The sequence below is a fragment of the Pseudomonas sp. Irchel s3f19 genome, from assembly GCF_900187555.1.
In the GTDB taxonomy this organism is placed as follows: Bacteria; Pseudomonadota; Gammaproteobacteria; order Pseudomonadales; family Pseudomonadaceae; genus Aquipseudomonas; species Aquipseudomonas capeferrum.
In genome coordinates this window covers 290,498-334,235 of record NZ_FYDW01000006.1, presented here as the reverse complement: position 1 = coordinate 334,235, position 43,738 = coordinate 290,498, and the positions used below count along the sequence as shown (strand labels likewise).

The following is a 43,738-nucleotide window of genomic DNA, read 5'->3' as shown; positions in this document are numbered from 1 at the left end:
AAATGGTGTCAAAGAAGCCGCGAACTCAGGCTTTGCTGCCGCGTTGCGGCAGATCGCGGGGCAAGTCGGATCGCCGCACCGCCGCTCCCACAACGATGAATGACCATACTTTTCGTACAGAACCTAAGGGCCTTAGAGACAGTATCGGGCAGCTCACTGCAAGGGAAGCGACACGATGGCAGCCAGCCCACCAATGGCCCTGTTTTCCAGGCGCACCTGCCCCCCCAGCCGCTCGACGATAGTGGCCACGATGGATAACCCCAGCCCTGCGCCATTGGGGCTATTGCGGCTATAGAAGCGCTCGAATACCCGTACAAGATTCGCCTCGTCTAGACCTGGCCCTTCATCTTCGACAACCAGTTCGAAGCGATTGGCCAGGCGCCTGAGTGATACCGTGATACGCCCGCCAGGCGGTGAATGCTCTACCGCATTGGAAACCAGGTTCTGCAAGGCGATGCCCAGCGCTCCGGAGTCGACCATCAGGGCATGGTCACCTTCGCTGAGATCCAGCGAGGGCTCCAGGCCGCGATCCAGTATCCAGGGTGTGAGATCCGCCAGCACATCGGTGACCACTTCGCCCAAGTCGACACGGGTGGCGCGCTGACCGAGGCGCGGCTCGACGCGGGCAAGGGTCAGCAACTGGTTGACCACCCGGGTCAGCCGGTCGACACCGCCAATTAAAAAGCCCAGGGCTTTCTGCCGCTCGGCATCGGTACTGGCGGCCTGTGCGTTTTGCGCATGCAGGCGCAGGATCGCCAGTGGCGTGCGCATCTCATGGGCGGCGTCGGCAATGAACCGATGCTCGCGCCGCAGCAGGTCATCGATCTGCGCAAGCAGGCGATTTATAGCCGCCTGCATGGGCTCAAGCTCGGTCGGCAACGGCACCAGTTGCAGGGGTTCGAGGGAGTCGGCATGGCGCGCACGAATCACATCGGCCATGTTCTGCAACGGGCGCAACCCCCAGCCGATGGCCGCCCAGACCAACAGCGCCAAGCCCAGGCTGCCGAGCAGGAACGGGAACAGGGTATGGCGTACGATGCGGTCGATCAGGTCGTAACGCACGTCGTCGCGCTCACCCACCCAGATCACCCACTGTTTTTCGGGTACCGGTAATACAAAGCCGCGCCATTGTTCGCCACCGCTGGCAAAATCGTAGAAGCCCGCCGCCGTAGGCGGTGCGTCGAGGGTCGGTGCACTGGGGGTGTGCACCAGCAACCGTGCTCCCTCCCCCCACACCTGGAACGCCAGCTTGCTCTCATAGGGGTGGCCCACACGGTGGCGCCCGGCCTTGCCCAGCGCCTCGTTGAATGCCTGATACAGCTTTTCGCGGTTGCCATCCTGCACCGGCAGGTTCATCACTCCCTGCAACAGCCGGGCATTCTGAGCCATGTGAGCATCGTAGACTTCGTTGATCTCGCGTCGGCTGTCGTGATAGTTGTACAACGCCAACAAGCCGGTGCCGAGCAGCATCAGCACCATCACCCGCCACAGCGTGCGCTGGCGCAGCGAGCTCATACCTTGCCCTCGACCAAATATCCGATACCGCGCACCGTGCGGATCAGGCCGTTGAACAGTTTCTTGCGCAGGTGATAGATGTTCACTTCCAGCGTGTTGCTCTCAGGCTCCTCGTCCCAGCCATACAGCAACTGGGTCAGCCGCTCGCGCGTGAACACCTTGCCCGGTTGCGCCAGCAACTCGTGCAGCAGGCGATACTCCTTGGGCGTCAGTATCACGGGCACACCGTTGTAGTGCACCTGCTGAGTGGCAGGGTCCAGGCTTACGCCTGCGTGCTCGATGAGCACCTTGGCCCGGCCGGCGCTGCGCCTGAGCAAGGCGCGCAGGCGAGCCTTGAGCTCGTTGAGGTCGAAAGGCTTGACCAGGTAGTCGTCGGCACCGGCATCCAGGCCAGAGATACGGTCCTCGGTCGCATCGCGGGCAGTGAGAATCAGCACCGGCAGGCTGTTGCCCCCTGCCCTCACCCGTCGCAGCAGATCGATACCGCCCAACCGCGGCAGCCCGAGGTCGAGGATCACCAGGTCGAACACTTCGTGTTGCAGGGCATGCAGCCCGCTCAGGCCATCGCGCAACCAGTCGAGGGTGTAGCCCTCCTGGCGCAACCCGTCGCAGATCCCCTCGCCCAGGGCGGTATCATCCTCAACCAGCAGCAGCCGCATGTTCAGTCCTGTTTGTCCTTGATGGCCTTGAGTAAAGCATCGATATCGCCACGCCGGCCCTGGTCGGCCAGCTCGCGGCCTGGCCGTGGCGGCGCCTGGCGTGCTTTTTCCAGGGCGGCGGTGGCTTCAGCGTAGCGTTTTTGCCGGGACAGATGATCGGCCCAGAAGTAATTGCTGTCGATACCGTTGGGGTTCACTTGCAGCGCCTTGCGCAACAAAGTGTCTGCCTTGTCGCTGTCACCAAACCCGATGGGCCAGCCCGGCACCTGGTCGTACAAAGTGCCCAGGCTGGTATAAGCCGAGCCCTGCAGGGCATTGGGGTCGAGTTTCATCGCCTCCTCGAGGCTGGCCTTGGCCGACTTGACCTTGCCCAGCGCCCCCAGGCCGCCGATGGCACCCGCCCAACTGCTGTTGATGATGCCCTCCCAGATCAAGGGTTCGGCCGAGCCCGGGTGCTGATGGACCAGCGTAGAAGCGTCGGCTGCGAGTTTCTCGAACGCATCGGCGCGTTTGTCTTTAGGCGTTTGGTACTGGATCTGCGCCCAGCGCTGCTGCAAGTTAGCCAATTGTTGGCTGCCGGCCTGGTCCAGCGCCCAGGTGAGCGGTGCGAACGCCAGCAGGCCAGCGATGAACAGACGTTTCATTTGATCGACTCCTTGGAATGGCTAGCGAGGTAACGACGGATCACCGGCAGTTGCTTGCGCAATGCACGGTCGACCACGCCGGGCAACATGCCGTTTATGTGCACGAAGAGCTTTTCCGGCCAGCCCAGGTAAAGCTCCCTGCGCTCTGACTGCACGGCCTTGAGCACAGCGCGGGCCACATCTGCCGGGTCGTCCATGCCGACTTTCAGGGCCTTGTTGAGCGCCGTGGCAGCGGTGCTGTTCATCGCGGTGCGTGTTGCCCGGGGGGCGGCGTACATGACATTCACCGAGGTATCGGCCAGCTCGCGGCGCAGCGCCTCCGAGAAGCCGCGCAGGGCAAACTTGCTGGCGCAGTAGGTGGCATAGCCGGGGTAGCCGATCGAGCCGTAGGTGGAACCGACGTTGACCACCAGTGCCCTGGGTTGTGCGCGCAGCAGCGGCAGGCACACACGCGTCAGTTGCAGGGCGGCTTTGAGGTTGATGTCCAGCAACTCGTCCAGCGCCTGCTCGTCGATCTGATCGAACAGGGCAAAACGGTTCACGCCCGCGGCATTGATCAGGACGTTGACCCCGCCCATCTCCCGGGCACGGGCAAGCACCTGCTCGCGCCCCTCATGGCTGCGCAGATCGGCCGACTGCCAGAGCAGCCTGTCGTGATAACGGTTCATCAACCCGGCGAGTTTGCCCATCTGCCGGCTCACCGCCAGTACCCGGGCACCGGCTGCGCACAACTGCTCGGCCAGTTCCAGGCCGATGCCTCCGCTGGCGCCGGTGAGTATCACTACACACTCAGGCAAGCGCATGACGCACCTCTTGCAGGCCCGCACGCGGCAGCCCCTGGAACATATCGGTATACAGCCGGTAAACCACTTTGGCCGCTTGGATCACAGCCCGCTGGTCGTCAGCATCATCAAGGCGGTCCATTAATTGCCGGTAGGTGACCATGTGATCCTGGTCCAGCGCGCCATGGGAGCTGAGGTAGCTGAAGGCCCTGTCGGGCAACGCCAGCGTGCTCTGGATCGTGCCGGCGGCCTGGGTGGCTAGGGCAATGCTGGTGCCTTCGAGCACATTTACCATGCCAAACAGCCCGACCGGGTTGCCGCGGGCGATCATGTCGTAAAGGTAGGCGACCATCAGCTCGATCGGCAGTGCCGGGCGACCGTCACGTACCGCTTCCCAGTCGCCACCGCAGGCATTGATGTCATTGAGGATCCACTGCTCGTGGCCGTACTCCTCCTCGATGTATTCGCAGACGGCGCCGCGCAGCCATTCCAGGCGCGAAGGCAGGCGCGCCCCGCACGCCATCATCAGCGGCACGGTATGGCGTACATGGTGGTATGCCTGGGTCAGGAAGGCCACATAGCTGTCGAGGCTGACGTGCCCCGCCAACGCATCGCGTATGATCGGTACGGCGAACAGGGCCTGACGCTCCTGGCTGGTTTGCATTTGCAGGGTATCGAAAAAGGACATGGCAGACCTCACAACGGGATATCGGATAACAGGGAGTGGTAACGCCGCAGGATGGCCTCGCGGCGCGGGCGGCCATTGGCGGTCAGGGTGTCTTCGGTACTGGACAAGGGGCACGGCAGGCGACGCCAGGCATGGACCCTGGCGTAGTCCGGCAGCAAGGCATTGCAATGCTGCACAGCCTGGTCGATGAGGGTGTCGGGGGTAGCGGGGTCCAGCGGCCAGAGCAATGCGAGGTTCTTTGGCAGGGCCTCGCCATGCACGAACGCCTGGGCGATCACGCCGCTCTGGGTCAGTTCGGCCTCCACCCACTCCGGGTTGACGTTGCGCCCGAAGCTGGTGATGAACTGGTGTTTCTTGCGGCCATCGAGGTACAGGTAGCCCTCCTCGTCGAAATGGCCGAGGTCGCCAGTGGCCCACCAGCTATCGCAAACAGGTGGTTCCGCCAGATAGCCGAGCAACACCGAGCCCGCCACCAGCACCTCCCCGTCCTCGGCGATACGCACCTGCACATGGGGCAGCGGTTTGCCGACACTGCCTCGGCGGGCTGCGCCCGGCCGGTTCAAGGCCACCACCGAAGCGCACTCGGACAGGCCATAGCCCTCGAACACCGGCAGGCCGATCGCTTCGGCGCGGGCCAGCAAGCTGGGCGCCACCCGGGCACCGCCGACCGCAACGAACCGTAGCGCCCCCACCTGCATCAGTCCGCGCTCGATGGCAGTGATCAGCCCCATCAACAGCTGTGGCACCACAATCAGGCTCTGCGCGCCGCTCAGGGCGACAGCCCCCAGCAAGCGCTTGAAATCGACCTGGCTTGCACCGCCCATGCCCAGTTGCGCCTGGGGGTACAGCAGCAGACTCGCCCCGGCCATCAATGCGGCGTAGGCACCAAGGTTTTCCAGCAGCACACCAAGCGGCAGCACCGCCAGGTAACGCTGAGGTTCACTGGGCCGGCTGGCCACCTCCAGTTCCCGGGCGACACGCAACAGGGCTTCGACAGACAGGCACACGCCTTTGGGCTTGCCCGTACTGCCGGAGGTGTAGGTGATCTTGGCGGTGCCGGCAGGCAGCGCTGCAGCGGGCTCTGCCTCGCGAACCCAGAACACGTCCTGCTGAGCGAACCCCAGCTCGGCGAGCGTACCGTGCCATTGCGGGTCGCACAGCACATGGCTGGCACCACTCTGCTCAATGCAATGGCTGAACTGGGCAACACTGAAGAACGACGGGACGATTACACAGGGACGCTCGGCAAACAGCGCCGCCAAATCCCAGAACAGCAACTGCGGGCTGTTATCCAGCGCCAGTACCAGAGGGCCTGGCGAACACGTACGCAAGCTGTGGGTGCGTAACCCCACCTCTGCCAGCAACTGCCTGTAGGTGAAGCGCTCGGTCGCCCCTTGCACGGCAATGGCGTCAGCGTGATCGCGGGCAAACGTGACCAGCAGTTGATGAAAGCGCTCCAGTTCATGCGGCATGGCCAGCCTCCTGAAAGGCCGTTGGCAATCCCAGGCGCTGGAACACTCCAGCCTTGCTCAAGGCATCGAAGCCATGACCGATGCTGCCGGCAAAGACTTGCGGATGCTGAGCGTAGTAGGTACCCCATTGGTCCACCTGCCCATTCAGCCGAGCCGGGTCGGCCGACGCCAGTACCGATGGCACCAATCCCAGGCGCTGGAAACTGTTGATCAGTGTCGTCGCGCCGGTGAATGCCACCCACTTCAGGCCCCGTGTGGCCAGCAACCAGGTCACCGCTATGATCATGATTCGCGCGCTACCGGCACTGAGCGAGGCCAGGTTGCCGACTTCGACCATGCACTCACGCTCAAGGGGGCAGCCCGCTACGCGTGAAACTGCAGCTTCCAGCGGCTCATCCAGGTAGTGCTCGAGAAACAGCGGCCCGCTGCTGGCCGGGCGCAAGCCTGCGGCAGCAATCAGCCGACCATGGCTGTCATGCAGCGCCAGCAGTTCTGGGAGGTAATGGTACACATCAGCGTGGTGCACGCTGGCAAAACACTGATGAATGAAGTGCTCCAGCTCATCGCGGCCAGGGTCCTTGTGCAGATGAAGCGACAAGTGGGCGTGATTGTCGACGTGGCTGCCGATAGGCAATGGGAGCAGGCTGCTCCACTGAGACTGGGTCATGAAACTCCCCCCGTTTGGGCTTGATGGGGTGAGTATCAGTGGTCAATCTGAAGGGAATCTGAAGTCAAGGATTCGACCTTGGTCGCAGGGCGCGTGCTGATCGTTGGAGACAGAAGCCAGCGCGATAAGAGCGGCCACTCACTGACCTTTATCAATCACCCCGTGATGTTCAAGCGTAGAACCGACACGATGGCCTTTATCGGCCAAACTTCTGTCAGGGCCACAGGGGAGCCGTCGATGTTAACCGTCACACTGATCAACGCGCTGGTCGTGATGCTGGTGGTGGTGATTCATTACGAATGCCTGCTACGCCTGAACGACTGGCTACCGCGGCTCAAGCTCTGGAGCCGGTTTCGCATCGTCATCGGGGTGTTCGGCGCGTTGGCGGCCCACGCACTGGAAGTCTGGTGCTTTGCCCTGGCCTATTACCTGATGGCCAATGCCAAAGGGTGGGGTGCGCTGAGCGGCAACTTCGATGGCACATTCATGGACTGCGTGTACTTCTCATTCACCACCTACACCACCATCGGCTTTGGCGATATCGCGCCAAGTGGCGACCTCAAATACCTCACAGGCCTGCAGGCGCTGACGGGCCTGGTGATGATCACCTGGACGGCCTCCTTTCTGTTTCTGGAAATGCAGAAGTACTGGAAGACCAAGTAGCGATCAGCTGAGCATCCGCACCGAACTCGCCGCCTCACACGCCATCCTCAGGTCTTCCCCCGCAAGCAAATGCTGGTAATGCGCCTTCAATGCCGGCTCCCAGCCCGCCACTTCCTCCAGTACTTGCTCGGCCTGCTCCCGCGTCAGGGCAAAGTGAGCGTGGTGGCTGAGCAGGTTTGCGCGGCTGATCTGGCTGCCCTCACGGCCAACAGCCATAGCCAAGGTTTGTGCCGGCCCTTCTTCGAGCATGGGCAGTACGTCGTACATCGGCGACAGACGCCACCCGCCTGCCACCCAGATCACTGCATGGTTGCGTGGATGGTCGTCAGAGTTCCCCACCAGGGCGTTGTAGCACATGCGTTTGAACAGCTCCTGCAGATCAGCATCGGGCACACCCCGCCGGCGCATTTCATCGGCTACGGCGGCGTAGCGCCAATCCCGATGGTGTGCGCCGTTCCATTCCGAATCCAGCAGGGTCAATGCGCTGAGCATGGGAATGCGTCGGGCGCCCTGCGCAATTGGCGTGCGGTCGAAGCGTTCGATCAGCAAGGTTGAAGGGTTTTCGGCATGCAGCGCGGTTTTTGCCACGTTCAAGCCCTGCCCTGCTGCAAAGGTCATGCAGGCATATTCGATGGAGGGCAGGTCGTAGTGGTCGTAGCGATCACGGGGCTTGGCCAGTATCAACATGCCATTGTCCTGCAGCGTGCGTTTGGGGCGCGCGCCGCCCAGGGCGGAACGCTGTTGGCGGACGTTGAGGGTTGCTACCGACTCGGCGTCGAGCTGGCCGTCGTACACCGCCTCGCACGCGGCGACGAATTTCGCCAGGCCTTTCAAGGTGGGTACCGCGCCGTCGCCCAGGCCAGGTGCGGGCGTGGTTGCGCCGCCGGCCATCAGGTTGCCGACGCGGTCGTTGTTCGGTGACTTGAGCAAGAAATCGAGGGTGCCCAGTTCCTGGCCGTACGCCCTATGCAGCAGCCGCTCGCCCCAGCCATCAGGCATGGCGTCATTGATGAAGCCGGGTATGCCGCGGTTCTTGGCGATCCCCGTGTAGGGCTCGGCACGCAGGGGGTAATTGATGGGGTCGGGTACCCAGCCGCCCTGCGCCACATGGTCAGGCGCATAGAGGAACTCACCGAGCTTGCCTTTGAGGGTCAGCCGGCCAAGGGTGATGACCTCACCCGTCTCGGGGTGCTCCATATAGATGTAGGCACGGGACATCAGAATTCCTCGGGCTTGGGTTTTGCCAGCCGCACGCGGCGGGATGCGAGGCTCTGGTGGGCATCGTCGTCATCACTGAAGCGGGTGATCTGGGAGGTTCTTTCAATGCCCTCCAGCGAGGCGAAGACCGTGTCGCTGATGCCCAGGCGCCATAACACCAGCATGAAAGAACGCAGGTCCACGCGTGCGGAGCCGCCTTCGATCTTGCGAAGGGTATGCGCGGAGACGCCGATTGCTGCTGTGAGGTCTGTTTGACGCAAACCGAGCGACAGGCGCCTTGCCTTCACCAGAAGCCCTATTTTACTAAGAGTATCGACGCAGGCGACGGGGAAAAAGTCATCCATAAAGTCTACCAGTACTAACATTAAGTCTCATAAGGTAAACCATAGCACGCATTACGGTTTGTTACGATGAGCATAAAGCTCACAATCTTAAGTTTTAACTCTAATAAGGGACACCACGATTAACGTTATAGATTGCTGATGGTCACCTGTCGGTGATGCCGGGCAGGCCAGAAACCCGACTATGCTGGAAGCAGCCCAACCTCGGGTCGCAGGGGAGCTCGGATTTTTATCCGGAGTACCGCCTAGTGGCCCAGGCCGTTCCATCGCAGCCCAGGCCACGCGCCCTCCTCCTCAGCCTGCTGCACGCCAATATCCAGGACGTTTTCAACGAGTTCGGCGTGCAGATCATGTCGCCCCACTACCTCGGCGACCCGCTGCAGGCCAAGTGGGTGCCGAGGGAGCAGTGGTACGCCGACCCTGCCAAGCCAGAACATCCGCAGCCAGCCAGCAAGCCTTGAAAGGGAGTTTGCGATGACGGACCCAAGCAAGAAGATGAGCCTGATGGGCCTTACTACGCTGGTGACGGTCAACATGATGGGGTCGGGCATCATCATGCTGCCGACCAACATGGCGCAACTGGGCGCGGTGTCGCTGTTGTCATGGGCCTTCACCGCGATTGGTTCGATGGCCATTGCCTACTGTTTTGCTCAATGCGGGATCTTCTGCCCGCGCTCTGGCGGCCTGTCGGCCTACACCGAAGAAGCCCACGCAAAATCAGGCTTCTTTCTCTGCTCCTACCTGTACTTTCTGTCGCTGGCGATCGCCAACGTGGCGGTGGCAATTTCTGCGGTGGGCTACATGACCGCGTTCGTGCCTTGGTTGGGCACCGGTGCCGTGCCGCTGTTCATCGGCACCGTGGGGCTGATCTGGCTGACCATCGTCGCCAACTTTGGCGGCCCGAACATCACCGGCAAGATCGGTGCAATCACGGTCTGGGGTGTCATCATCCCCGTTGCGGGGCTGAGTATCATCGGCTGGTTCTGGTTCAAGCCCGACCTGCTCCAGGCCGCCTGGAACCCTAATGCGTTGCCGCTTTCCGAGGCCATCGGCAAGGCCATACCGCTGACCCTGTGGGCCTTTCTCGGCATGGAGTCGGCAGCCCAGGCGTCTGATGCGGTCGAGAACCCGAAGCGCGACGTGCCGCTGGCGTGCCTCTTCGGCACCCTGGGGGCGGCGGTGGTCTACGTGCTTTCGACCACGGTCATCCAGGGCATCATCCCCAACGCTGAGCTGGCCAACGCGTCAGCGCCTTTCGCGCTGGTCTACGCGAAGATGTTCAGCCCGCTGGTGGGCAATATCGTCATGGCCTTGGCGGTCATGGCCTGTGTCGGCTCACTGCTGGGCTGGCAGTTCACCCTGGCCCAGACTGCCAAGATGACCGCCGACCAGAACCTCTTTCTCAAGCTGTTTAGCAAGCTCAACAGGTTTGGGGCGCCGGTTATTGGCATGATCGTCTGCGGCCTGTTGCAGACTTCAATGGCCGTGTCGACCATTTCACCCAATGCCAGTGCGCAATTCAGCAAGCTGGTGAACCTTGCTGCAGTGACCAACTTGATCCCCTACGTGACAGCGCTGACCGGGCTACTGGTGATCATGTACAAGGCCAACGTCTCGCCAACGGTGTACTCGCGCAACCTGGTTGTGCTGCTGATTGCCGTGTCCTACTCGCTTTACGCGCTATATGCCTGCGGCATGGAGGCTTTGTTTGGCGGGTTGCTGGTGCTCGCCTTTGGCTACCTGCTGTACGGGTTTCTCGCCAAACGCTTCGTCTACCCGCCAGCTGCCGGCCTGAGCGGAGGGCGCGAGCAATGAAGCCGTTGTCAGCGAAGCTTTTGCGCCTGCTGCTGGCGGGTGCGCTCTCTGGTGTTTCGGTTGTTTCCTGGGCCGATACCCTGGAGCGGGTGCGCAGCAGTCATACCCTGACGCTGGGCTACCTGCCTGGGTCAGCACCGTTCAGTGCCCTGAACGGCGATACCGTCGAGGGTTACGCCATTGATCTTTGTCTGAAGATCAGTGAACGGGTGAAATCCGAACTGCAGCAACCCGCGTTGCAGGTGCGGTTTCAGCCCGTGGAAATTACCCAAGCGGTTGCTGCGGTCAGCTCGGGCAAAGTCGATATCCTCTGCACGCCGACCCCGCAGACGCTCGAGCGGCGCAAAGCAGTGAGCTTTTCGCTGCCGGTGTATACCGCGGGGCTCTCGGCCGTGGTCCGTAAGCAGTCACCTGAGCCGTTGCTCAAGGCGCTCAACGGTGAGGTGGCGCATGACGGGCCGACCTGGCGCGCCACGGTCAATCGGGGCCTGGCCAAGCAGACCTATGCCGTATTGGCGGGTAGTGCCACGCAGCAGTGGGTTGGCGAGCAGATGCGGCTGCTTGGGGTGATCGCGACCTTGGTTAGCGTCAAGAGCAATGAGGAAGGCGTACGGCGCGTGGCCGAGGGCGGTGCCGATGCGTTCTTTGCCGACCGTATCCTGCTCAAGACCCACATCGCGTCGGGCTATCCGGACGGCAGCCTATTGCTGCTCGACCGAATCTACGAATATGCGCCGGTTTCGCTGATGATCACGCGCGGCGATGATGACTTTCGGTTGCTGGTCGATACGGTGCTGAGCGAGATGTACCGGTCGGGCGAAATCGAGCAGGCCTACGTCAAATACCTCGACGGTGTGAGCGACACGGCCAGGCGGTTGTTCAAGGTTTATGCGTTGCCCTGACTCAGCCCAGCCCACCAAACCGCTTGTAGAAGCTCTCGTTAACATCCGGCAACGGCCCATCTGCCGTCTCTAGTGCGGTCCCCAGCCACGCTTCCGCCTTGCCCCACACCAGCCGATAGAGGTTACGGCACAACTGGCGAGCAGCCCTGCCTTCCCAGTCCCCAGGCAGCAGCTCATCCGGCAACTGCGGGTCACGCAGCAGCAGCCGGCGGTACTCATGAATCAACAAGGTGCGCGCCAGGAAGCAGTCCTGGGCATCGAGTTCATTCTCCTCCTTGAGCGCCTGCCACAGCGGTCGGAACAAGCGGATGAACTCGCTGTAGTGCTCACCCAGTTCCTCGATCCGCCAGCTTTCCCGCACCTGGGCGCGCATGGCCTTGGAGGCCAGTACTTCCTGGGTGTGGGTTTCGAAGACGATGCTGTCGTCAGTGGCGTCCAGCTCGCGCAAGGTGGTCGCCAGGTCGGCACGATCAGCGCGCGGGCAGCCCAGTACGTTCGGGGCGATGGCGCCGTAGCCCTGCCACTCCAGTTCCTCGCGCACGGCCTTGCGCTTGCTGGCCTCCAGCTGCGACAGCAACACCAGCGTCCAGGCGCCGTCCCAGGCTGGCAGGCTCGCGCTGTAAACACGCTTGAAGGCTTTTTCGAAACGGCGCCGGCCTGTGCCGGTGAGGCTGTAATAGCTGCGCCGGCCGACTTTCTCGGCGGTCAGCCAGCCTTCCTTGGTCAGGCGGAAGATCGAGGTGCGGATCAGCCGTTCGTTGATGCCGATCGGCTCCAGCAGGTTGATCAGGCTGCCCAGCCAGACCGTGCCACCATGCGGCTCGATGGCGTCGCCATACAGGGTGATGATCAGCGAGCTCGCGCGGATCGGCGTCTGCTCCTGGAAGCGGGTGATCAAGGTATTGAGGGGGGCAAGGCTGCTCATGAGGGAACTGTAAGCCGATGGAGCCCCGACTATACCTGCCCGCCGTGCCGCCTGGCCATTGCCAGTCACCACCAGGCTCATGCCTGCGCCTCGCCTTTGGGGCGAAAGCCGCAATCACCCATGCGTGGGCGCTGCGCCTCGACTTCGCTCAGGGGCGGGCATTCGACCAGGGCAGCACTGCAGCGCTGGGCCAGACGCTGGTATTCGGCTGTGCCGCGTTGCTTCCAGGCGACCTCTTGATCGCTGAGGGTACGCTTGGCCTGTGCCGGCGCGCCCATTACCAGGCTCTGCTCGGGGCATTCGAAGCCAGCCTTGACGAAAGCCGTGGCGCCGACGATGCAGCGTGGCGCGATGTGTGCGCCGTCCATGATCACCGCATTCATGCCCACCAAGGCATCGGCGCCTATCCGGCAGCCGTGCAAAACCGCGCCGTGGCCCACATGGCCATGGCGCTCTATCACCGTATCGCCGCCCGGGAAGCCGTGCATCACGCAGGTGTCCTGCAGGTTGGCACCCTCCTCCAGCACGATGCGGCCAAAGTCGCCGCGCAATGACGCCAGGGGGCCGACGTAACACTGCGGGCCGATGATCACATCGCCGATCAGCACGGCCGTCGGGTGTACGTACGCCGTTGGGTGGATCACGGGGGTCAGGCCGTCCAGCCGATAGCAAGGCATGTCACACCTCTCAAAATGATTCAGTTAGTGGGGTGATCATGTATCACGATAAATGTCACCGTCAATTGCTGATTCTTTGTATCGCTTTTTAAGGTGCACCTCCCAGCCCATAAAATTGGACTTTAACGCTGTATTTGCTGGGCTTTAAAAGCCTAATCCGGGCCTGGCTTGAAGGAATATCTCGCATTAAGGGACACGTAATGCAATCTTTGCTATTGCTGTTCTGTATCAGAAAAGGCATATACTGGACCTCACCCGGGCAGGCCTCAGTGTTTTCCCCTGCCCCTGCAGACAATTCCAATAAATGCCGGCCCACGTGCCGTGCGTGCAGCCTGAGGAAACCGACATGCCTCGCTATCTCGTTGTGCAGGCGCCTGAGGACGGCGTCCGCCTGATCACCCTGCAGCGGCCCGAAGCCCTCAATGCGCTGTGTACCGAACTGCTCGCCGAGCTTGCGGCCGAGCTGGAAAGTGCCGAGCGCGACCCGGCAACCCTCGCCGTAGTGCTCACCGGCAGCCGCAAGGCCTTCGCTGCCGGCGCCGACATCCGTGAAATGGCCGAGCGCGACCTGGTCGGCATCCTCAATGACCCGCGTGTCGCCCATTGGCAGCGCATCGCCAGTTTTGCCAAACCGCTGATTGCAGCGGTCAACGGCTTCGCCCTGGGCGGTGGCTGCGAGCTGGTGATGTGCGCCGATATCGTCATCGCCGGCGAAGACGCACGCTTCGGCCAGCCCGAAATCAACCTGGGCATCATCCCCGGTGCGGGCGGCACACAACGGCTGTTGCGCGCGGTCGGCAAGCCGCTGGCCATGCAGATGGTTCTGACCGGCGAGCCGATCACCGCCCGGCAGGCCCAGCAGGCCGGCCTGGTCAGCGAGCTGACGCAGCCCGAGCTTGCCGTCGAGCGCGCCCTGCAAGTGGCGGCCAGCATCGCCCGCAAGGCACCGCTGGCCGTGCGCCTGGCCAAAGAAGCCCTGCTCAAGGCCGGGGACACCGACCTGGCCACCGGCCTGCGCTTCGAACGCCACGCGTTCACCTTGCTGGCCGGTACCGTCGACCGCGACGAAGGCATCCGCGCCTTCCAGGAAAAACGCCCGGCGCACTTCTTGGGCCAGTAACCCCCTCTTCCCCACCGACTGACGGAGCGAGCCTGTCATGGCTTTCGAGCACATCCTGTTTTCCATCGAGGACGGTGTCGCCCTCCTCTCGCTGAACCGGCCTGACCAGCTGAACAGCTTCAACACGCAGATGCACAAGGAAGTGCGCGAGGCGCTCAAGCAGGTACGCCAAGCCCCGCAGGTACGCGTGTTGCTGCTGACTGGCGAAGGGCGTGGCTTTTGCGCCGGGCAAGACTTGTCTGACCGCAACGTCGCGCCTGGCGCGCAAGTGCCCGACCTGGGCGAGTCCATCGAGGCGTTCTACAACCCGCTGGTGCGCGCCCTGCGCGACCTGCCGATGCCGGTCATCTGCGCGGTCAACGGCGTGGCGGCCGGTGCGGGCGCGAACATTCCGCTGGCCTGTGACCTGGTGCTTGCGGCCCGCTCGGCCAGCTTTATCCAGGCGTTCTGCAAGATCGGCCTGGTGCCGGACTCGGGTGGTACCTGGCAACTGCCGCGCTTGGTCGGCATGGCTCGGGCCAAGGCGCTAGCCATGCTCGGTGAACGCCTGAGTGCGGAAAAAGCCGAGCAATGGGGCCTGATCCACCGGGTGGTCGACGACGCCGCACTGCGTGACGAGGCGCTGGCCCTCGCCCGCCAGCTGGCGACCCAGCCGACTTACGGGCTGGCCCTGATCAAGCGTGCGCTTAACGCCAGTTACGACAATCACTTTGACCAGCAGCTCGAACTTGAGCGTGACCTGCAGCGCCTGGCCGGGCGCAGCGAGGACTACCGCGAAGGCGTCGCGGCGTTCATGGCCAAGCGCGCACCGGCCTTCAAGGGGTGCTGACATGAGTGCACTTAACGGTAACGCCCAGGTCGCGGTGATCGGCGCCGGTGCGATGGGGGCCGGCATCGCCCAGGTGGCCGCCCAGGCGGGGCATCCGGTTTGCCTGTATGACAATCGCCCAGGCGCTGCGGCCCTGGCCGTGCAAGGCATCGACCGCCAGCTCGGCCGCCTGGTCGAAAAAGGCAAGCTCGACGCTACCGCACGCCAGGCGATCAGCGCGCGCCTGCGGCCCGTGGAAGCGCTCGAAGCACTGGCCGATGCGCAACTGGTAATCGAAGCGATCGTCGAAAACCTGCAGGTCAAACAGGCACTCTTGCAGCAGCTCGAAGCCCTGTGCAGCGACAGCTGCATATTGGCCAGCAACACCTCATCGCTGTCGATCACCAGCCTGGCCGCCGGCCTGCGGCGGCCCGAACGGGTGATCGGCATGCACTTTTTCAACCCTGCGCCGTTGATGGCGTTGGTCGAGGTCGTTTCAGGCCTGGCCACCGCCCCCGCCTTGGCTGCCACGCTGTACGACACGGCCACGGCCTGGGGCAAGCAGCCGGTGCATGCGCGTTCGACGCCGGGCTTCATTGTCAACCGGGTGGCGCGGCCGTTTTATGCCGAGAGCCTGCGCCTGTACCAGGAAGGCGCCGCTGATTGCGCGAGCCTCGATGCGCTGATGCGTGACGCCGGTGGTTTCCGCATGGGCGCTTTCGAGCTGACCGACCTGATCGGCCACGATGTCAATTACGCCGTGACCTGCTCGGTGTTCGACGCCTTTTATGGTGACTTCCGCTTCCAGCCCTCGCTGGTACAGAAAGAGCTGGTGGATGCAGGCCGTCTTGGGCGCAAGAGCGGCCAGGGTTTCTACGATTACAGCGAAGGTGCGCTGCGGCCGCAGCCCGCCGAGGTGCAAAGCGCGGCGCGTGTCGAGTGCTGCGTGGTCGAAGGCAGCCTGGGCGTGATGCAGCCCTTGCTGCAGCGCATCCAGGCCAGCGGCATCCAGGTCACCGAGCGCCCGGGCAGCGGCCTGCTGCGGGTAGGTGATGCCACCCTGGCGTTGTCTGACGGCCGCCTGGCCAGCCAGCGCGCGCGTGAAGATGGGCTGCGAAACCTGGTGCTGGTGGACCTCGCGCTGGATTACAGCAAGGCCGAACGGATTGCCATCAGCACTTGCCCCGACACCACCCGCGAGGCGCGCGAACACGCCGTGGCGTTGCTGCGCCAGGCGGGCCTGAAGGTTTGTCTGGTCGCCGACCTGCCGGCCCTGGTGGTGTTGCGCACCGTCACCACGCTCGCCAACGAAGCTGCCGATGCCGTGCTGCAAGGCGTAGGCTCGGCAGCCGACATCGACCTGGCCATGCGCGCCGGGGTCAATTACCCGCGCGGGCCGTTGGCCTGGGCCGAGCAGATCGGCATCGGCTACACCCTGCGCGTGCTGGACAACCTGCAGCGCTGCTACGGCGAGACCCGCTACCGCCCTTCGCTGCTGCTGCGCCGCGTGCATGCCCAAGGAGGCCGACTGCATGACTGAAGCCCAACGAACCCCCGAGCAACTGGCACGCGCCTGCGCCGATGCAATGTTTTCCCGCGACCGCGCCACCCAGGCCCTGGGCGCTCGGCTGCTCGACGTCGGCCCCGGCCAGGCCCGCCTGAGCATGCCGGTGCGCGCCGACATGATTCAGGGCCACGGCAGCTGCCATGGTGGTTTCTTGTTCAGCCTGGCGGACTCGGCGTTTGCCTTCGCCTGCAACAGCTACGACGAAGCCACCGTGGCCTTGGGCTGCAGCATCGACTACGTGGCGCCGGCGTTCGAGCATGACGTGCTCACCGCTACCGCCAGCGAACTCACCCGCAAGGGCCGCACCGGCCTGTATGACGTGCGCCTGGAAAACCAGCGCGGCGAACTGATTGCCCTGTTCCACGGAAAATCCTACAAAGTGCGCGGCACGGTGTTGCCGCAGGAGACCCAGGATGACTGACCAGACCTTCGACCAGGCGTTGATCATCGACGCCGTGCGCACGCCGATCGGCCGTTATGGCGGCGCGTTAAGCAGCGTGCGCGCCGACGACCTCGCGGCCGTGCCGATCAGGGCGCTGATGGCCCGCCACCCCGAACTCGACTGGGCCGCCATTGATGACGTGATCCTCGGCTGCGCCAACCAGGCGGGCGAAGACAACCGTAACGTGGCACGCATGGCTAGCCTGCTGGCCGGCCTGCCCGATGCCGTGCCGGGCACCACCCTTAATCGCCTGTGCGGTTCCGGGCTGGATGCCGTCGGCAGCGCCGCCCGCGCCCTGCGCTGCGGCGAGGCCGGGCTGATGCTGGCCGGTGGCGTCGAGTCGATGTCGCGGGCACCCTTCGTCATGGGCAAGTCAGAGCAGGCCTTCGGCCGTAGCGCCGAGCTGTTCGACACCACCATCGGCTGGCGTTTCGTCAATAAACTGATGCAGGCGCAGTACGGCATCGACTCGATGCCCGAGACCGCCGAGAATGTCGCCGCGCAGTTCGGTATTTCGCGCGAAGACCAAGACGCTTTCGCCTTGCGCAGCCAGCACAAGGCGGCCGCCGCCCAGGCCCGGGGCCGGCTGGCACGGGAGATCGTGCCGGTCGAGATCGCCCAGCGCAAAGGCCCGGCCAAGCGTGTCGAGCATGATGAGCACCCCCGCGCTGACACCACCCTGGACCAGTTGGCCAGGCTCGGCACGCCGTTCCGTGAAGGCGGCAGCGTGACAGCAGGCAACGCTTCGGGCGTCAACGACGGCGCTTGCGCCCTGCTGCTCGCCAGCACTGATGCGGCCCGCCGCCATGGCCTGAAGCCGCGCGGCCGGGTCCTCGGCATGGCCGCCGCTGGGGTCGAGCCGCGCATCATGGGCATCGGCCCGGTCCCGGCGACCCGCAAGGTACTCGCGCAGGCCGGCCTGAGCCTGGCCGACATGGATGTCATCGAGTTGAACGAGGCATTTGCGGCCCAAGGCCTGGCGGTGCTGCGCGAGCTGGGCCTGGCTGACGACGACAAGCGCGTCAACCCCAATGGCGGCGCTATCGCCCTGGGGCATCCGCTGGGTATGAGCGGCGCACGGCTGGTGACCACCGCCCTGCACGAGCTGGAAGAACGCGGCGGCCGCTACGCCTTGTGCACCATGTGCATCGGCGTTGGCCAAGGCATTGCCCTGGTCATCGAGCGCCTCTGAGCACATCAGACCAATGGCCTGAGACTGAACACGACACGGGCAGTATGCTGCCCGCATGACACTCAAGGCCTTAGCGCCTACGTACAAGAACAATTCGAGTGAAGCCATGAACATGTACCACGATGCCGAACGCGCCCTGCTTGACCCGATCGAGACCGCCAGTGTCGACGAGCTGCGCCAGCACCAGCTGGACCGCCTGCGCTGGAGCCTGAAGCACGCCTACGACAATGTACCGCTGTACCGCCAGCGTTTCGACGAGTGCGGCGCCCACCCAGACGACCTTACCGCGCTTGAAGACCTCGCCAGGTTCCCCTTTACCGGCAAGAACGACCTGCGCGACAACTACCCCTATGGCATGTTCGCCGTGCCCCAGGAAGAGGTGGTGCGTCTGCACGCCTCCAGCGGCACCACGGGCAAGCCGACCGTGGTCGGTTATACCCAGAACGACATCAACACCTGGGCCAACGTGGTCGCCCGTTCGATCCGCGCGGCCGGCGGGCGCAAGGGCGACAAGGTGCACGTGTCCTATGGCTATGGCCTGTTCACCGGCGGCCTGGGCGCGCACTACGGTGCCGAACGGCTCGGTTGCACGGTGATCCCCATGTCGGGCGGCCAGACCGAGAAGCAGGTGCAACTGATCCGCGACTTCCAGCCTGACATCATCATGGTCACGCCCTCGTACATGCTCAACCTGGCTGACGAGATCGAACGCCAGGGCATCGACCCGCACGACCTCAAGCTGCGCCTGGGGATCTTCGGCGCCGAGCCGTGGACCGACGAGTTGCGCCGCTCGATCGAGCAGCGCCTGGGCATCAATGCCCTGGATATCTATGGCCTGTCGGAGATCATGGGGCCAGGGGTGGCCATGGAATGCCTGGAAACCAAGGACGGGCCGACCATCTGGGAAGACCACTTCTACCCCGAGATCATCGACCCGGTCAGCGGTGAGGTGTTGCCGGACGGGCAGCTTGGCGAACTGGTGTTCACCTCGTTGAGCAAGGAAGCGCTGCCAATGATCCGCTACCGCACCCGCGACCTGACACGCCTGTTGCCGGGTACGGCGCGGCCGATGCGGCGGATCGGCAAGATCACCGGGCGCAGTGACGACATGCTGATCATCCGCGGGGTCAACGTATTCCCCACGCAGATCGAAGAGCAGGTGCTTAAAATAAAACAGCTTTCAGAGCTGTATGAGATACACCTGTATCGCAATGGCAACCTGGACAGTGTCGAGGTGCACGTGGAGCTGCGTGGCGAATGCCAGGTACTCGACGAGGCGCAGCGCAAATGGGTGGTGGCTGAGTTGAGCAAACAGATCAAGACCTACATCGGCATCAGCACCCAAGTGCGGCTGCAGCCTTGCGGCACGCTCAAGCGCTCCGAAGGCAAGGCATGCCACGTTTACGACAAGCGCTTGGCTGGCTGATCGTTCAGCGCTGAATCCTTTTTTCCCCGGGGCCACCAGGTGCTTGGCTTGGCATTTTCAGTGCCTATCAGATCGAGCGCCGCGCGGGCGGCGCTCGATCTCCGCCCCACCTCCAAACCCAAGACAGGCACCTAGCCGCCATCACCCTATCTCCCAACAAGCACATAGCAGCCGCTGTGGGCACTTCTTCGCGGCAATCCGATACAAAAATATTATCTGATACCTAATAATCTGTTTGATGTTGTGTTTTGTATCGCTTATAAATGACTCATGCCCCACCCAGCCCTGAGGCAGGAGTCAGAACATGTACGCACAGCTAGTCGAAACCGGTGTAAAACGCGTCAAGTCGCTGGACGAGATGTCGCCTGAAGAGCGCAACTTCCAGGAAAAGATCGACGCCGAGATCAAGATCGAAGCCAAGAACTGGATGCCCGAGGCCTATCGCCAGACCCTGATCCGGCAGATCTCCCAGCACGCCCATTCGGAAATCGTCGGCATGTTGCCCGAAGGCAACTGGGTCACCCGCGCCCCAAGCCTTAAGCGCAAGTTGCAACTGATGGCCAAGATCCAGGACGAAGCCGGTCACGGCCTGTACCTGTACAGCGCCATGGAAACCCTCGGCGCCGACCGTGACGAAGAAATCGCCAAGCTGCACAGCGGCAAGGCCAAGTACTCGAGCATCTTCAACTACCCGACCCTGAGCTGGGCCGACATGGGCGCGGTAGGCTGGCTGGTCGATGGCGCCGCGATCGTCAACCAGGTGGTGCTGCAGCGCACCTCCTACGGCCCCTACTCCCGCGCCATGATCCGGATCTGCAAGGAAGAGAGCTTCCACCAGCGCCAGGGCTACGAGCTGCTGCTGACCATGATGCGCCACGGCACCCAGGCGCAGAAGGACATGGTCCAGGACGCCATCAACCGCCTGTGGTGGCCGTCGCTGATGATGTTCGGCCCAAGCGACGAGCACTCCCCCAACAGCGCCCAGTCGATGGCCTGGAAGATCAAGCGCCAGACCAACGACGAGCTGCGCCAGCGTTTCATCGACCAGACCGTGCCACAGCTCGAACTGCTCGGCTGCACCGCGCCCGACCCGCACCTGAAGTGGAACGAGGCCCGCGGCCACTACGACTTCGGCGAAATCCAGTGGGACGAGTTCTACGAAGTCATCAAGGGCAACGGCCCGTGCAACCTGGAGCGTGTCGCCACCCGGCGCAAGGCCATCGAGGACGGTGCCTGGGTGCGCGAGGCCGCCGTGGCCTATGCGCGCAAGCAACAGAACAAGAACGCCGCCTGAGCGGCGATTGATGCGGAGATTGAAAATGTCTGTCTGGACCCTCTACGAAGTGTTCGTGCGCAGCAAGCACGGCTTGAACCACAAGCATGTCGGCAGCGTGCATGCCGCCGACGCCGCCATGGCCATCGAGAATGCCCGTGAGCTGTATACCCGCCGCAGCGAAGGCGTGAGCCTGTGGGTGGTGCCTTCGGCGCTGATCACCGCCTCCTCGCCTGACGAGAAAGACCCGTTGTTCGCCCCTTCGGACGACAAGGTCTACCGCCACGCCAGCTTTTACGAACTGCCCGACGAAGTCGGACACATGTGAGGTTGGCCATGCATACAGAAACGCTTATCCCGTATTTGCTGCTACTGGGCGACACCGCCCTGGTGCAGGGCCAGCGCCTTTGTGAATGGTGCGGCCATGCGCCGGCCATCGAAGAAGAGCTGGCCTTGATGAACGTCGGCCTCGACCTGGTCGGCCAGGCCCGCAACTGGCTGGAGTACGCCGCCGAGCTGCTCGATGACGGCCGTGATGCCGACGCCCTTGCCATGCGTCGCGACGAACGCGCCTACCGCAACCTGCTGCTGGTCGAGCAACCCAATGGCGACTTTGCCGTGACCATGACCAAGCAGTTCTTCTATGACGCCTGGCATTACCCGGTGCTGCAGGGCCTGGCCGCGTCCAGCGACGAACGTATCGCCGGCATTGCCGCCAAGGCACTCAAGGAGGTCACCTACCACCTGCGGCGCTCCGGCGAATGGGTGCAGCGCCTGGGCGGCGGCACTGACGAAAGCCGTCGGCGCATGCTCGATGCGATCCCCGCGCTGTGGCGCTTCACCGTCGAACTGGCGGCAGGCAGCGAAAACGAAGTGCGCCTGGCCGATGCCGGCATTGCTGCCGACCCGCGCAGCGTCGGTGCGGCCTGGCTCAAGCAGGTGACAGCGATTTTCGATTCGGTGCAACTGCCGCTGCCCAAGGCGGCCAGCCATTTCTACCTGGACAGCCGCAAAGGCCTGCACACCGAGCACCTGGGGCTGTTGCTAGCCGAAATGCAGTTCCTGCCACGGGCCTACCCCGATGCAACCTGGTGAGCTGATTGCCAGCGACCTCGGCGCCCGTGCGGCCCGCGGCGATGACCTGGCCCGGGCCTGGGAAGTACTGGAGCAGGTCATGGACCCGGAAGTGCCGGTAGTCAGCGTGGTCGACCTGGGCATCGTCCGCGACCTCGACTGGCGCGCCGGCCACCTGCACCTGGTAGTCACGCCGACCTACTCCGGTTGCCCGGCGACCGAGGTGATCGAGGCCGACATCCGTGACGCGCTGCAACAGGCCGGTTTTGCTGCCCCTGCGCTGGAGCGGCGGCTGACCCCGGCCTGGAGCACCGACTGGATCAGCGAGCTGGGCCGCCAACGCTTGCGCGCCTACGGCATCGCACCGCCCGTGGGCAGCACCAGCAAGCGCAGTTTGCTCGGTGAAGCGCCCCAGGTGTGCTGCCCGCAGTGCGCCAGCCCCCACACCGAACTGCTCAGCCAGTTCGGCTCCACGGCCTGCAAGGCGCTGTACCGCTGCCGCGAGTGCCTGGAGCCGTTCGACTATTTCAAATGCATTTGAGCCGTGGAGAACACCATGAGCCAGTTTCACAGCCTGACCATCAAGCAAGTGCGTAACGAGACCCGCGACGCGGTATCCATCGCCTTCGACGTGCCTGAGCACTTGCAGGCGCAATTCAGCTTTACCCAGGGCCAGTACCTGGTCATGCGTACCCAGTTGGACAACGAGGAAGTACGCCGCTCGTATTCCATCTGCAGCGCGGTTCAGGATGGCGAGCTGCGGGTAGCCGTCAAGCGCGTGCCGGGCGGGCGTTTCTCCGCCTTTGCCAATGACGTGCTCAAGGCTGGCCAGCAACTGGAAGTGATGCCGCCGTCCGGCAGTTTCCACGTACCGCTGGACCCTGCCCGTCATGGCCACTACCTGGGCGTGGCCGCAGGCAGCGGCATCACGCCGATCCTGTCGATCATCGCCACCACCCTGGCCAGTGAGCCGCACAGCCGCTTCACCCTGCTGTACGGCAACCGCTCCAGCTCCGGTGCGTTGTTCCGCGACAAGCTAGAAGACCTGAAAAACCGTTACCTGGACCGCCTGAACCTGATTTTCGTGTTCAGCCGCGAGCAGCAGGATGTCGACCTGTACAACGGCCGGATCGATGCCGACAAGTGCGGCCAACTGTTCGCCCGCTGGCTGGACGTCACCACGCTGGACGCGGCGTTCATCTGCGGCCCCCAGGCGATGACCGAAACCGTGCGCGACAGCCTGCAGGCCAACGGCATGGGCAAGGAGCGCATCCATTTCGAACTGTTTGCCGCCGCTGGCAGCGAAGCACGCCGCGAGGCCCGTGAGGCGGCGCGCCAGGTGGATTCGGCGCTCAGCCATATCACCGTGATCAGCGATGGCCGCGCCCTGTCGTTCGACCTGCCGCGCAACAGCCAGAACGTGCTGGACGCCGGTAATGCCATTGGCGCCGAGCTGCCCTACTCGTGCAAGGCGGGCGTGTGCTCCACCTGCAAGTGCCGGGTGATCGAGGGCGAGGTAGAGATGGACAGCAACCATGCGCTGGAAGACTACGAAGTGGCGGCGGGCTATGTGCTGTCGTGCCAGACCTACCCGGTGAGCGACAAGGTGGTGCTCGACTTCGACCAGTTGTAAACCCGCGCCGCTTTACAACACCGCATGTAACACCCGTGTGACCTCACAAAAAACAACTACAACACCAAGAGATCGCTGACCCATGACTCCCGAACGCATCGCAAGCATCGCCAACCACCCCGACTTCCAGCACCTGGTCCGGCGCAAGCGCCGCCTCAACGGCAGCCTGACCCTGGCCATGCTGGTGATCTACTACGGCTTCGTCCTGCTGGTGGCGTTCTCGCCCAGCACCCTCGGCCAGTCGCTCAGCGGTGGCGTGACCACCGTCGGCATGCTGGTGGGCGTGCTCATGGTGCTGTTGTCGTTCGCCCTCACCGGCATCTACGTGCACCGCGCCAACAACGTGCTCGACCCGCTCAACGACAAGGTCAAGCAGGAGTGCGCGCAATGAACTGGACCGCCATCTCGATGTTCATGGTGTTCGTCTGCTTCACCTTGCTGGTCACCCGCTGGGCCGCATTGCGGACCCGTTCGGCCAGTGACTTCTACACCGCCGGCGGCGGCCTGACCGGCATGCAGAACGGCCTGGCGATCGCCGGCGACATGATCAGCGCCGCGTCGTTCCTGGGCATTTCGGCAATGATGTTCATGAACGGCTACGACGGCCTGCTGTACGCCCTGGGCGTGCTCGCCGGCTGGCCGATCATCCTGTTCCTGATCGCCGAACGCTTGCGCAACCTGGGCAAGTACACCTTTGCCGATGTGGTGTCCTACCGCCTGGCTCAAACCCCCGTGCGCCTGACGTCGGCGTTCGGCACCCTGGTCGTGGCGCTGATGTACCTGGTGGCGCAGATGGTCGGTGCCGGCAAGCTGATCGAGCTGCTGTTCGGTATCAGCTACCTGTATGCGGTGATGCTGGTCGGGGTGCTGATGGTCGCCTACGTGACCTTCGGCGGCATGCTCGCCACCACCTGGGTGCAGATCATCAAGGCGGTGATGTTGCTCAGCGGTACCACGTTCATGGCCTTCATGGTGCTCAAGCACTTTGGCTTCAGCACCGAGGCGATGTTTGCCAGTGCCGTTGCCGTGCACGCCAAGGGCCAGGCAATCATGGCGCCGGGCGGCTTGCTGTCGAACCCGGTGGACGCGATTTCGCTGGGCCTGGGCATGATGTTCGGCACGGCGGGCCTGCCTCATATCCTGATGCGGTTCTTCACCGTCAGCGATGCCAAGGAAGCGCGTAAGAGCGTGTTCTACGCCACCGGTTTCATTGGCTACTTCTACCTGCTGCTGATCGTCATCGGCTTCGGCGCCATCGTCATGGTCGGCACCGAGCCGTCTTACCGCGATGCAGCGGGCGCGATCATCGGCGGCGGCAACATGGTCGCGGTGCACCTGGCCCAGGCGGTGGGTGGCAACCTGTTCCTCGGTTTCATTTCTGCCGTGGCCTTCGCCACCATTCTAGCGGTCGTGGCTGGCCTGGCGCTATCCGGTGCGTCGGCGGTGTCCCACGACCTGTATGCCTGTGTGATGCGCAAAGGCCAGGCCACCGAGCAGCAAGAGATGCGGGTTTCACGTATCGCCACCCTGGTGATCGGCCTGCTGGCAGTGGTGCTCGGGCTGGTGTTCGAGTCGCAGAACATCGCCTTCCTCTCCGGCCTGGTGCTGGCCGTGGCTGCGTCGGTCAACTTCCCTGTGTTGCTGCTTTCGATGTTCTGGAAGGGCCTGACTACCCGCGGCGCGGTGTGCGGCAGCATGGCCGGGCTGTTCTCGGCCGTCGTGCTGGTGGTACTGGGCCCGGCGGTGTGGGTCAACGTGCTGCACAACGAACAGGCACTGTTCCCCTACAGCAACCCGGCGCTGTTCTCGATGAGCCTGGCGTTCCTCGGCGCCTGGGTGTTCTCGGTCACCGACAGTTCGGCGCGGGCCACCGAAGAACGTGGCCGCTACCTGGCGCAGTTCATTCGCTCCATGACCGGTATTGGCGCCGCCGGCGCCAGCAAGCACTGATTTCGAGAACAACCATGTCGGGTACAACAACAATGAACCGCACTCGCTTCTCTTGCCTCACCTGGCTTGCCACGCTCGCCCTGCCCTTGCCGGCCATGGCGGACTTCGTCGGCGACAGCCATGCGCGCCTGGAACTGCGCAACCACTACATCAACCGCGACTTCCGCCAGAGCAATGCGCCGCAGGCCAAGGCCGAGGAATGGGGCCAAGGCTTTACTGCCCGCCTGGAATCGGGCTTCACCGAAGGCCCGGTAGGCGTCGGCGTGGATGCCATGGGCCAGTTGGGCGTCAAGCTCGACAGCAGCCGTGACCGCCGCAACACCGGCCTGCTGCCGTTTGGCCCGAACAGCCACGAGCCTGTCGATGATTACAGTGAGTTGGGCCTGACCGGTAAAGTGCGCGTGTCCAAGAGCACCCTGCGCCTGGGCACCTTGCAGCCGATCCTGCCGGTGGTGGTGTACAACGACACCCGCCTGCTGGCTTCGACCTTCCAGGGCGGGCTGCTGACCAGCCAGGAACTCAATGGCCTGACCGTCAACGCCGGGCGCCTGACCAAGGCCAACCTGCGCGACTCGTCTGGCCGCGACGACATCGGCTACGGCGCCGCCAGCAGCGACCACCTGGACTTCGGCGGTGGCAGCTACGCCATTACCCCGCAGACCAGCGTCAGCTACTACTACGCCAAGCTCGAAGACATCTACCGCCAGCAGTTCGTCGGCCTGGTCGACACCCGCCCGCTGGGCGAAGGCCTGAGCCTACGCAGCGACCTGCGGTACTTCGACAGCCGCAATGATGGCGCCGAACGCGCCGGCAACATCGACAACCGCAACTTCAACGCCATGTTCACCCTCGGCGTCAGGGCGCACAAGTTCACTGCCACCTGGCAGCAGATGTCCGGCGACAGCGCCTTCCCCTTCGTCAACGGCGGCGACCCGTTCACCGTCAACCTGGTGACCTACAACACCTTCACCCGCGCCGGGCTCGATTCGTGGCAGGTGCGCTATGACTACGATTTCGTCGCCATGGGCATCCCTGGCCTGAGTTTCATGACCCGCTACACCGACGGCCGCCACGCCGAGACCGCAACCGTCAGCAACGGCCGTGAGCGCGAGCGCGACACCGACCTCACCTACGTCATCCAGAGCGGCCCGTTCAAGGACGTCAGCCTGCGCTGGCGCAACGTCACCTTCCGCTCCGGCAATGGCCTGACCAATGCTGTGGATGAGAATCGCCTGATCATCGGCTACACCCTGGCGCTGTGGTAACAGCGCCCTCAAAAGGAGAACAGCATGTCTGACGCCCCAACCCTGCAGAGCTTCATCGCTGGCCGCTGGATCGGCCAGCACGGCGCCCAGGCCCTGCGCAGTGCCTTGAACGGCCATGTCCTGGCCTACAGCCATGAAGAACGCCCAGACTTCGCCGAAGCCGTGGACTTTGCCCGCGCCCGTGGCCTGGCCGCACTGATGGCCATGGACTTCCAGCAGCGCGCAGCCCGCCTCAAGGCCCTGGCGCTGTACCTGGCCGAGCACAAAGAGCAGCTCTACGCCCTGTCACACCACAGTGGCGCCACCCGCGCCGACAGCTGGATCGACATCGAAGGCGGCAATGCCACGCTGTTCGCCTACGCCGGCATCGGCAGCCGCGAACTGCCCTCGGGCAACCTGGTGCACGAAGGCCCGGCGATACCATTGGGCAAGCAAGGCCATTTCGCCGGCAGCCATATCCTGGTGCCGCGTGCTGGCGTCGCCGTGCATATCAATGCGTTCAACTTCCCCATCTGGGGCATGCTGGAGAAGTTCGCGCCCACCTTCCTGGCCGGCATGCCGTGCATTGTCAAACCCGCCACATCCACCAGTTACCTGACCGAAGCCGTGGTGCGCCTGATGCACGCGTCGGGCCTGCTGCCGGCTGGCAGCCTGCAACTGGTGATCGGCAGCACCGGCGACCTGCTCGACCGCCTGCAGGGCCAGGACGTGGTGACCTTCACCGGTTCCGCCGATACCGCAGCCAAATTGCGTGTCACGCCGAACCTGATCCGCAACTCGGTGCCCTTCACCGCCGAGGCGGACTCGCTGAACTGCGCGATCCTCGGCCCGGACGTAACCCCGGACAGCGAAGAGTTCGACCTGTACATCAAGGAGGTGGTGCGTGAAATGACCACCAAGGCCGGGCAGAAATGCACCGCCATCCGCCGCGCCATCGTACCGGCCAAGCACATCGATGCCGTCGCCACCCGCCTGCGCGAGCGCTTGAGCAAGGTGGTGGTCGGCGACCCTTCGCTGGAGGGCGTGCGCATGGGTGCCTTGGCATCCCATGATCAGCAACGTGACGTTGGCGAGCGGGTCCGCAGCCTGCTGCAGAGCTGCGACCAGTTGTTTGGCGCCAGCGACGGGTTCGCGCCGCGTGGCGAGGGCGTTGCCGAAGGGGCGTTCTTTGCGCCGACCCTGCTTCAGGCGCGCGACCCGCATGCCGAAGGCGGTGCCCACGATATCGAAGCGTTCGGCCCGGTCAGCACGCTGATGGCCTACGACGACCTTGACGAAGCCTTGGCCTTGGCTGCCCGCGGCAAGGGCAGCCTGGTGGCGACCCTGGTCACCGCCGACCGAGCCGTTGCCGCCAAGGCCATCCCACTCGCCGCCGCCTGGCATGGTCGCCTGCTGGTGCTGGACCGCGAAGCCGCGCTGGAGTCAACCGGCCATGGCTCGCCGCTGCCCCAGCTCAAGCACGGCGGCCCTGGGCGCGCCGGTGGTGGCGAAGAGCTCGGTGGCCTGCGTGCGGTCAAGCACTACCTGCAGCGCGCCGCAGTGCAAGGCTCGCCGAGCATGCTCAGCGCCGTGACGGGCGAGTATGTGCGCGGTGCCGAGGTAATCGAAAGCGAAGTGCATCCGTTCCGCCGCTACTTCCAGGACCTGCGTATCGGTGAGTCGCTGCTCACCCACCGGCGTACCGTGACCGAAGCGGACCTGGTCAACTTCGGCTGCTTGTCGGGTGACCACTTCTACATGCACTTCGATGAGATCGCCGCCAAGGAGTCGCAGTTTGGCAAGCGTATCGCCCATGGTTACTTCGTGCTGTCGGCGGCGGCGGGCCTGTTCGTTTCCCCCGGCGCTGGGCCGGTGCTGGCCAACTATGGCCTGGACACCTTGCGTTTCATCAACCCGGTGGGGATCGGCGACACGATTCAGGCGCGCCTGACCTGCAAACGCAAGATCGACCAAGGCAAGACCAGCCCGCTGGGACAGCCGCAAGGTGTGGTGGCGTGGGACGTCGAGGTGACCAACCAATTGGGCGAGCTGGTGGCGAGTTACGACATTCTCACCTTGGTGCTGAAGAAGCCTGATTGAACGCGGGCCTAGGGTAGCCGCGCTTTACCGTTGGTCAGGGCGCGCAGCTATCGGACTGACCTCCCTCGGCGCTGGTCGCTCTGAGTTCATGAGGGGTGGTCAATGGCTTCGCCTCTCACTCCTGTATTGGGCCCGCCTGATCGCGGGCCCTTTTTTATCGAAGCAGGCTTCAACCAAGCGGAGGGTTGCGAGATGAAAGACAGACTGCACATGGGGGGTGGCAGCGTCGAAGATGACTGGCCAGAGCTGGAACCTGGCAGGCGCCAGGACCAGGTGGACGACCCGGATGCCGATCCGAACCTGACCGATGATGACGAAAACCGCCCCGGGGTGCCTGCCAGCGACCCTGAATCGGGCGCCTGATTGCCGAATCGATGGGCTGCAGTGCAGCCCATCGCCGCACCACCGATCAGCCCACTACTGCAGGGTCACCCACTGGCTGATTGGGTTTACTCCCGGAAATACGCCAGCTCACCGCCGTAATCCCGTAGCGTTCTGCCATCGGCCTGCTCACTTTCTTGATTTTCTCCCGCCCGAACTTGGGAATGATGCCGATGCCCGCATCACAACTTGCCCAATGCCAGGCTTCGGCGTTGTCCAACCGTTCAAGACGAATGATAAAACTGCGCGGCTGACCATGCAGTTGATAATCGATGATGTAAAGCTGTGGACCAGGCATCGCAGGGGCCTCCTCTTCTCCATGGATGACTCACTGATTGATCGGGGCAGTGCGAGAAAATTCAAAATTTTTGCCGACCTTCGGTACCAGTGGCCCCGGATGGCGTTGAGGCGGGTTTAACGTGGCGCCGAACCCGCTCACAACACGTTCAATCGGCTAGGCCCTGGGTCACGAGTGTCGCCCGCCACCATGGCTGTTCTGCCCACCCTTGCGTCCGGCTTGCGACGCCCGTTCACGGTCGTTGGCGAAGTTGCCGCCGGACACTTTCCCGCCCTTGTGCCCCGCGCGGGACGCCTTTTCCCGGTCATTGGCGAAATTGCCCGGGTTGTTCTCCTTGGTGCCGCCGCGCTGGCTGGTCCGCTCTTGTTCAAGCGCCATGTCGTTTCTCCTTGCGATGGAAGGGTTGTCTGCGCAATGCCTTAGTTCCGAGCCAGTGATCAGCGCCAATGCTCAATCGTTTTGCACGGGGCTGACGGGTGGCATGAAACGGCCGCAGGCCAAATGTTTGCGCCGCAGCCTCAGGCATGCACACTCCACTGGGTGCTTTGCGATTCGATCGGCATCTCGTCAATGGCGTGAATCAACCCGTTCTCCAGCGCCTCCTCGGGCCCCAGTATCCGCGGATACGCCATCAGGTAACGGGGCACATCCAGCACTTCGGCACTGCCCTGGGTCCGTTCGGCGACGATCTGCGCGTAAAGGCGCAGGTCGTAGTCCAGGCTCATGGCGTATTCAGCCATCCTGGCATGGTCGACCGAGCCATGCAGCGTCCAGTGAAAGGGGTGAAACAGGAACTTGCTGAACGCACAGGCGGTGCGGTGCTCGCCTGCCAGAAACAGGATATTGCCCATCGACTCCACCGTGCCCAGGTTGTGGGTGTGCAGCGGAATCGGCAACGCGCGCAGGAAGTTGTACAAGGTGAACCCATAACTGCACTCACCGCCCATGGTGGCGATGTTCAGTTGCAGCAATTCGGCGCCTTGTTGCATGGCCCGCGAGCAGGTGCTGATCAGGTTGCCGCAGGTGGATGAGTTGATCGGGCCGGTGAAATGGATGATATGTCTGGCCATGCTTGCCTCCAGGGTGGCGGGTCATCCATTGAATGGGCAGGCCCTCATTGGTATGCGGTGGAGACGCCATCGGCGGCAAAGTTCAACTCTGCTCGCGCTCCCGTTGGTCAACCGTGCTGAACCTCACAGGCCCGTGCCAGTCGCAATTTCAGAGTGACCTCTCAAAGAGCTGGCAATGAGGAAGGCAGCGTGAGCGAGATCCGCATCGGAATTTCAGGGTGGCGCTACGGCCCTTGGCGCAGGGATTTCTACCCCAAGGGGTTGCGCCAGGACAGCGAACTGGCGTTTGCCTCGCGGGCAGTCAACAGCATCGAGATCAATGGCTCGTTCTACAGCCTGCAAACCCCCGAACGGTATCTGGGCTGGCGTGAGGAGACGCCGGACGGTTTCGTGTTCTCGGTCAAGGGGCCGCGCTATATCACCCATGTACGCAGGCTCAAGGATATCGAAGAGCCGGTGGCCAATTTCTTTGCCTCCGGGCCGTTGTTGCTGGGTGACAAACTGGGCCCCATCCTGTGGCAGTTTCCGCCCAACATGACGTTCGACGAAGCACGCTTCGCCCGGTTTTTCGAACTGCTCCCGCGCACCCGGGACGCCGCGCGCGAATGTGCCAAAGGGTGTGCCGAGCGCCTCAAGGGCAATGGCAGTACCGACATCGATGGCAACGCACGTCTGCGCCACGCCGTGGAAATCCGCAACGAGAGCTTTCTGTGTGAAGCCTTCGTCAAGCTGCTGCGCAAACACCGTATTGCGCTGGTAGTGGCTGACAGTGCAGGCAAATGGCCATATGTCGAAGATATCACCGCCGACTTTGTCTATTTGCGCCTGCACGGCGACGTGGAACTGTACAGCAGCGGCTACACCGCGCACGCCTTGCGCCGCTGGAAGCAACGCATCGTGCGTTGGAGCCAGGGCGGCCAGGTGGAAGACGCGCAGTTGATTGTGCCCGGCGCGCCACCCCAGCGTGCCTCCCGCGACATTTATTGCTACTTCGACAACGACCAGAAGGTGCATGCGCCCTACGACGCGCGACGCCTGCTGGAAAAGCTGAAACTCGATTACGACCTGGTCACCGAGCCTGGCGTCGCACCGGAGGTCGAGCTTTGAACCGAACCCTGCCAGCCCCCCGCTGCATCATCGACAACGTCACCACGGTGCATCGGCTGAACGTGCTGACCATCAACGTGCACAAGGGCTTCACTGTATTCAACCGGCGTTTCATCCTGCCGGAGCTGCGTGAGGCCGTACGCGCCACCGGTGCCGACCTGGTGTTTCTTCAGGAGGTGCACGGCAGCCATCAGCAACATGCCATACGCCATGCGGCGTGGCCGGAAATCCCGCAGTACGAGTTTTTGGCCGACAGCATGTGGCCGCAGTTCGCCTATGGGCGCAACGCCGTGTACCCCCATGGCGACCACGGCAACGCCCTGCTGTCGAAATTCCCGATCCGCCAGTTCACCAACCTCGATGTCTCCATTCAGGGCAATGAACAGCGGGGCCTGCTGCACTGTTGCCTGGACGTGCCAGGCCATCAGCAGGTACACGCGGTGTGCGTGCACCTGGGCCTGCGCGAGGCCCACCGCCAGCGCCAGGTGCGCTTGTTGCTGGAGCTGCTCGACAGCTTGCCGCCCAAGGCGCCGGTGATCATTGCCGGCGACTTCAATGACTGGCGCCTGAAGGCCGATGCGGTGTTGTCCGAACACCTGGTCGAAGCCTTTGGCGAGCATTTCGGGACCCCGGCGCGCAGCTTTCCGGCGCGGTTGCCGCTGCTGCGGCTCGACCGTATCTACCTGCGCAATGCCATGCCGGGCAAGGCGCAGGTGTTGGCGAAGTACCCGTGGTCGCACCTTTCTGACCATGTCCCCCTTGCTGCGGAGATAAGCCTATGAACCGACCTTGGCTAGAGGGCAACAGCGTGCAGTTGCTGATCAACGGCGAACAGTACTACCCTCGCGTATTCGAGGCGATGGCCCAGGCGCGGGAAGAAATTCTGCTGGAGACGTTCATCATTTTCGATGACAAGGTCGGCCAGCAGTTGCAGCAGGTGCTGATAGCGGCCGCTGGCCGTGGTGTGCGCGTCGAGGTGGCGGTCGATGGCTACGGCACTGCCGACCTGCCCGACGCCTTCATCTCGGCGATGACCGACGCCGGCGTCAACTTTCATGCCTTCGACCCCCAGCCCAGGCTCGCGGGCATGCGCACCAACCTGTTTCGCCGTCTGCACCGCAAGATCGTGGTGATCGATGGGCAGCGCGCGTTCATCGGCGGCATCAACTACAGTGCCGACCACCTGGGCGACTACGGGCCCATGGCCAAGCAGGACTACGCAGTCGAGGTCACCGGCCCCGTGGTGGCCCAGGTGCACGCCACCAGTCGGCGCCTGATGTCGCCGGTGCTGCAGCCCCCCAGCGAGGTGCGCCCGGTCACCGAGCCTACCGGGGCTATCACGGCCGTGCTGGTCGAGCGCGACAATGGCCAGCGCAGCACCGCCATCGAAGCGCAGTACCTGCAAGCCTTTCGTGCGGCCCGGCAGCGTATCGTGGTGGCCAATGCCTATTTCTTTCCGGGCTACCGGTTGCTGCGCGAACTGCGTAATGCAGCGCGGCGCGGGGTGGCCGTGACCTTGATTCTGCAGGGCCAGCCCGACATGCGCTGGGTGCGGGCCTTGTCGCGGCTGCTGTACAACTACCTATTGCGCGACGGGGTGCGTATTCACGAGTACTGCAGCCGACCGTTGCACGGCAAGGTCGCCTTGGTCGACGACCAGTGGGCCACTGTGGGTTCAAGCAACCTGGACCCGTTGAGCCTGTCGTTCAACCTGGAGGCCAACCTGTTCATCCGCGATCGCGGGTTCAACCAGCAGTTGCACCAGCATCTGCAGGCGCTGGCCAGCGAACAATGCAAATCGGTCACCCTGGAACGGATGATCCGCGGCTACTGGTGGCGGGCACCGCTGATCTTCCTGTGCTTCCACGCCATACGCCACTTCCCGCGGATAGCCGGCTGGTTCCCGGCGCACCGTCAGCGCTTGCGCTCGGTGCAACCGGAAGTCGAAGCACACGGCGATTTTCACGAGGGGCAGACCTGATGGCGCGCACACGGTGGCAAACCTGGGCCAAGCGCCTGTTCACCTTGCTGTTCCTGTTGCTGATACCCGCCTTGCTGTACATGCTGGCGCGCAACCTTGACTGGAACGAGGTGCGTCAGTCACTGCTGGCCTACAAACCCGGGACCCTGGCCATCGGCTTGGTCATCGCCTTGTGCAGCTACCTGACGTTTGCCAGTTACGACCTGCTCGCACGTGCCTACACAGGGCATACGCTGCCCGCCAGGCAGGTGTTGCCGGTGGCGTTCGTGTGCTACGCCTTCAACCTCAACTTCACCACATGGGTGGGCGGCGTCGCCTTGCGTTATCGGCTGTATGGCCGGCTTGGCCTGGACACCGCGACGATCACCCGCATCCTGACCTTAGGCCTGTTGACCAACTGGATGGGCTACATGCTGCTGGCCGGTACGGTATTCGCCCTGCGCTTGGTGAAACTGCCCGAAAGCTGGGCGGTGGGCGCTACAGGCTTGCAACTGATCGGGTTTGGCTTGCTGGCCATCGCCCTTGCCTACCTGCTGGCCTGCGGCTTTGCAAAAAAACGTACCTGGAAATGGCGCGAACATGAAGTCACCCTGCCGGCCTTGCGCCTGGCGCTGTGCCAGGTAGCCCTTGGCGCCAGCAACTGGGCGTTGATGGCGCTGCTGATCTTCTGGCTGCTCCCTGAAAAGGCCTTTTACCCATCGATTCTCGGGATCCTGCTCATCAGTTGCGTGGCAGGTGTGGTCGCGCACATCCCGGCAGGCCTTGGCGTGCTTGAAACGGTGTTCCTGGCCTTGCTGCACGGCCAGATCCCTCAAGGCACGCTGGTAGCCGCGCTATTGGGGTATCGAACGCTGTACTACCTGATCCCCCTGGTGCTGGCAGTCGTTACGTATCTGATTCTGGAAAAGCGCGCCAAGGCCATGCGCCAGCGCGATAACCCAGCCTAGCGCGGTTCAAGGGCCTTGGCCCGGGAGGTAGCGTATGCGAGTCGCTCTGTTGATGATGATGCTCACAAGCTTTGCCAGCACCCATGTGCTGGCAGAGGCCTGCAATGTGCTCACCCGTTCCTCCAGCGAAGCCGTCAAGCCGGTTGAGCAGCACACCTGCTACAGCTACAGCAACCTGCCTGCCGAAGCGATCAACTGGTCGTGCAGCAACGAGAGCAAGGACATGCTCAGTACGCAGAAGCAGAAAGTCGCGCGGTGCGCGGATGGCAGCGTAGGCAGTTGCATCGCGCCCTTGACCCAGGAAGCCTTGGCCAACCCCAAAGCCGGGGGTGGGCAACCTTCGACACGGCCGGCGTTGTCCAAGGATGCGCGGGTGATTACCTACTATTACGACACACCCAGCCTTGGCCAGGCGCAGGCAGATTGCGAGCGCAGCGACGGGATCTGGCAAACGCATTGACCCGTAATGGCGCCTTTTGGGGCTGCTCGCAACCCCAAAAGGCGGTCCAATTCACACCGCGCTGTCGTCGTCCTCGACTGGCCGCGACGCCTCAGCGCAATCACAACCGCTCATGCGGCACGGCTCGCCATTGCGATGCCCCGACGCACAGGCTTCACAGCAATACGCCTTGCCCTCTTGTTGCAAGGCATTGACATCCACCGTGCAAGAACAGTGGGCACAGGCACAGCGTTGCTCATTCATGGGGTTTGTCCTCCTCGTCTACTACGTCATCGGTCCAGGGTTCACCGTCCAGCGGCGCCGAACGCGCCAGCTCAGCCTCGTCCAGGCCGAACCCGCCGCCAATTTCGCCCGCACCGACCCGCCGCAAGGACTGGTCAGCCGGGCCCTCGCCGTCACCGGCTTCATACGGGTCACGGGCACCGGTCTCGTCCAGCAAGGTGTCCGGGCTCATGTCGTCATAGGTGACATTGTCTTCATGGAGGCTGTCGCTCAGCGCCTCGCCGCCCGTCATGCCGGCTTCGGCGACACGTTTGGGCGCAAATTCCTGGTCGACTTCACGGGCAGGTCGCTCGTCACCCACCCGCCCTTCGCGTTCGTCGTTATGGTCATCGAAGTCCAGCTCGTGGACACTGCCCATGCGGTCTTCGGTGTCGTCGATTTCCGCTGGCGTGTAAGGCTTGGGTTGATCGGGGCGAGACATGTGCGTTCTCCGTCAGTTGGCTACAACCGGTCGACTGCGCCACCCCCGGGAAGATTCAGAGTTTTTCACGCCGGCGTCTGAACGGCATTCTTTACCCCGGCGCCTGAACGGCGCTGCGCGCGCGATGCAGGGCATTGGTCAGATGCAGCCGCATGGCGGCCCGAGCGGCATCGGCGTCGTGATGCTCGAGCGCAACGTACAGCTGCTCGCGCTCACGCACGTGCTGGGCGCGTTGCTCGTCGCTGAGCGTGCGTTGTGCGCCGCTCATCAGGGTATCGGCCAGGTGCTGCATGGCATCGATGAAAAAGCTGTTGCCGGTGCACAGGGCAATCTGCAGGTGAAACTCGAAGACGATACGGGTGCTGTCCTTGTGCAGCGGCCCCACGGCATTGGCATCGTCCAGCGCCGCGCGAATGGCCAGCAACTGGCCGGGTGTAGCGCGTTGCGCAGCCAGGGCAGCGCACTCCACTTCGAGGCTCAGGCGCAGTTCGAGCAGTGCCACCGCATCCAGGGCGCTGCCCTTTTCATGTGGATGAGCTTGAAGGTCGCCCGGCCGGATGGTGTCCATCACGAACGTACCGATGCCACGCCGGGTTTCTACCAGGCCCTCGGCCTGCAGCCGCGACATCGCCTCGCGAACCACGGTACGGCTGACCTTGCGCGCTTCGGTGAAGGCTTGCTCGGTCGGCAGCTTGGTACCGGCCGGCAGTTCGCCGGCCAATATGCTGCGCGACAACTCCAGCACCAGTTGCTGGGCCAGGCTGACGCGTCGATCAGGGTTAACACGCTCCATGGGAGGATCCATTCAAACCAGACGATGGAGGATTGTAACCGCAGTTTTGCCGCAAAACGCACTATAATGCCCGCTGATCAGCCAAGAGCACGACGATGTCGGACTTCAACGCCACCGCCCAAATCAAACCGCGCCGCCTCGCCGAATCGCTGGTCGAGCGCTTTGCCCAACGCATGCGCGAGGGCACTCTCAAGCGCGGCGACAAACTCCCCACCGAAACCCAGATCATGGCCGCCGAAAGCGTCAGCCGGTCGGTGGTGCGTGACGCCTTGTCGCGGATGCAGGCGGCCGGCCTGGTCGAGACCCAGCACGGCGTCGGTACCTTCGTCCTCGATATGCCAGCACCGGAAGGCTTCAACGTCGGGCCGGCGACCATCATGCTGTTGTCCGACGTGCTCGACCTGCTGGAGTTTCGCCTGAGCCTGGAAGTGCAAGCCGCCGGCATGGCAGCCGAACGGGCCACGCCCCAGGCCATCGACGAACTGGAGCAGGCGCTGAAGGCGCTGCTGCAAGGTCCGGAAAAGTCCGGTAGCACCACCAATGCCGACTTCCAGTTCCACCTGAAAATCGCCAAGGCCGCTGGCAACCCCTACCTGATCGACATCATGAAGCACCTGGGTACCAAGCTGATCCCCCGCACCCGGATGAACTCGGCCTACACCGGGCAAAGCAATCGCAGCACCTACCTGGCAGGCATCAACGCCGAACATCAGCAGATCTTCGACGCCATCGTCAGCAGGCAGGTCGATGCCGCCCGTGCGGCGATGTTCCTGCACTTGAGCAACAGCCGCATGCGCCTGCGTGAGGCGCAGAAGCTTCAGGCGGTCTACAGCGAGTGAGCGGGCTCAGGGGCTGGCCGTACATCCTTGAACACCAGCCCTTCGCTGCTACCGACCTGCCAGGGGTTGCCGGTGCCGGCTTCGCTGAAGTGAACCGCCTCGAACCGTGAGCCTTGCAGGCCGTCGATCTTCACCTTGGCGGGCCCGCTGAAGCGCACGCGCTCGAAGGCCAGGCCTTGGTGATAAGCCCCATGCAGGCTGTCGCCCTTGACCTCGATTGCCGCCAGTTGGGCGTTCTCGACGGTGACATCGCTGACCCGCACATCGCGGAACTGCCCCGCTATCGTCGACTTCTGGTAGTCCAGCTTGGCATTGGGGTCGTTGTAATCAAGGGTAAAGATAAACGCCTGCTTGACCGTGTTGCGCATCGCCGAATCGCGGAATACCACGTTACGCGCCCCACCCCCCATGAAGTTGGTGCTCTTCATGCGCAAGCCGGTATCGGTGCCGTCGGAGACGTTGTCCTCGGCCAGGATGTTCTGGATCCACGCCCCGGTGTGGCTGCCGGCGACGACCATGCCGTGGCCCTTGCGGAAGTAGTTGTTGAAGATCCAGGCATCTTCCTGGGGCTTTTGCCTGACCGCATCGGCGCCCGTGCCGGCAGCGAAGTTGACGCAGTCATCACCGGTATCGAAGAAGTTGTTGAACACCATGGCGCCACGGCTGTTGGCGAACTCGATGCCATCGCCGTTGTTGGCGTCGTAGGTCTTGTGCGTGGTGTTGGCCATCACCACGTTTTCGGTCTCCAGGTTCATGATGCCGTGGTAGGCCGGGTTAAGCACGGTGAAGCCACCGTAGAAGACGTTGGTGACATTGCGCAAAGTGACCAGCGAAGAGCGCATCTGGCCATAGGCGTCCTTGACGTTCATGCCCTCGGCTACTGCACGTTCGACCTGGGCTTTGGCCAGCAGGCCGTCCTGCAGGTAACGGGTATTGTCGCTGGGCAGGTAGAACGGCAGCGCCTGGCCACGCTCGTCGAGCACGTCGGCATGGCGCTTCCAGCCGTTGCCGTCGATCACGCCCTTGCCGACAATGCGGATGTTCTCGAATGCCTGGTGCTTGCGTGGGTCACGCGGCAAGGCGTTGATCAGCGAGGCCGGGCGCACGGTGGTGGAGTACGGGTACTGGATGTAGCCTTGGCGTGGATAGTCCTCGGCGCGCTCGGAGCCCAGCAGCGTCGCGCCCTCGGCGATTTCCAGGGTCATGTTGCTTTTGAGGTACAGCGAGCCGCTCTTGTAGGTGCCGGCGGGTAGCAGCACTTTGCAGCCTGCTGTGCAGGCATCGATGGCACGCTGGATCGCGACAGTGTCGAGGGCGCGGCCGTCTCCCTTGGCGCCGTACTGTTTGACATCGAACAACGCCGGCACGGCGGTGGTGCGTTGGGTGATGACGGGGCTATCAGCCGACTCTTTGCCGTCGCGGCCCACCGAACGCACGGTGAAGCGGTATTCGGTGTCGGGCGCCAGGCCCTGCGCGGTGTAACTGTGGATGGCGATGCGGTGATGGAAATTGCGCGTGTCCTGCTGGTAGAAGCGGTCGATGTAGGGTTTGGCGGGCGATACCTGGCCGTTGTTGGCGTTGCTGCCCCCGAGCAGCTTGCCGTTGGCGTAGACGTGGTAGTCGGTGATGTCGGCGTGGTCGGCCGGTTTTTCCCAGACCAGGATGATCTGCTGGTCGTCATAGGCCAGCGTCGGCACCTGCAGCTTGGTGGGGGGCTCCATCGCCCACAGCGGCAGGCTGCAGCTGATGGCCAACGTGGTCAGAAGTGGTCTTGCGTACGGCATTTTTATCTTCCTTGTAGTTGCCATTGCGGTGAGGTGGCTGATCAGGCGGATGCCACGCGCGGCGACTCGGCACTGAAATCGCGGCTGGCTTGCACCAGCATGCGGGTGTAGTCGTGGCAGGCCAGGTCCTGGCTCAAGGCCTGGCTGTCCAGGCGCTCGACAATCCGCCCCTGCTGCATCACCGCCACCTTGTCGCACAGGTGGCTGACCACACCCAGGTCGTGGGTGACCATCAGGTAGGTCAGCTTCTCGCGCTGACGCAGGTCCGCCAGCAGGTTGAGAATCTCGGCCTGCACCGACACATCCAGCGCCGACGTCGGTTCATCCAGCAGCAGCACGCGCGGTTCGAGGATCAGCGCCCGGGCGATGGCCACGCGCTGGCGTTGCCCGCCCGACAACTGGTGCGGGTAGCGGTAGCGGAAGCTGTCGTTAAGCCCGACCTTGAGCAAAATGTCGTTGATGCGGTCGTCGCGTTCGCCCATGCCGTGGATGGTCAGCGGCTCGCGCAACGCGGTGTCGATGGTGTGCCGCGGGTGCAGCGAGCCGTAAGGGTCCTGGAAGACCATCTGCACCTTGCGAAAATGTTCCTTGCTGAGCTTGTGTTGCAGGGGCGCCCCGGCAATGCTCAGCGCCCCGCTCCAATGCCGGTACTGGCCGGCCAGGCAGCGCAACACCGTGGTCTTGCCCGAGCCCGACTCGCCGACCAGGCCGAACGACTCGCCGTCTTCTACCGTCAGGTCGACGTCGTGCAGCACCTGGTTGCAGGCAGCGCCCACACCGAAGCTCAGGTTCAGCGATTGTGCTTGGATCATGGTCATGTCAGTTACCTCAGCAGGTGAGCCACAGCGGGTCGCGTTGCAAGACCGGCAAGCGCGGCCGGCGGTTGTCCATACTCGGCAAGGCTGCCAGCAGGCCACGGGTGTACGGGTGTTCGGCGTACTGCAGGTCGCAGGCGGCCAGCGACTCCACCACCCGCCCGGCGTACATCACCAGCACCCGGTCGCAGTAGTTGCGGACCAGGTTGAGGTCGTGGCTGACGAAGATCAGGCCCATCTGCTGCTCGACGACCAGCTCTTCGAGCACGTTGAGCACTTGCTGGCGTACCGACACATCGAGTGCCGAGGTCGGCTCGTCGGCGATGATCACTTCCGGGTTGGTGATCACCATCATGGCAATCATGATGCGCTGGCCCATGCCGCCGCTGACTTCATGCGGGTACAGGTTGTAGACCCGCCCAGGGTCACGGATATGGACTTTTTCAAGCATCAGCAAGACCCGCTCGCGCGCTTCGCTGCGGCTGGCCTTGTGGTGCGCGAGGTACGCCTCGGCGATCTGCTCGCCGACCTTTACCACCGGGTTGAGCGAGTACTTGGGGTCTTGCATGATCATCGAGATGCGCTGGCCGCGAATCTTCTGCATGGCCTTCTCGCTGGCGCTGAGCAGGTCGACATCACCGAACTGCAGGGCCTTGGCGGTGATCTGCGTGCTACCGGGGTGCAGCTTGAGCAGGCTACGCCCGACCGTGGACTTGCCCGAGCCGGACTCGCCGACGATGGCCAGTTTTTCCCGGCCCAGGGTGAACGACACGTCGCGCACCGCATGGGTTTCTTTCTTGCCATTGACGAAGCGCACGTTGAGCGAATCGACAGTGAGTTTGAGCGTCGACATAAAGCCTCCAGTTACTCGCTACGCGGGTCGAGAATGTCCCGCAGGCCATCGCCCAACAGGTTGAACGCCAGGCTCACCAGCATGATCGCGGCCCCCGGCACGGCTACCAGCCACCAGCATTCGAGCATGTAGCGCCGGCCGGTGGAGATCATCGCGCCCCACTCCGGCAGCGGCGCCTGCGCACCCAGGCCAAGAAAGCCCAGCGCAGCGGCGGTCAGAATGATGCCGGCCATGTTCATGGTCAGGCGGATGATCACCGACGACAGGCACATCGGCACGATGTGGCGCAGGATGATCCGGGTCGGCGAGGCGCCCTGCAGCTCGACCGCGACGACAAAGTCGGCCTTGCGCAACGACAGCGTTTCGGCGCGCGCCAGGCGTGCGATCGGTGGCCACGAGGTCAGCGCGATGGCGACCACGGCATGTTCCAGGCCGGGGCCCAGGGCCGCGATGAACGCCAGCGCCAGGACCAGGCTGGGGAAGGAGATGAAGATATCGGTGATGCGCATGAAAACGGTGTCGACGACGCCGCCGAAATAACCCGACACGGTGCCGATGAACAACCCGATCGGGCCGACGATGACGGTTACCAGGGTAATGATGTACAGGGTGATGCGTGAGCCATACACCAGCCGGCTGAAGATATCGCGGCCGTATTCGTCGGTGCCGAACCAGTGCGCTGCACCGGGTGCCTGCAAGGCATTGGCGAGGTTTTGCACCACCGGGTCATGGGTGGCGATCCAGGGTGCGAAGGCGGCCACCACGACCAGCAGCAAGGCCACCAGCAGGCCCGCCAGGGTCATCGGGTTGCGCAGCAGGTGGCGCAGCACCCGCAGGCTGCTCTTGTACAGCGCGTCGACGCTCGACGCGGGTGCGCGGTCGGCCTGCGCCTTGTCGCTTGAAACGGTAGAAGACAGGTTGGCAATCATCGGCATGCTCTCGATGTGAACTCATGGCCACCTGGGGCACCCGCAGGCGCCCTCGGCAGTGTTCAGCGTTGCTTGTAGACGCCCAGGTAACGGGTCGCCTCGGCGTCATCGCCGGTGAAGCCCTTGACGTCCACCGCGCTGACTGCGGTGTCGGTCATCTGCGAAATCATCATGATCGGGCCGACCTGTTCGTCGTAACGCTTCTGCGCCTGGTGGTACAGGTTCAGGCGCTTGCCAGGGTCTCGCTCGACCCCGGCCTGCTCGATCAGCGCATTGAGCGGTTGATCGAAGAACGATGCACGCCAGCCCTGGAAGTTGGGCAGGCCGGCCGCGTCACTGTTGTCGGGGTTGTAAGCGAAGGTACGCAGGCTGAAGTAAGGGTGCGGGTAGCGCTCGGCGCCGCGGGCGACGATCATCTCGAAGTTGCGTGCGCGCATTGCGCCGTACACCTGGTTGCCGGTACCGGTGACGATGCTGGCCTTGATGCCGCCCTCGGCCAGGGTCGATTGCATGCGTGCGGCAATGTCGATGAAAGGCGGTTCGGACAACGTCCGCAGGGTGGTGCTGAAGCCTTGCGGGTAGCCAGCTTCGCTCAGCAACGCCTTGGCCTTGGCCACGTCCAGCCGGTAGCCAGGGTCTGGCAGGCGTGCGTCCAGGCCCAGTTGCATCGGCTGCTGGTTGAGCAGGCCATAGTGCGGCATGACCTGCTCGTCGATGCCTTTGTAGTCGATCAGGTAGCGCACGGCCTCGCGCACTTTCGGGTTGGCAAACTCAGGCTGCTTCATGCTCATCGCCACGTAGTACAGGGTGCCCCGTTGCAAGGGCTGAACCTGCAGCGTGCCGGTGCGCTCGACGGCCTTGATGTCGGGCGCGGCCATGCCATAGGCCAGGTCCAGGTCGCCGCGTTCAAGCATCAGGCGCAGCGACTGTGATTCGGTCATGTGCCGCACCAGCACCCGCTTCATCTTTGCCGGGCCTGCCCAGTAGCCGTCGAAACGGTTCATCACCAGCGCATCGTTGGCGCTCCACTTGGCCAAGGTGAACGGGCCGCTGCCGGCCTCGTTGGTGACCAGCCAGGCGGCGCCGAGGTCGCCATTCTTTTCATGTTTCAAGGCCTGCAGGCGGTCGACGATGACCGCACTGGGCGAAGTTGCCAGCGAGTCGATCAGCAGCAGCGGGTCGGTCGGCTGTGGCAGGTCGATGACCAAGGTGTGTGCATCGCTGGCGCGAATCAGTGCCTGAATGTTGTCGACGGTGTAGCCGTAGGCCTTCCAGGTAGTGGCCAGGCCGTAGTTGAGCTTCATCACGCGGTACAGCGACCAGGCCACGTCCTCGGCGGTAAGCGGGTTGCCGGAATGGAACGTAACGTCAGTGCGCAGGTGGAAGGTGATCTGCTTGCCGTCTTCGCTGATGGCCCAGCGTTCGGCCAGCTGTGGCAGGTGTTTTTCCGGGTTGCCCTGGTCGCGCTTGACCAGCGTGTCGTACAGGTTGGCATTGACTCCGGAGGCATCCAGGCCCGGCGCGTTGGCCGGGTCGATGGAAAACAGGTTGACCATGCTCATGCCGACGATCAACTGGTCGGCGGGGGTCTTGGCCTGCACGGCAGCCATTGGCCCCAGCGCCAGGATCGCACCCAGCAGGCTCATGTGCAGCGGGGGGAGTACAGTCTTCATGTGGGCGTCCTTCTTTTTATAGTTATGCAATGTGTTCACGCGGCCCGCTGGGGCTCAGCGGGTCCTTGGGTCGAACACCTTGTACAGGGCATCGCTGATCAGGTTGAGGGCGACGAAGATCAGGCCGATCACCAGCACGCAGCCCATCACCGCGTTCATGTCACCGAGCATCAGGCTGCTGGTGAGGTATTGGCCGAAACCGGGCCAGGCGAACACGGTCTCGATCAGTACCGCGCCTTCGAGCAGCGAGCCGTAGGCCAGCGCGACGACAGTCAGCAACTGCACGAGGATGTTGCGAAACGCATGGC

46 protein-coding genes and 3 pseudogenes (1 of these 49 only partly in view) are annotated in these 43,738 nt (G+C 63.5%); 26 read left to right on the top strand and 23 right to left on the bottom strand.

The features are described from left to right. Positions 1-153: 153 nt before the first annotated feature. The 7 genes from CKW22_RS17260 to CKW22_RS17230 are packed head-to-tail and all read right to left on the bottom strand — an operon-like array spanning position 154 to position 6,427. On the bottom strand, positions 154-1,515 hold the full coding sequence (locus CKW22_RS17260; RefSeq protein WP_095064480.1) for an ATP-binding protein: 1,362 nt from the start codon (positions 1,513-1,515) through the stop codon (positions 154-156). Then, positions 1,512-2,174 carry a response regulator gene (locus CKW22_RS17255; RefSeq protein ID WP_033697875.1) on the bottom strand — a complete coding sequence of 221 codons (663 nt, stop codon included), beginning with the start codon at positions 2,172-2,174 and terminating at the stop codon, positions 1,512-1,514. Before CKW22_RS17255 ends, CKW22_RS17260 begins: the two co-directional genes overlap by 4 nt. Before the next feature lie 2 nt (positions 2,175-2,176). Next, complete coding sequence (locus CKW22_RS17250; protein ID WP_033697876.1) at positions 2,177-2,818, bottom strand: hypothetical protein; 642 nt, start codon at positions 2,816-2,818, stop codon at positions 2,177-2,179. Further along, positions 2,815-3,621 (bottom strand): SDR family oxidoreductase, encoded by an 807-nt coding sequence (locus tag CKW22_RS17245; protein WP_033697877.1) that lies wholly within the window; start codon positions 3,619-3,621, stop codon positions 2,815-2,817. The genes CKW22_RS17250 and CKW22_RS17245 overlap by 4 nt, the downstream gene beginning before the upstream one ends. Then, positions 3,608-4,288 carry a TenA family transcriptional regulator gene (locus tag CKW22_RS17240; protein WP_033697878.1) on the bottom strand — a complete coding sequence of 227 codons (681 nt, stop codon included), beginning with the start codon at positions 4,286-4,288 and terminating at the stop codon, positions 3,608-3,610. The genes CKW22_RS17245 and CKW22_RS17240 overlap by 14 nt, the downstream gene beginning before the upstream one ends. A gap of 8 nt (positions 4,289-4,296) precedes the next feature. Then, positions 4,297-5,760 carry an AMP-binding protein gene (locus CKW22_RS17235; protein WP_095064479.1) on the bottom strand — a complete coding sequence of 488 codons (1,464 nt, stop codon included), beginning with the start codon at positions 5,758-5,760 and terminating at the stop codon, positions 4,297-4,299. Beyond that, complete coding sequence (locus CKW22_RS17230; RefSeq protein WP_047583181.1) at positions 5,750-6,427, bottom strand: thermostable hemolysin; 678 nt, start codon at positions 6,425-6,427, stop codon at positions 5,750-5,752. The genes CKW22_RS17235 and CKW22_RS17230 overlap by 11 nt, the downstream gene beginning before the upstream one ends. Before the next feature lie 237 nt (positions 6,428-6,664). On the opposite strand from CKW22_RS17230, the gene CKW22_RS17225 reads away from it, so the two are divergent. After that, positions 6,665-7,090: a potassium channel family protein gene (locus CKW22_RS17225; RefSeq protein ID WP_095064478.1), complete on the top strand. Its 426-nt coding sequence runs from the start codon at positions 6,665-6,667 to the stop codon at positions 7,088-7,090. Positions 7,091-7,093: 3 nt separating this feature from the next. On the opposite strand, the gene CKW22_RS17220 is transcribed toward CKW22_RS17225, so the two are convergent. Then, positions 7,094-8,308 carry a type II toxin-antitoxin system HipA family toxin gene (locus CKW22_RS17220; RefSeq protein WP_033697892.1) on the bottom strand — a complete coding sequence of 405 codons (1,215 nt, stop codon included), beginning with the start codon at positions 8,306-8,308 and terminating at the stop codon, positions 7,094-7,096. Then, the gene (locus tag CKW22_RS17215; RefSeq protein ID WP_033700039.1) at positions 8,308-8,652 is read right to left on the bottom strand and encodes a helix-turn-helix domain-containing protein; all 345 of its coding nucleotides are present in this window, start codon (positions 8,650-8,652) and stop codon (positions 8,308-8,310) included. Before CKW22_RS17215 ends, CKW22_RS17220 begins: the two co-directional genes overlap by 1 nt. Before the next feature lie 215 nt (positions 8,653-8,867). Here CKW22_RS17215 and CKW22_RS17210 point away from each other — a divergent pair. The 3 genes and pseudogenes from CKW22_RS17210 to CKW22_RS17200 all read left to right on the top strand — a co-directional run. Continuing rightward, positions 8,868-9,110 (top strand): annotated as a pseudogene (locus CKW22_RS17210) (mechanosensitive ion channel family protein); the annotation flags it as partial. A gap of 13 nt (positions 9,111-9,123) precedes the next feature. After that, the gene (gene potE / locus CKW22_RS17205; RefSeq protein ID WP_095064477.1) at positions 9,124-10,464 is read left to right on the top strand and encodes a putrescine-ornithine antiporter; all 1,341 of its coding nucleotides are present in this window, start codon (positions 9,124-9,126) and stop codon (positions 10,462-10,464) included. Then, on the top strand, positions 10,461-11,366 hold the full coding sequence (locus CKW22_RS17200) for an amino acid ABC transporter substrate-binding protein (RefSeq protein WP_033697895.1): 906 nt from the start codon (positions 10,461-10,463) through the stop codon (positions 11,364-11,366). Before potE ends, CKW22_RS17200 begins: the two co-directional genes overlap by 4 nt. A gap of 1 nt (position 11,367) precedes the next feature. Here the strand turns inward: CKW22_RS17200 and paaX are convergent, their stop codons facing one another. Together paaX and paaY are read right to left on the bottom strand one after the other, a co-directional pair. Next, a complete protein-coding gene (paaX, locus tag CKW22_RS17195; RefSeq protein ID WP_077068406.1) occupies positions 11,368-12,291 on the bottom strand; it encodes a phenylacetic acid degradation operon negative regulatory protein PaaX in 924 nt (307 codons plus the stop codon). A 77-nt stretch (positions 12,292-12,368) separates the two neighbouring features. Continuing rightward, positions 12,369-12,968: a phenylacetic acid degradation protein PaaY gene (gene paaY, locus CKW22_RS17190; RefSeq protein WP_047583185.1), complete on the bottom strand. Its 600-nt coding sequence runs from the start codon at positions 12,966-12,968 to the stop codon at positions 12,369-12,371. Between the two features lie 346 nt (positions 12,969-13,314). Here paaY and paaF point away from each other — a divergent pair, with 346 nt between their 5' ends. The 16 genes and pseudogenes from paaF to CKW22_RS27485 all read left to right on the top strand — a co-directional run bounded on the left by paaF (position 13,315) and on the right by CKW22_RS27485 (position 29,160). Further along, the gene (gene paaF / locus CKW22_RS17185) at positions 13,315-14,088 is read left to right on the top strand and encodes a 2,3-dehydroadipyl-CoA hydratase PaaF (RefSeq protein ID WP_095064476.1); all 774 of its coding nucleotides are present in this window, start codon (positions 13,315-13,317) and stop codon (positions 14,086-14,088) included. Positions 14,089-14,125: 37 nt separating this feature from the next. Then, positions 14,126-14,917: a 2-(1,2-epoxy-1,2-dihydrophenyl)acetyl-CoA isomerase PaaG gene (gene paaG, locus CKW22_RS17180; RefSeq protein ID WP_033697900.1), complete on the top strand. Its 792-nt coding sequence runs from the start codon at positions 14,126-14,128 to the stop codon at positions 14,915-14,917. 1 nt (position 14,918) lies between these two features. Then, entirely contained in the window at positions 14,919-16,436 is a 1,518-nt protein-coding gene (paaH, locus tag CKW22_RS17175) for a 3-hydroxyacyl-CoA dehydrogenase PaaH (RefSeq protein ID WP_047583187.1), read from the top strand. Further along, positions 16,429-16,884 carry a hydroxyphenylacetyl-CoA thioesterase PaaI gene (gene paaI, locus CKW22_RS17170; protein ID WP_033697902.1) on the top strand — a complete coding sequence of 152 codons (456 nt, stop codon included), beginning with the start codon at positions 16,429-16,431 and terminating at the stop codon, positions 16,882-16,884. Before paaH ends, paaI begins: the two co-directional genes overlap by 8 nt. After that, a complete protein-coding gene (gene pcaF / locus CKW22_RS17165; RefSeq protein ID WP_033697903.1) occupies positions 16,877-18,097 on the top strand; it encodes a 3-oxoadipyl-CoA thiolase in 1,221 nt (406 codons plus the stop codon). The genes paaI and pcaF overlap by 8 nt, the downstream gene beginning before the upstream one ends. Before the next feature lie 106 nt (positions 18,098-18,203). Continuing rightward, the gene (gene paaK, locus CKW22_RS17160; protein WP_033697904.1) at positions 18,204-19,523 is read left to right on the top strand and encodes a phenylacetate--CoA ligase PaaK; all 1,320 of its coding nucleotides are present in this window, start codon (positions 18,204-18,206) and stop codon (positions 19,521-19,523) included. Positions 19,524-19,827: 304 nt separating this feature from the next. After that, positions 19,828-20,817, top strand: coding sequence for a 1,2-phenylacetyl-CoA epoxidase subunit PaaA (gene paaA, locus CKW22_RS17155; protein ID WP_033697905.1), 990 nt, complete (start codon positions 19,828-19,830; stop codon positions 20,815-20,817). Positions 20,818-20,842: 25 nt separating this feature from the next. Continuing rightward, positions 20,843-21,124 (top strand): 1,2-phenylacetyl-CoA epoxidase subunit PaaB, encoded by a 282-nt coding sequence (gene paaB, locus CKW22_RS17150; RefSeq protein ID WP_004374528.1) that lies wholly within the window; start codon positions 20,843-20,845, stop codon positions 21,122-21,124. Between the two features lie 8 nt (positions 21,125-21,132). Next, on the top strand, positions 21,133-21,891 hold the full coding sequence (gene paaC / locus CKW22_RS17145; protein ID WP_095064475.1) for a 1,2-phenylacetyl-CoA epoxidase subunit PaaC: 759 nt from the start codon (positions 21,133-21,135) through the stop codon (positions 21,889-21,891). After that, positions 21,878-22,411: a 1,2-phenylacetyl-CoA epoxidase subunit PaaD gene (gene paaD / locus CKW22_RS17140; protein ID WP_095064474.1), complete on the top strand. Its 534-nt coding sequence runs from the start codon at positions 21,878-21,880 to the stop codon at positions 22,409-22,411. Before paaC ends, paaD begins: the two co-directional genes overlap by 14 nt. Positions 22,412-22,426: 15 nt before the next feature. After that, positions 22,427-23,503, top strand: coding sequence for a 1,2-phenylacetyl-CoA epoxidase subunit PaaE (gene paaE, locus CKW22_RS17135; protein WP_095064473.1), 1,077 nt, complete (start codon positions 22,427-22,429; stop codon positions 23,501-23,503). Positions 23,504-23,585: 82 nt separating this feature from the next. Next, the gene (locus CKW22_RS17130; RefSeq protein WP_012314487.1) at positions 23,586-23,894 is read left to right on the top strand and encodes a DUF485 domain-containing protein; all 309 of its coding nucleotides are present in this window, start codon (positions 23,586-23,588) and stop codon (positions 23,892-23,894) included. Further along, a pseudogene (locus CKW22_RS17125) lies at positions 23,885-25,453 on the top strand (cation acetate symporter); the annotation flags it as partial. The gene CKW22_RS17130 and the pseudogene CKW22_RS17125, both read left to right, overlap by 10 nt. A 32-nt stretch (positions 25,454-25,485) precedes the next feature. Continuing rightward, complete coding sequence (locus CKW22_RS17120) at positions 25,486-26,718, top strand: OprD family porin (RefSeq protein WP_033697910.1); 1,233 nt, start codon at positions 25,486-25,488, stop codon at positions 26,716-26,718. 24 nt (positions 26,719-26,742) lie between these two features. Next, positions 26,743-28,797, top strand: a complete 2,055-nt coding sequence (paaZ, locus tag CKW22_RS17115) for a phenylacetic acid degradation bifunctional protein PaaZ (RefSeq protein WP_033697911.1) — start codon at positions 26,743-26,745, stop codon at positions 28,795-28,797. 192 nt (positions 28,798-28,989) lie between these two features. Then, entirely contained in the window at positions 28,990-29,160 is a 171-nt protein-coding gene (locus CKW22_RS27485) for a hypothetical protein (protein WP_160015192.1), read from the top strand. 46 nt (positions 29,161-29,206) lie between these two features. On the opposite strand, the gene CKW22_RS17105 is transcribed toward CKW22_RS27485, so the two are convergent. The 3 genes and pseudogenes from CKW22_RS17105 to CKW22_RS17095 all read right to left on the bottom strand — a co-directional run bounded on the left by CKW22_RS17105 (position 29,207) and on the right by CKW22_RS17095 (position 30,546). Beyond that, positions 29,207-29,476 (bottom strand): DUF6555 family protein, encoded by a 270-nt coding sequence (locus CKW22_RS17105; protein WP_077068408.1) that lies wholly within the window; start codon positions 29,474-29,476, stop codon positions 29,207-29,209. Between the two features lie 168 nt (positions 29,477-29,644). Continuing rightward, a pseudogene (locus CKW22_RS17100) lies at positions 29,645-29,800 on the bottom strand (general stress protein); the annotation flags it as partial. Positions 29,801-29,994: 194 nt separating this feature from the next. Beyond that, on the bottom strand, positions 29,995-30,546 hold the full coding sequence (locus CKW22_RS17095) for an ATP-dependent Clp protease proteolytic subunit (RefSeq protein ID WP_033697915.1): 552 nt from the start codon (positions 30,544-30,546) through the stop codon (positions 29,995-29,997). Positions 30,547-30,735: 189 nt separating this feature from the next. On the opposite strand from CKW22_RS17095, the gene CKW22_RS17090 reads away from it, so the two are divergent. Genes CKW22_RS17090 through CKW22_RS17070 form a run of 5 tightly spaced genes read left to right on the top strand, consistent with a single transcriptional unit; the run spans position 30,736 to position 35,041 of the window. Continuing rightward, positions 30,736-31,653, top strand: coding sequence for a DUF72 domain-containing protein (locus tag CKW22_RS17090; RefSeq protein ID WP_095064471.1), 918 nt, complete (start codon positions 30,736-30,738; stop codon positions 31,651-31,653). Then, positions 31,650-32,435 carry an endonuclease/exonuclease/phosphatase family protein gene (locus CKW22_RS17085; RefSeq protein WP_033697917.1) on the top strand — a complete coding sequence of 262 codons (786 nt, stop codon included), beginning with the start codon at positions 31,650-31,652 and terminating at the stop codon, positions 32,433-32,435. The genes CKW22_RS17090 and CKW22_RS17085 overlap by 4 nt, the downstream gene beginning before the upstream one ends. Continuing rightward, on the top strand, positions 32,432-33,634 hold the full coding sequence (clsB, locus tag CKW22_RS17080) for a cardiolipin synthase ClsB (protein WP_033697918.1): 1,203 nt from the start codon (positions 32,432-32,434) through the stop codon (positions 33,632-33,634). Before CKW22_RS17085 ends, clsB begins: the two co-directional genes overlap by 4 nt. Continuing rightward, positions 33,634-34,581: a lysylphosphatidylglycerol synthase domain-containing protein gene (locus tag CKW22_RS17075; RefSeq protein ID WP_095064470.1), complete on the top strand. Its 948-nt coding sequence runs from the start codon at positions 33,634-33,636 to the stop codon at positions 34,579-34,581. Before clsB ends, CKW22_RS17075 begins: the two co-directional genes overlap by 1 nt. Positions 34,582-34,615: 34 nt before the next feature. Next, complete coding sequence (locus CKW22_RS17070; RefSeq protein ID WP_095064469.1) at positions 34,616-35,041, top strand: hypothetical protein; 426 nt, start codon at positions 34,616-34,618, stop codon at positions 35,039-35,041. Between the two features lie 51 nt (positions 35,042-35,092). On the opposite strand, the gene CKW22_RS17065 is transcribed toward CKW22_RS17070, so the two are convergent. The 3 genes from CKW22_RS17065 to CKW22_RS17055 form a co-directional block, all read right to left on the bottom strand. Continuing rightward, positions 35,093-35,284, bottom strand: a complete 192-nt coding sequence (locus CKW22_RS17065; RefSeq protein ID WP_077068409.1) for a metallothionein — start codon at positions 35,282-35,284, stop codon at positions 35,093-35,095. Next, entirely contained in the window at positions 35,277-35,744 is a 468-nt protein-coding gene (locus CKW22_RS17060; RefSeq protein WP_095064468.1) for a phosphotransferase system, HPr-related protein, read from the bottom strand. The genes CKW22_RS17065 and CKW22_RS17060 overlap by 8 nt, the downstream gene beginning before the upstream one ends. Positions 35,745-35,835: 91 nt before the next feature. Further along, entirely contained in the window at positions 35,836-36,537 is a 702-nt protein-coding gene (locus CKW22_RS17055) for a FadR/GntR family transcriptional regulator (protein WP_033697922.1), read from the bottom strand. 95 nt (positions 36,538-36,632) lie between these two features. On the opposite strand from CKW22_RS17055, the gene CKW22_RS17050 reads away from it, so the two are divergent. After that, the gene (locus CKW22_RS17050; RefSeq protein ID WP_047583192.1) at positions 36,633-37,376 is read left to right on the top strand and encodes a FadR/GntR family transcriptional regulator; all 744 of its coding nucleotides are present in this window, start codon (positions 36,633-36,635) and stop codon (positions 37,374-37,376) included. Here CKW22_RS17050 and CKW22_RS17045 read toward each other — a convergent pair. From CKW22_RS17045 to CKW22_RS17020, 6 genes are all read right to left on the bottom strand, one after another. Beyond that, positions 37,364-39,160 (bottom strand): glycosyl hydrolase family 28 protein, encoded by a 1,797-nt coding sequence (locus CKW22_RS17045; RefSeq protein WP_256577305.1) that lies wholly within the window; start codon positions 39,158-39,160, stop codon positions 37,364-37,366. The genes CKW22_RS17050 and CKW22_RS17045 overlap by 13 nt on opposite strands. Before the next feature lie 41 nt (positions 39,161-39,201). Beyond that, positions 39,202-39,978 (bottom strand): ABC transporter ATP-binding protein, encoded by a 777-nt coding sequence (locus CKW22_RS17040; RefSeq protein ID WP_033697925.1) that lies wholly within the window; start codon positions 39,976-39,978, stop codon positions 39,202-39,204. Between the two features lie 10 nt (positions 39,979-39,988). Next, positions 39,989-40,828: an ABC transporter ATP-binding protein gene (locus CKW22_RS17035; RefSeq protein WP_033697926.1), complete on the bottom strand. Its 840-nt coding sequence runs from the start codon at positions 40,826-40,828 to the stop codon at positions 39,989-39,991. A gap of 11 nt (positions 40,829-40,839) precedes the next feature. Beyond that, positions 40,840-41,757 carry an ABC transporter permease gene (locus tag CKW22_RS17030; RefSeq protein WP_033700042.1) on the bottom strand — a complete coding sequence of 306 codons (918 nt, stop codon included), beginning with the start codon at positions 41,755-41,757 and terminating at the stop codon, positions 40,840-40,842. 62 nt (positions 41,758-41,819) lie between these two features. Further along, complete coding sequence (locus CKW22_RS17025) at positions 41,820-43,430, bottom strand: ABC transporter substrate-binding protein (protein ID WP_033697927.1); 1,611 nt, start codon at positions 43,428-43,430, stop codon at positions 41,820-41,822. A 54-nt stretch (positions 43,431-43,484) separates the two neighbouring features. Further along, positions 43,485-43,738, bottom strand: the 3' end of a protein-coding gene (locus CKW22_RS17020) for an ABC transporter permease (RefSeq protein WP_033697928.1). The gene runs 784 nt beyond the window's last position; 254 of the gene's 1,038 nt are visible here — the last part of the coding sequence; its start codon lies beyond the right edge, outside the window; the stop codon is at positions 43,485-43,487.

Coding starts and splice junctions, on each gene's coding strand:
- CKW22_RS17225 (WP_095064478.1), top strand. CDS start 6,665: ATGTTAACCGTCACACTGATCAACGCGCTGGTCGTGATGCTGGTGGTG.
- CKW22_RS17250 (WP_033697876.1), bottom strand. CDS start 2,818: ATGAAACGTCTGTTCATCGCTGGCCTGCTGGCGTTCGCACCGCTCACC.
- pcaF (WP_033697903.1), top strand. CDS start 16,877: ATGACTGACCAGACCTTCGACCAGGCGTTGATCATCGACGCCGTGCGC.
- paaI (WP_033697902.1), top strand. CDS start 16,429: ATGACTGAAGCCCAACGAACCCCCGAGCAACTGGCACGCGCCTGCGCC.
- CKW22_RS17215 (WP_033700039.1), bottom strand. CDS start 8,652: ATGGATGACTTTTTCCCCGTCGCCTGCGTCGATACTCTTAGTAAAATA.
- CKW22_RS17075 (WP_095064470.1), top strand. CDS start 33,634: ATGGCGCGCACACGGTGGCAAACCTGGGCCAAGCGCCTGTTCACCTTG.
- potE (WP_095064477.1), top strand. CDS start 9,124: ATGACGGACCCAAGCAAGAAGATGAGCCTGATGGGCCTTACTACGCTG.
- clsB (WP_033697918.1), top strand. CDS start 32,432: ATGAACCGACCTTGGCTAGAGGGCAACAGCGTGCAGTTGCTGATCAAC.
- CKW22_RS17105 (WP_077068408.1), bottom strand. CDS start 29,476: ATGCCTGGTCCACAGCTTTACATCATCGATTATCAACTGCATGGTCAG.
- CKW22_RS17035 (WP_033697926.1), bottom strand. CDS start 40,828: ATGTCGACGCTCAAACTCACTGTCGATTCGCTCAACGTGCGCTTCGTC.
- CKW22_RS17120 (WP_033697910.1), top strand. CDS start 25,486: ATGAACCGCACTCGCTTCTCTTGCCTCACCTGGCTTGCCACGCTCGCC.
- paaY (WP_047583185.1), bottom strand. CDS start 12,968: ATGCCTTGCTATCGGCTGGACGGCCTGACCCCCGTGATCCACCCAACG.
- paaH (WP_047583187.1), top strand. CDS start 14,919: ATGAGTGCACTTAACGGTAACGCCCAGGTCGCGGTGATCGGCGCCGGT.
- CKW22_RS17040 (WP_033697925.1), bottom strand. CDS start 39,978: ATGACCATGATCCAAGCACAATCGCTGAACCTGAGCTTCGGTGTGGGC.
- CKW22_RS17130 (WP_012314487.1), top strand. CDS start 23,586: ATGACTCCCGAACGCATCGCAAGCATCGCCAACCACCCCGACTTCCAG.
- paaB (WP_004374528.1), top strand. CDS start 20,843: ATGTCTGTCTGGACCCTCTACGAAGTGTTCGTGCGCAGCAAGCACGGC.
- CKW22_RS17070 (WP_095064469.1), top strand. CDS start 34,616: ATGCGAGTCGCTCTGTTGATGATGATGCTCACAAGCTTTGCCAGCACC.
- paaD (WP_095064474.1), top strand. CDS start 21,878: ATGCAACCTGGTGAGCTGATTGCCAGCGACCTCGGCGCCCGTGCGGCC.
- paaF (WP_095064476.1), top strand. CDS start 13,315: ATGCCTCGCTATCTCGTTGTGCAGGCGCCTGAGGACGGCGTCCGCCTG.
- CKW22_RS17260 (WP_095064480.1), bottom strand. CDS start 1,515: ATGAGCTCGCTGCGCCAGCGCACGCTGTGGCGGGTGATGGTGCTGATG.
- paaX (WP_077068406.1), bottom strand. CDS start 12,291: ATGAGCAGCCTTGCCCCCCTCAATACCTTGATCACCCGCTTCCAGGAG.
- CKW22_RS17200 (WP_033697895.1), top strand. CDS start 10,461: ATGAAGCCGTTGTCAGCGAAGCTTTTGCGCCTGCTGCTGGCGGGTGCG.
- CKW22_RS17255 (WP_033697875.1), bottom strand. CDS start 2,174: ATGCGGCTGCTGCTGGTTGAGGATGATACCGCCCTGGGCGAGGGGATC.
- CKW22_RS27485 (WP_160015192.1), top strand. CDS start 28,990: ATGAAAGACAGACTGCACATGGGGGGTGGCAGCGTCGAAGATGACTGG.
- CKW22_RS17095 (WP_033697915.1), bottom strand. CDS start 30,546: ATGGCCAGACATATCATCCATTTCACCGGCCCGATCAACTCATCCACC.
- CKW22_RS17025 (WP_033697927.1), bottom strand. CDS start 43,430: ATGAAGACTGTACTCCCCCCGCTGCACATGAGCCTGCTGGGTGCGATC.
- paaG (WP_033697900.1), top strand. CDS start 14,126: ATGGCTTTCGAGCACATCCTGTTTTCCATCGAGGACGGTGTCGCCCTC.
- CKW22_RS17245 (WP_033697877.1), bottom strand. CDS start 3,621: ATGCGCTTGCCTGAGTGTGTAGTGATACTCACCGGCGCCAGCGGAGGC.
- paaC (WP_095064475.1), top strand. CDS start 21,133: ATGCATACAGAAACGCTTATCCCGTATTTGCTGCTACTGGGCGACACC.
- CKW22_RS17240 (WP_033697878.1), bottom strand. CDS start 4,288: ATGTCCTTTTTCGATACCCTGCAAATGCAAACCAGCCAGGAGCGTCAG.
- paaK (WP_033697904.1), top strand. CDS start 18,204: ATGAACATGTACCACGATGCCGAACGCGCCCTGCTTGACCCGATCGAG.
- CKW22_RS17230 (WP_047583181.1), bottom strand. CDS start 6,427: ATGACCCAGTCTCAGTGGAGCAGCCTGCTCCCATTGCCTATCGGCAGC.
- CKW22_RS17055 (WP_033697922.1), bottom strand. CDS start 36,537: ATGGAGCGTGTTAACCCTGATCGACGCGTCAGCCTGGCCCAGCAACTG.
- paaE (WP_095064473.1), top strand. CDS start 22,427: ATGAGCCAGTTTCACAGCCTGACCATCAAGCAAGTGCGTAACGAGACC.
- CKW22_RS17050 (WP_047583192.1), top strand. CDS start 36,633: ATGTCGGACTTCAACGCCACCGCCCAAATCAAACCGCGCCGCCTCGCC.
- CKW22_RS17045 (WP_256577305.1), bottom strand. CDS start 39,160: ATGCCGTACGCAAGACCACTTCTGACCACGTTGGCCATCAGCTGCAGC.
- paaA (WP_033697905.1), top strand. CDS start 19,828: ATGTACGCACAGCTAGTCGAAACCGGTGTAAAACGCGTCAAGTCGCTG.
- CKW22_RS17220 (WP_033697892.1), bottom strand. CDS start 8,308: ATGTCCCGTGCCTACATCTATATGGAGCACCCCGAGACGGGTGAGGTC.
- CKW22_RS17060 (WP_095064468.1), bottom strand. CDS start 35,744: ATGTCTCGCCCCGATCAACCCAAGCCTTACACGCCAGCGGAAATCGAC.
- CKW22_RS17030 (WP_033700042.1), bottom strand. CDS start 41,757: ATGATTGCCAACCTGTCTTCTACCGTTTCAAGCGACAAGGCGCAGGCC.
- CKW22_RS17065 (WP_077068409.1), bottom strand. CDS start 35,284: ATGAATGAGCAACGCTGTGCCTGTGCCCACTGTTCTTGCACGGTGGAT.
- CKW22_RS17235 (WP_095064479.1), bottom strand. CDS start 5,760: ATGCCGCATGAACTGGAGCGCTTTCATCAACTGCTGGTCACGTTTGCC.
- paaZ (WP_033697911.1), top strand. CDS start 26,743: ATGTCTGACGCCCCAACCCTGCAGAGCTTCATCGCTGGCCGCTGGATC.